This window comes from Fibrobacter intestinalis (assembly GCF_900167415.1).
Taxonomy (GTDB): Bacteria; Fibrobacterota; Fibrobacteria; order Fibrobacterales; family Fibrobacteraceae; genus Hallerella; species Hallerella intestinalis.
In genome coordinates, this window is the sequence record NZ_FUWU01000025.1 from 1 (window position 1) to 45235 (window position 45235).

General features: G+C 50.6%; 39 protein-coding genes and 2 pseudogenes. 23 read left to right on the forward strand and 18 right to left on the reverse strand.

The window, feature by feature from the left end; translation table 11 throughout:
* A pseudogene (locus tag B5D40_RS08010) lies at positions 1-306 on the forward strand (hypothetical protein); the annotation flags it as partial.
* Positions 307-524: 218 nt separating this feature from the next.
* Positions 525-788 carry a hypothetical protein gene (locus B5D40_RS08015; RefSeq protein ID WP_078776508.1) on the forward strand — a complete coding sequence of 88 codons (264 nt, stop codon included), beginning with the start codon at positions 525-527 and terminating at the stop codon, positions 786-788.
* A gap of 230 nt (positions 789-1018) precedes the next feature.
* Here the strand turns inward: B5D40_RS08015 and B5D40_RS08020 are convergent, their stop codons facing one another.
* Positions 1019-2797: an AMP-dependent synthetase/ligase gene (locus B5D40_RS08020; RefSeq protein ID WP_078776509.1), complete on the reverse strand. Its 1779-nt coding sequence runs from the start codon at positions 2795-2797 to the stop codon at positions 1019-1021.
* A 267-nt stretch (positions 2798-3064) separates the two neighbouring features.
* Between B5D40_RS08020 and gdhA the strand changes: the two genes are divergently transcribed.
* Positions 3065-4414 carry an NADP-specific glutamate dehydrogenase gene (gene gdhA, locus B5D40_RS08025; protein ID WP_073304484.1) on the forward strand — a complete coding sequence of 450 codons (1350 nt, stop codon included), beginning with the start codon at positions 3065-3067 and terminating at the stop codon, positions 4412-4414.
* A 185-nt stretch (positions 4415-4599) separates the two neighbouring features.
* Here the strand turns inward: gdhA and B5D40_RS08030 are convergent, their stop codons facing one another.
* From B5D40_RS08030 to B5D40_RS08040, 3 genes are read right to left on the reverse strand one after another with little or no spacing between them, the layout of a single operon-like run.
* Positions 4600-5370, reverse strand: a complete 771-nt coding sequence (locus B5D40_RS08030; protein ID WP_073304344.1) for an energy transducer TonB — start codon at positions 5368-5370, stop codon at positions 4600-4602.
* A gap of 2 nt (positions 5371-5372) precedes the next feature.
* Positions 5373-5768, reverse strand: coding sequence for an ExbD/TolR family protein (locus B5D40_RS08035; RefSeq protein WP_073304346.1), 396 nt, complete (start codon positions 5766-5768; stop codon positions 5373-5375).
* A gap of 9 nt (positions 5769-5777) precedes the next feature.
* Entirely contained in the window at positions 5778-6467 is a 690-nt protein-coding gene (locus B5D40_RS08040) for a MotA/TolQ/ExbB proton channel family protein (protein WP_073304348.1), read from the reverse strand.
* Between the two features lie 221 nt (positions 6468-6688).
* On the opposite strand from B5D40_RS08040, the gene B5D40_RS08045 reads away from it, so the two are divergent.
* The 11 genes from B5D40_RS08045 to B5D40_RS08095 all read left to right on the forward strand — a co-directional run bounded on the left by B5D40_RS08045 (position 6689) and on the right by B5D40_RS08095 (position 16976).
* Complete coding sequence (locus tag B5D40_RS08045) at positions 6689-7153, forward strand: nucleoside deaminase (RefSeq protein ID WP_078776539.1); 465 nt, start codon at positions 6689-6691, stop codon at positions 7151-7153.
* Positions 7154-7193: 40 nt separating this feature from the next.
* Entirely contained in the window at positions 7194-7745 is a 552-nt protein-coding gene (locus B5D40_RS08050) for a carbohydrate-binding family 9-like protein (RefSeq protein ID WP_078776510.1), read from the forward strand.
* A 14-nt stretch (positions 7746-7759) separates the two neighbouring features.
* Positions 7760-9607 (forward strand): M23 family metallopeptidase, encoded by a 1848-nt coding sequence (locus B5D40_RS08055; protein ID WP_078776511.1) that lies wholly within the window; start codon positions 7760-7762, stop codon positions 9605-9607.
* A gap of 21 nt (positions 9608-9628) precedes the next feature.
* Positions 9629-10765 carry a ribonuclease D gene (locus B5D40_RS08060; protein WP_078776512.1) on the forward strand — a complete coding sequence of 379 codons (1137 nt, stop codon included), beginning with the start codon at positions 9629-9631 and terminating at the stop codon, positions 10763-10765.
* The gene (locus B5D40_RS08065) at positions 10765-10965 is read left to right on the forward strand and encodes a twin-arginine translocase TatA/TatE family subunit (protein WP_078776513.1); all 201 of its coding nucleotides are present in this window, start codon (positions 10765-10767) and stop codon (positions 10963-10965) included. Before B5D40_RS08060 ends, B5D40_RS08065 begins: the two co-directional genes overlap by 1 nt.
* Before the next feature lie 12 nt (positions 10966-10977).
* A complete protein-coding gene (gene tatC, locus B5D40_RS08070; protein ID WP_078776514.1) occupies positions 10978-11670 on the forward strand; it encodes a twin-arginine translocase subunit TatC in 693 nt (230 codons plus the stop codon).
* Entirely contained in the window at positions 11667-12356 is a 690-nt protein-coding gene (locus tag B5D40_RS08075; protein WP_078776515.1) for a 5-formyltetrahydrofolate cyclo-ligase, read from the forward strand. The genes tatC and B5D40_RS08075 overlap by 4 nt, the downstream gene beginning before the upstream one ends.
* Entirely contained in the window at positions 12334-13266 is a 933-nt protein-coding gene (locus tag B5D40_RS08080) for a TrmH family RNA methyltransferase (protein WP_078776516.1), read from the forward strand. The genes B5D40_RS08075 and B5D40_RS08080 overlap by 23 nt, the downstream gene beginning before the upstream one ends.
* 3 nt (positions 13267-13269) lie before the next feature.
* Positions 13270-14436, forward strand: a complete 1167-nt coding sequence (locus B5D40_RS08085; protein WP_078776517.1) for a class I SAM-dependent methyltransferase — start codon at positions 13270-13272, stop codon at positions 14434-14436.
* A 325-nt stretch (positions 14437-14761) separates the two neighbouring features.
* A complete protein-coding gene (locus tag B5D40_RS08090) occupies positions 14762-15877 on the forward strand; it encodes a DNA cytosine methyltransferase (RefSeq protein ID WP_198950976.1) in 1116 nt (371 codons plus the stop codon).
* Positions 15828-16976 (forward strand): restriction endonuclease, SacI family, encoded by a 1149-nt coding sequence (locus B5D40_RS08095; protein WP_078776518.1) that lies wholly within the window; start codon positions 15828-15830, stop codon positions 16974-16976. The genes B5D40_RS08090 and B5D40_RS08095 overlap by 50 nt, the downstream gene beginning before the upstream one ends.
* Before the next feature lie 136 nt (positions 16977-17112).
* On the opposite strand, the gene B5D40_RS08100 is transcribed toward B5D40_RS08095, so the two are convergent.
* The 8 genes from B5D40_RS08100 to B5D40_RS08135 form a co-directional block, all read right to left on the reverse strand.
* Complete coding sequence (locus B5D40_RS08100) at positions 17113-19614, reverse strand: GH36-type glycosyl hydrolase domain-containing protein (RefSeq protein WP_078776519.1); 2502 nt, start codon at positions 19612-19614, stop codon at positions 17113-17115.
* Positions 19615-19642: 28 nt separating this feature from the next.
* A complete protein-coding gene (locus tag B5D40_RS08105; RefSeq protein ID WP_073304383.1) occupies positions 19643-20236 on the reverse strand; it encodes a PadR family transcriptional regulator in 594 nt (197 codons plus the stop codon).
* A gap of 80 nt (positions 20237-20316) precedes the next feature.
* Positions 20317-20991 carry a hypothetical protein gene (locus B5D40_RS08110; RefSeq protein ID WP_078776520.1) on the reverse strand — a complete coding sequence of 225 codons (675 nt, stop codon included), beginning with the start codon at positions 20989-20991 and terminating at the stop codon, positions 20317-20319.
* A 3-nt stretch (positions 20992-20994) separates the two neighbouring features.
* Positions 20995-24981 (reverse strand): C25 family cysteine peptidase, encoded by a 3987-nt coding sequence (locus B5D40_RS08115; protein ID WP_078776521.1) that lies wholly within the window; start codon positions 24979-24981, stop codon positions 20995-20997.
* Between the two features lie 3 nt (positions 24982-24984).
* The gene (locus B5D40_RS08120; RefSeq protein ID WP_078776522.1) at positions 24985-26367 is read right to left on the reverse strand and encodes a TldD/PmbA family protein; all 1383 of its coding nucleotides are present in this window, start codon (positions 26365-26367) and stop codon (positions 24985-24987) included.
* Entirely contained in the window at positions 26364-27149 is a 786-nt protein-coding gene (hisF, locus tag B5D40_RS08125) for an imidazole glycerol phosphate synthase subunit HisF (RefSeq protein ID WP_078776523.1), read from the reverse strand. The genes B5D40_RS08120 and hisF overlap by 4 nt, the downstream gene beginning before the upstream one ends.
* Positions 27143-27769, reverse strand: coding sequence for an imidazole glycerol phosphate synthase subunit HisH (gene hisH, locus B5D40_RS08130; RefSeq protein ID WP_078776524.1), 627 nt, complete (start codon positions 27767-27769; stop codon positions 27143-27145). Before hisH ends, hisF begins: the two co-directional genes overlap by 7 nt.
* A gap of 102 nt (positions 27770-27871) precedes the next feature.
* Positions 27872-29509, reverse strand: coding sequence for a fumarate hydratase (locus B5D40_RS08135; RefSeq protein WP_078776525.1), 1638 nt, complete (start codon positions 29507-29509; stop codon positions 27872-27874).
* Positions 29510-29528: 19 nt separating this feature from the next.
* Between B5D40_RS08135 and B5D40_RS16110 the strand changes: the two genes are divergently transcribed.
* The 6 genes from B5D40_RS16110 (at position 29529) to B5D40_RS08160 (ending at position 33709) form a co-directional block, all read left to right on the forward strand.
* Positions 29529-29666: a hypothetical protein gene (locus tag B5D40_RS16110; RefSeq protein WP_158222051.1), complete on the forward strand. Its 138-nt coding sequence runs from the start codon at positions 29529-29531 to the stop codon at positions 29664-29666.
* Complete coding sequence (locus tag B5D40_RS08140; RefSeq protein ID WP_078776526.1) at positions 29663-30316, forward strand: hypothetical protein; 654 nt, start codon at positions 29663-29665, stop codon at positions 30314-30316. The genes B5D40_RS16110 and B5D40_RS08140 overlap by 4 nt, the downstream gene beginning before the upstream one ends.
* A 176-nt stretch (positions 30317-30492) precedes the next feature.
* Positions 30493-31020 (forward strand): flavodoxin, encoded by a 528-nt coding sequence (locus B5D40_RS08145; protein ID WP_078776527.1) that lies wholly within the window; start codon positions 30493-30495, stop codon positions 31018-31020.
* A gap of 40 nt (positions 31021-31060) precedes the next feature.
* The gene (locus tag B5D40_RS08150; protein ID WP_095849443.1) at positions 31061-32440 is read left to right on the forward strand and encodes a flavodoxin; all 1380 of its coding nucleotides are present in this window, start codon (positions 31061-31063) and stop codon (positions 32438-32440) included.
* Positions 32441-32483: 43 nt separating this feature from the next.
* Positions 32484-33068 carry a DUF4405 domain-containing protein gene (locus B5D40_RS08155; protein WP_158222050.1) on the forward strand — a complete coding sequence of 195 codons (585 nt, stop codon included), beginning with the start codon at positions 32484-32486 and terminating at the stop codon, positions 33066-33068.
* Entirely contained in the window at positions 33065-33709 is a 645-nt protein-coding gene (locus B5D40_RS08160; protein WP_078776529.1) for a TetR/AcrR family transcriptional regulator, read from the forward strand. Before B5D40_RS08155 ends, B5D40_RS08160 begins: the two co-directional genes overlap by 4 nt.
* 356 nt (positions 33710-34065) lie before the next feature.
* Here the strand turns inward: B5D40_RS08160 and B5D40_RS08165 are convergent, their stop codons facing one another.
* From B5D40_RS08165 to pdxR, 5 genes are all read right to left on the reverse strand, one after another.
* Positions 34066-34623, reverse strand: a complete 558-nt coding sequence (locus B5D40_RS08165) for a hypothetical protein (protein WP_078776530.1) — start codon at positions 34621-34623, stop codon at positions 34066-34068.
* Between the two features lie 52 nt (positions 34624-34675).
* Positions 34676-35650, reverse strand: coding sequence for a fibrobacter succinogenes major paralogous domain-containing protein (locus B5D40_RS08170; protein WP_078776531.1), 975 nt, complete (start codon positions 35648-35650; stop codon positions 34676-34678).
* 52 nt (positions 35651-35702) lie between these two features.
* The gene (locus B5D40_RS08175; protein ID WP_143394310.1) at positions 35703-36281 is read right to left on the reverse strand and encodes a hypothetical protein; all 579 of its coding nucleotides are present in this window, start codon (positions 36279-36281) and stop codon (positions 35703-35705) included.
* 303 nt (positions 36282-36584) lie between these two features.
* The gene (locus tag B5D40_RS08180; protein WP_078776533.1) at positions 36585-37718 is read right to left on the reverse strand and encodes a tyrosine-type recombinase/integrase; all 1134 of its coding nucleotides are present in this window, start codon (positions 37716-37718) and stop codon (positions 36585-36587) included.
* Positions 37719-38674: 956 nt separating this feature from the next.
* Entirely contained in the window at positions 38675-40093 is a 1419-nt protein-coding gene (pdxR, locus tag B5D40_RS08185) for a MocR-like pyridoxine biosynthesis transcription factor PdxR (protein WP_078776534.1), read from the reverse strand.
* A 138-nt stretch (positions 40094-40231) separates the two neighbouring features.
* Here pdxR and pdxS point away from each other — a divergent pair, with 138 nt between their 5' ends.
* Genes pdxS through B5D40_RS08200 form a run of 3 tightly spaced genes read left to right on the forward strand, consistent with a single transcriptional unit; the run spans position 40232 to position 44022 of the window.
* Positions 40232-41110, forward strand: coding sequence for a pyridoxal 5'-phosphate synthase lyase subunit PdxS (gene pdxS, locus B5D40_RS08190; protein WP_078776535.1), 879 nt, complete (start codon positions 40232-40234; stop codon positions 41108-41110).
* Positions 41111-41701 (forward strand): pyridoxal 5'-phosphate synthase glutaminase subunit PdxT, encoded by a 591-nt coding sequence (gene pdxT, locus B5D40_RS08195; protein ID WP_078776536.1) that lies wholly within the window; start codon positions 41111-41113, stop codon positions 41699-41701.
* A 20-nt stretch (positions 41702-41721) separates the two neighbouring features.
* Positions 41722-44022, forward strand: coding sequence for a fibronectin type III domain-containing protein (locus B5D40_RS08200; protein WP_078776537.1), 2301 nt, complete (start codon positions 41722-41724; stop codon positions 44020-44022).
* Between the two features lie 931 nt (positions 44023-44953).
* Here the strand turns inward: B5D40_RS08200 and B5D40_RS16500 are convergent.
* Positions 44954-45235 (reverse strand): annotated as a pseudogene (locus B5D40_RS16500) (hypothetical protein); the annotation flags it as partial.

The window sequence follows — 45235 nt, forward strand, 5'->3', positions numbered from 1 at the left end:
ATACCGGACGTCCCGAAGAAAAACGCGACCTACTACCAGAAGAAAAAGGCTCACAAGCTTTTTTGCAAGAGGGCTGGCATCGAACCAATCAATGGTCACTTGAAGAGCGACCACCGCATGGGTCGCAACTTCTACAAGGGAATCTTTGGCGACATGCTCAACGCAAAGCTTGCAGCAGCAGCGTTCAACTTCAAGAGGGCCATGAGGCGCTTTTTTGCCCTGTTGGAATGGCTATACTGTTTTTGCCTTCTGTGGAACGGAATGAACAAAAAATGCGAACGTCCTTATCTTGCGTTCGCAAAGTGACTTTTTAAGGGCTGACTATTTACGCATAAGGAAAAACTCTACGCCATTTCACATAATGTGATTTACCAATGGGATGAAACAGATTCCTGGATTTCGATTGACAGCGTACACTTTAAAAAAATCGAGGACGATGTGTAACAAGAGCTCCGGGAATAGTCACCTCTTTAGCTTCTGACGAGAAACATCTATTCGCTTCAGGAGAACGCCCATTTATTCCTATGGTCTATATGGGCGATTATGGAGAGCCTTACGAGAGTGAACCCAAAGGCTGGCGAATGCTCAACCGCAATTGGTGCACCGCCAAGGGCAAATGCCAGACCGGTAGCACAGTCCAAAGTTTGGATGTCGTCGGCGACACGCTCTACGCTGCCGCCGCAGATGGCCTTTTCAGGTTTCCCCTTTCAGAACTGGACAGCGCCATCGCCAACGAATCTTCTTACTATTTAATTTCACAGGACTCGCAGGTTGTTATGCCCAAGTAAATCCTGTCTTGGATAGAAGCATCTTCAATGTTCCGGAGCAGATTTTTGGGATGTAGCCGTGTCAAAACCGCGCTCATTCCGTAGCGTTTTTGCATTCCCTGATCGAGTTGCGATGAAGCGGACAGGGCAAGGGTTTCTCCTTGTAAAATTTTTAAGAACGCACGTGGTTTCGCTCGAAATTCCGACGACTTTGAGTTGCGACTTCCCTACTTTTCGCAAAGCCTTCCGGACTACCCGCCAGAAGGCAGATACATCCGTTCGATTTCTTGGGCGAAGCGAGCTTCCACCGCTTTGCGGCGTAGTTTAAAAGTCGGCGTCAGCAATCCGGATTCCACCGAAAGCGGTTCGGCGACCAGCGTCCATTTTTTGATGCGCTCCCAGTGGTTCAGCTTTCGGTTTACCGCATCGATATAATCCTGCACACGGCAAAGAATGCGCTCGTCTTGCAAAGCTTCTTCGGCATGAAAATTCCGGCGGTTCGTTCCCAAAATGCGCATAGCGTCGTCGCATTCCAAAAAGAGTATCGCCGAAACGAATTTCCGATTGTTCGCAATTACCAAGGCGGCATCAATCAACGGATGGCGTCCCAGTTCTAGTTCAATGGGAACCGGCGAAACATATTTGCCCGTGCTCGTTTTAAAAATTTCTTTGATACGCCCTGTCAAAAAAAGATATCCGTCTTCGTCGAGTAGCCCCTGATCCCCGGTGCGAAAATACCCGTCCGAAGTCCACGCTTCCCGATTCATTTCGGGCATGTTGCGATAGCCGTGAAACACGCTCGGCCCCTTGACCAGGATTTCGTTTTGCGGACCGATTTTGACGCGCAATCCGGCGATGGGCTTTCCTACCGATCCGATTTTGTACGCCCCCGTGATATTCGTGCTGACCACAGGACAGCATTCCGTAAGGCCGTAGCCTTCAAAAACCGGAAAGCCGACATTGACCAGAAAGCGGAAAACTGTCTTGTTCAACGCGCTGCTTCCCGAAATAATCCATTTGAAATTTCCGCCAAACGCTTCGCGAATTTTCCGATAGACCAATCTGTCGTAAAAATTTCTGCGCCATTTTCCTCGACCGGGAATATTCTTCTTCGCAAAAAGCATCGCCCGGTGCATTATCCTGCGCTTCAGCCCCCGCAGTTTGTATTCCCGCGCCGAAACCGCGTCGGCGAGTTTTTCCAAAATCCGCGGAACAAAGGTGCATATCGCCGGATGCACTTCGTAAGCGATAACCCCCAGATTTTTGGGGGAGTCCGCAAAATAGATCTTTACATGGCGGGAAATGTAAAAGCAAATCGCCATCCGCTCAAAAACATGGGCAACGGGCAAAACACTCAAAGCGGAGTCCGTTTTCACGTCCAAATGGATCATCGGCGAAAGCGCGCCAATCATCGAAAGCATATTCCGGTGCGAAAGCTCCGCCCCTTTGGGAAGCCCGGTCGAACCGCTCGTATAAATGACCGAAAACAAATCCTGCGGGCGGATTCCCTCCAGACGATATTGAAAATAGGCGCGGGCGCCTTCCTCTTTCGCGAGGATTTCGCCTTCGTAAAGCAGATTTTTCCAATAGACGCCATTCAAGGGAAGCGGCGAATTTTCGTCAAAGCAAAAAATGTAGCGAAAATGCGCCAGATGCTTGCGAACGCCGGCATCCAGGTTGTCAATGCGATCGACGGCCAAAAAAGCGATTTCCGAATCCTTGCACTGGAATTCAAAATGCTCTTCACTGATATTGGGAAAAAGCGGAACGGTCGGCGCATGGCAAATTTCGCACGCCAGATCCGCAATAAACCAGTTTGGAGAAGAGTCGGCAATGATACCCAGACTTTTTCCTTCGCCCACGCCATATTTAGCGAGAGCCAAAGTCGCATAGAGCAGCATTTTTTCCAGTTTGTCGCCCGAATACGCATCCCAAAAACCATCCCGCCGTTTGAACCAGCCGGGGAAATCGGGATCGCGGCACATATCGAGAAACTGCGCCGGAAGGGATTGAAAGTCTTCGCTTTTCATACGATTCTTGCCATCAAAATACCTTTTTCCACAAAAAATGCGATAAAAAAGCAGATTTTGAAAAAAAAATTTTGAAGACGGATTACAAAAATGTCATTTTTGGCGTTTTTTGTTTTTCGCATTTTTCTTCAAAAAATCGTTTTGTTCAGAACGATTTCCGTTTTATACAAAATTGTAACATTTTATTTTTCTCCGCACCAAATTATCGGCTTTTGGCTTTGTTATATTTCCCCACGAAAAACAATTTTGTTTTCATTGGAGATAAACATGACCATCAAAAATGCATATCTGAAAAAGGTTTACGACAAAGTTGTCGCCCGCGACCCGGATCAGGCTCTTTTCCACCAGGCAGTCCGCGAATTTCTCGAATCGCTCGACCCGGTTCTTGAAAAGGACAAGTCCTATGAAACGAACGGCATCATTGACCGCCTTGTCGAACCGGAACGCGTCATCATGTTCCGCGTCCCCTGGCTTGACGACAAGGGCAATGTGCAAGTAAACCGCGGCTACCGCGTCCAGTTCAATTCGGCCATCGGCCCTTACAAGGGCGGTCTCCGTCTTCGTGACAATGTCACCCTTTCCATGCTCAAGTTCCTCGGTTTTGAACAGGTCTTCAAGAACAGCCTGACGACTCTTCCGATGGGTGGCGGCAAGGGCGGTTCCGACTTCGACCCGAAAGGCAAGAGCGACAACGAAGTGATGCGCTTCTGCCAGTCCTTCATGACGGAACTCTGCAAGCACATTGGCGCGGACACGGACGTTCCGGCTGGCGACCAGGGAACAGGTGCTCGTGAAATCGGCTATATGTTCGGTCAATACAAGCGCATCCGCAATGAATTTGTGGGCGTTCTGACCGGCAAAGGACTTTCTTACGGCGGTTCTCTCGCCCGCACAGAAGCGACCGGCTACGGACTTTGCTACTTCACCCGCGAAATGCTCAAGGATCTCGCCAACGATTCCTTCCAAGGCAAAACCGTCGTCATTTCCGGTTCGGGCAACGTCGCCATCTACGCTTGCCAAAAGGCGCAGTCCTTTGGTGCGAAAGTCGTTACCGTTTCGGATTCCAACGGCTACATCTATGACCCGAACGGCATTCAGCTCGACATCGTTCGCGACATCAAGGAAGCCCATCGTGGACGTATCAAGGAATACGCCGACCGGGTAAAGGGTTCCGAATACCACGAAGGTTCGAAGGGCGTTTGGACGGTCAAATGCGACATCGCTTTGCCGTGCGCCACGCAGAACGAACTTGACGAAGAAAGTGCCAAGGCTCTTATCGCCAATGGCGTAAAAGCTGTCGCCGAAGGTGCGAATATGCCTTCCACTCCGGAAGCTATTGAAGCATTCCTGAATGCAGGCGTTCTGTTTGGACCGGCCAAAGCCGCGAATGCAGGCGGAGTCGCTACTTCCGGCCTTGAAATGAGCCAGAACTCCGAACGTCTTTCCTGGACTTTCGAAGAAGTGGACGCCAAGCTCGAAGGCATCATGAAGAGCATCTACAAGGCTGCATCGGAAGCCGCCGTCGAATACGGACAGAAGGGCAACCTGGTCATGGGAGCCAATATCGCCGGATTCAAGAAGGTCGCCGACGCGATGAAATGGCAGGGCGCCGTCTAATTCGCGCTTCCTTATTTACAAGAAAAATCCCGGGCATTCGCTCGGGATTTTTTGCTTGGTAGGGAAAGCGGCTTCTTGCCGTTTTCTATTTCCATTCAGGCTGCAAATCCCATAAGCTTTGTAGAATTGCGCGTTTGGGCTTTCGTCACTCTGCGGAGCATAGCGACGCGGCAAATCATTTAGGCTCAATTCGGCGTAAAATTGAATTTAAGGGAAAGCGCCGGCTCCCGGTAATTCGCAGGCAATTCCGGCAATGTGGAAATTTGCACAGCTCGCATGGAAAGATGGTCCCAAGTGCGATTTCCCGACGAGCGTTTCAGCGAGATATTCGTAATTTTCCCAAAACGATCCACGGTGAATTGCACCGATGTTTTGGTACTCTTGCTCACTTTCAATCCCGATGGCGGCCTGAAATTTTGCATGATGATTTGCTTTAGGCGTTCCAGATAGACCTGCATCAACGGATCCATATCCACGTAGCCGACCGGGTTTAATCCCGACTCTTCGGCGATTTCTTCGGGCAAATCCATATCGTCCGGCAGATTCATCGTTTCCTCTTCGTGAACTTCTTCCGGCTCTGGTGCGGGTTCAGGAGGCGGCTCGACGGGCTTCGGTTTTTCTTCGGCGATTTTCGGTTCCGGAGGAAGTTCCTTCTTGATTTCCGGCTTGGGTTTCGGCAGTTCCTTTTTCGGTTCTGTTTTGGGTGGTTCCGGTTTTGGAGGCTGCGGTTTGGGACGCGGCGCGGCGGGTTTTACGGGCTTGGGCGACTGCACTTGAACCAGCTGAAAAACCTTAACGGCTTCCGGCGGACGTTCAAAATGGATTTGATTCAATCCGATAACGGCGGCTACAATCAGCAGATGAAAAACGACAGAGACCGCAATAATCTGGAGGAGTTTTCCGCTCCAAGCGGTTCTGAAAAAGGGCGAATTTTTCTGCGGATTTTTATGGGACATCGCTATCTTTCATCCGGCAGAGTCAAAAAACCGAGCTTGGTCACGCCCGCATTCTGCACGAGCGAAACGACTTTCATCACTTTGCCATAATCTACGGATTCGTCCGCATTGATGACCACCGCCATATTGCCGTCCCAAAGGGATTTGAAAACGCTATTGAAATCCTTGGGGTTTACTTTCATGTCGGCGATATAGACTTCGTTCTGCTTGTTGATGGAGACTTTCAGCAGTTTTTCCTGCTCCATCGTGGGCGCTTCCGCCTTGGGCAGTTCCACTTTGATTCCTTGACTCATCAGCGGTGCGGAAATCATAAACACAATAAGAATCGAGAACACCACGTCAATCATATTCGTGAGGTTCATTTCCTGATTGATAGGCTTGCCACGACTGCGTTTCACAAGAACTCCTTAACCAGCCACTTCTTCCAACGCCAGCAAGTCGCCACGTTTGAACAGGCTGAGCATCCGGCTGCCAAAATTATAGTAAGCGATTTCGTTTTCTCCGGTACGCGAAACGAAGATGTTGTAAGCGCCCGATGCGGGAATGGCGACAACGAGACCGGCGACCGTCGTAATCAAAGCCATCGCGATGCCCGGGGCGACGACGGTCAAATCGGCGGAGCCGTGCTTGCCGATTTCAAAGAAAGCGCTCATAATGCCCCACACGGTGCCGAGAAGTCCAAAAAACGGAGCCAGGTTGGCGCACATCCCCAAAAAATTCACATGGCGATTTTCGCTCAGGCGGATGCCTTCTATCGAACGCTGGATCGTATCTTCCAAAAGCGAAGCACGGTGCTGTATTGAATCGTAACTCACAAAGCTGCTGAATTTGGACGCTTCGATTAGGACTTCTTCCGTCAGGCTTTTGAGGGCGCTCATTCCGCTGGAATCGCAAAGGTCCTTCAAGTCCACAAACCGTTCCACTTTTTCAAATTGGCGATAAAAGCGGGCGTTGGCATTTTGATTTTTACGGAAAAAAATCCACTTCAGAATAATAATGCCCCAACTGAAAAGCGACATCAGAGCCAGAACGCAAAGGATGATGATTGTGGCGACGTCGGAATCGCGAACCATCTGGATGACCGGCAAGTCGAGCATAAAGCCTCCCAAAAAAAGTCCGATACAATATAATAAAAAGCGTTCGGCAAGATGGGCGGAAAAATCTTCGTCAACAAAAAATGCTTGACTTATCGCGAAAACAAAATTAAGTTCCCCTTATACGGGACGTTCCGATTTCCACCCATGCCAATTCACCCCAACGCCTTTCGTTCCCGTTGTATATGGAACCGGACAACTTGAAAAAAATCAGAGGTTACGAAATGAATGATGAAATCTGGATGCAAGAAGCCATTCGAGAAGCAAGAACCGGCATCGAACGCAATGAAGGCGGGCCCTTTGGAACCGTCATTGTCAAGGACGGAAAAATTGTGGGACGCGGACACAACGGCGTTCTTTTAAAGCACGACCCGACCTGCCACGGAGAAATCGAAGCGATTCGCGATGCCTGCAAAAATCTGGGGACGCATATTTTAAAAGGCTGCACGCTTTACACGACTTCGGAACCTTGCCCCATGTGCCTTGGCGGTATTCTATGGGCGAAGATCGATTCCATCGTCTGCGGGTGCAATGTCCGGGATGCCGAAAAAATCGGTTTCGGCGACAATTCCTTTTACGAAATTCTCACTGGGAAAGAACGCGGAAAACTCCAGCGGCGCACAGCCTGTCGGGAAGATTGCCTGCAACTTTTCCAGGACTATTCCCGCAAAACGGATACGCGCTACTAAACCCACAGCGCAGACACCAAAATGTTGTTAAATTGAAACTATGCTTTTAAAACAAAATCCCCTTTGGGAATCCAAAAAAGAAAAGAACTCCCCCGTTGTCGTCGCCCATCTTTTCAAAGACAATTCCTTTTTGCATGTCCGCTTTCAAGTTTCCGAGCCGGAAAATTGTTACGCCTCCTTTATTCGTCAAGACGGCGACCACGCTTGGGAAGACAGCTGCGTCGAAATTTTCGTCCGGGCTCTCGACAATCCGAACGAGTATATCAATTTTGAATTCACCAGCAAAGCCTTCTGTTATGCGGCCCGTGGCAGAGATCGCTTTCATCGCAAAGAATTTTTGCGCAACCGGTATTCCCGCATTCTGCGTTCGACGACAGCTCCCGTTTTTCAAAACGGCACGGTTTCCTGGGAAATCCACGTTTCCATTCCCGCGCAACTCCTGGGAGCCGAAAATCTGGCGGGGGAAGAAATTTTCGGGAATCTTTACAAATGCGCGGACAGGGCTCGCACTCCCCACTACCTGACCCTATTTCCCATTTCGACAGAACGTCCCGATTTTCACCAGCCCCGATTTTTCCAGAAACTTTTATAAAAGGACGGCTTTGAATGCCCATTTTCCGACTTAGCCTTTTCCTTTGCGCCGCCATGCTTTGGGGACAGGACTTGCTGTACATGCCATTTGGAAAGCCGGGATTTCTCACCTCTTCCTTCGGAGAAAATCGGGGAACGCGTTACCATGCGGGCATCGACTATTCCACGGAAATGCAGGAAGGCTTCCCGGTCCTGGCTCCGGAAGAGGGAAAAATCGTCCGGGTCAAGGTCTCGCCCTATTTTTACGGCAAGGTCATCTACTTTCAGGGAAAAAGCGGGCGCACTTGGGTCTTTGCGCACCTCAGCGGTTTTTCAGGGCAGCTTCACGCCTTGATTCAAAAGACCCAGAATCAAAAACGCCGGAACGATGTCGCTCTGGAAAATCCGAAAATTCCCGCATTCCGCTATGGAGACACGCTGGCATTTACCGGCAGCTCCGGCATCGGAAATCCGCATTTGCATCTGGAATTGCGAGACGGTGAAAACGTCCTGAATCCCTGTCGGAACGGCGTCTTTTGCGGAGACACGCTGGAACCGCTCATTCTCGGAGCCGCGGTTTTTCAGGGAGAAAGCGTTTCCCTTTCCGGCGAAAGCGATTTGAAAGCGGGCTGTCTGGCCGAGCCGAACCCGAAAAACCGGCAGGATCCGTTGCGATTCGCATTCAAAATCGCCGATTACAGCCGTGAACCGCTGGAAAATCCGATGTCCATTCGGCGACTCACCTTAAAAAATGGCGGCAAAATCATCGGCGAGACCGTTCACGACACGCTGTCCTATTCCGGCATGATTCAAATTCGCGAAGAACTTTTGTGGGCGGAAGAAGCGGACACGGCTGGCGACTGGCACTGGATTTCCGAGCCGTACATCCCGGACGCCAACGACTCTCTTACTCTGGAAGCCGAAGACATGGTCGGGCACGTCGCCTCCCGAAAATTGACGCTTTCAAAAGAATGCCCTGGGGAAAAGCCGATACGGCAAGGAAAAAATCAACGCCCCGAACTCTTCACGTTTTTAAGCCGCCCATGGGTGGGGTTGCATCTTTGCCAGAGCGAGGATTCCAAAACCGCATTTTTCTTCTTCAGCCGCGGAGAACTGCTGGCCGACGCCTGCAAAGAAGTCGAACCCGTCGCGACGCCTCTGGGGAAACTTCTGGAAATATACCCCGGCATCGACGAAATCCGTCTTGTGCAGAACGGAAAAACGGACACCATCCGAATCGGGGAAATTCCCGCAGACGCTCAAAACTTTCAACTGGAGACCCGATGGGACGGGCATTCCATTCGGCAACAGGTCACCGAACTTGCCGACGTTCCGTGGACAAGAATCCTCGCCGTACGAAAATTCCAGAACGACAGCGTTCCCGCTTTTGAATTTCATCCCAAGGGACTTCATTTTTTGGGAAGCTGGACCGTCGCTTTTGACGCGGAACTCGCCCAAGCGCCCCTCTACTATCTTGGGGAAACCAGCCGGAAATGGTTCCTCTTCAGCAAGCAGAAAGCCGCCATCCGGGAACGGAGCGCCAGCATGAACGAACTTCGGGATATCGGTTTCATCTTGGACAAAACGCCGCCCGAATTGGGAACGCCTCGTCTGGATTCCGCCATGATTGCGGGCAAAAGGCAAAAAGTCCTTCGGATTCCCGTCATCGAAACGGAGTCCGGAATCGAAAACGGCAACTCTATCCAGGCAAGCGCCAAAGGCAAGCCTTTCATCTATGCCGAATACGATTCGGAGCCGAAAGAACTCGTCTTTGTTTACAGCGATCTTCCCTCCGGAAAAAATTTCACCATCCGAATCCAGGATGAAGTGGGCAACGCCAAATCATTCCTCGTGGACATTCCCCGCAAAACAGATTCGGAATAAGATATTATAATTGCACATCAAATGGCTAACGACCCCTATATACTTGTAGAAAACCAGGAAACTCTCGACAAACTGCTCGACGATCTTTCCCTCTACGATATGGCTGCTGTCGATACCGAAGCGGATTCCATGTATCACTACAACGTCCGCCTATGCCTTGTGCAAATCACTATCGGAGAGCACCATTACATAGTCGATCCCTTGGCTCCCATCGACATCCGTCCGATTTTTAAAACACGGGCGATGAACACCTTGATTTTGCACGGGGCCGATTACGATTTGCGGATGCTCTGGCATACTTTCCGCTTTTCTCCAAAACACGTTTTTGACACGATGATCGCCGCTAAATTTTTGGGCGAAGAAGGACTCGGCTACGCCAGCCTGGTTAAAAAGTATTTTGGAATCGACTTGCCCAAGGACAACCAGAAATCCGACTGGACAACCCGCCCGCTGCCCTCGGATATGTGCGAATACGCCATTCACGACACTTTCTATCTGCACGAACTTTGCGCCCTTTTGGGCGAGCAACTCAAAGCTCAAGGAAAATTCAGCTGGATGATCGAAACCTGCAACAACCTCATAGATAAGGTGATGCAGACGAAAGAGGAAAACGGGGAAAGATGGCGCATTGCCGGTGCTTTCCGTTTGCCGCCCAAATCCCTGAATATTCTTAAACATATCTGGCTATGGCGTGAAAAGGAAGCGCAAAAAATGGATCGCCCGCCCTACAAGGTTTTTGGCAATGAACTGATGCTCGCCATTGTCCGCTCCGTATCCTACTCTTTCCCGGCAATCCAAGAAAACATCCTTCCTAAACTGCCCCGCAATTTTACGGGAGAACGCCGCGCGGAATTTCTTTCCATGTTGCAAAGCGCCGTGTCCATTCCCCAGAAACAGTGGCCCCCCATGCAGCCCAAAGTGCCTCCTCCGCAAATCATTCCCGACGGCGAACTCATCGACTCGCTGAAAGAATGGAGGGACGAAAGGGCGCACGAATTGGATTTGAACGAGTCCATGCTGGCCAATCGTGCCCAACTGATCGCCCTCGCCACTCCGGTAGGAGCGTCCTGGGACGACCGTTACGACGCCGCGCATTTTTTGAACTGGCAGCGTTCCGTATGGAACGGAATTCTTTCCCATAAACTGGCAGGTAACTGATGAGAATTGGTGTTCCCGAACTTCTCCTTTTGCTTTTTTTGGCGATTCTTTTGCTGGGCGCTCGGCGCATTCCGGAACTCGGAGCGGCACTCGGCAAAGCCCTGCGAGAATTTCGAAAAGCGGAAAAGGACGAAGATAAAGAAATCCTCCCCCATGAAAAAAACGACAATCCCGACAACGCGACTCATGACAAGAAATAAGGAATTCTAGTGATGGAGATTTCCGAACATTTTCAGGAACTCCGCCGTCGCCTCTTGATTTGCATCGTCTGTTTTGCCGCAATCGCCGCAACCGCTTTTGCCTGTTTCCCTCGACTCTGGCATTTTGTACAAATTCCCATTCTTCAAGTCGATACGGTAACAATTGTAAACCTTTCGCCCGCGGAAGGCGTTTCTGTCAGCATTCTGGTTTCCTGTATGGCAGCGGCATTCGCGACTTCCCCGCTGTTCCTCTACCACGCCTACGCTTTTTGCGCCCCTGCCGTTCAAAAAGAGAACCGCCGTTTTTTTTTCGCATCGTATCTTTCCGCCTGCGCCCTATTTTTTTTCGGCGCTTTTTTCGCGTATTTCTGCGCCATCCCCTTGTTATTCCAATTTTTGCTAAACTACTCGGATGTCAAGCAGCTCTGGTCGCAGACCGCCTACGTCTCTTTCCTATTTCGTTTTGAAATTCTCTTTGCCGTTCTTTTTCAAATGCCTGTCGCCTGCGCCCTGTGGGGACGTTCCGGCATTTCCGACAGAAATTTCCTGTGGAAACATTTCCGGATTATCCTCTTTCTCATCGTCCTGATTTCCGCCCTGGTCACGCCGCCCGATTTGCCTTCCCTTTTCTGGATGGCCATCCCCATGTTCCTCCTGTTCTTGCTGAGCGCATTCACCTATCGCCTCGCCTGGAGAAAAAAATGAACGCCGATCTGGGATTTTCGGAATTCACCCTGCTCTTGCTGCTTGCGCTGCTGCTTTTTTCTCCCCGGGACTTGGGAAAGGCACTCGCCAAGTTCAAATACTACAAAGGAAAATTCTACCGGATGAAATTCGATTTGGAAGATGCGATGCTCTACAATTTTGACAAAGACGCCGAAAGCGCATGGATTGTCGAAGCCGTTCGCCGATTCGACCTGTACCGTTCCGCTCCCAAAGTCGCCGCTTTTTACCCGCTGGCTGGCGAACCCGACATTTGTCCGCTGCTGAAAGAATTGGCCAAGGAAGGCCGCTTGCTGCTTCCCCGAACCCTGGAAAATTTTCAGATGGAATTTGTGGAAATCCACCGGATGGAAGATCTTGTCGAAGGCCGATTCCACGTGCACGAGCCTCCGCGATACTTGCCCGCCTACCAAGGGGAAATTCCACTGGCCCTCGTTCCCGGAGTCGAATTTTCCAGAAACGGCAACCGGCACGGGCACGGCAAAGGCTATTACGACCGTTTCTTGGCGCAACATCCTGAAACCGTCAAATGCGGTGTGGCCTTTAGCGTCCAAGTGTCCGCAAAACCTCTGGAATGCAAGTCGCACGATATTCCAATGAACTATATTGTAGCTTCAAAAAACGATCCGTCAAAGGAGATTCCCCATGTGGAAAAAGCAACCGTTTAACGCCCGCCGAGAACCGCGCAACGAAAACGACGCCACCCCGGAAAGGCCTCGCTTCACTAGCTACGGTCGCGCTCCCCGGTTCAGCGAAGAAAGCCTCCGTTCCAGCAAAAATTTCGATGCTCGTTCAAAGCCTTCCCAAGTAAGCGTGGCCATCGGCGACGAAGAAAGTGCTCCGCAGACCGCTGTCGGCGGCATTCGCGAAGTGACCGAGCTGCTGACCAATTCCCCGATGAAAGTTCACCGGGTTCTCTTTCGCCACAATTCGGGAAACCCCAAACTTTACACCCTGCAAAAAATCGCCAAGAAAAATCGCATTCACGTTCAGCAGGTCGAAGCCCGCATTCTGGATTCCTATGCGGTTCCCAACCAAGGAGTTGTCGCCCTCTGCAACGAAAAAGAACTCCTCCAGTGGAACTCCGTTAAAGACGAATTTTTCCAGGCCAAAGAAAAGGACGAACGCAAACTGATTGTCATCGCGACAAATATCGAAGATCCCCGCAATCTCGGGGCCTGCATCCGTTCTTCCCTGGGTCTGGGGGCCGACATCCTTTTGATGCCCTCCAAGGGAATGTGCGGTTTAACGCCCACGGTCGCCCGCGCATCGACTGGCGCCATCGACAAGCTCCGCATTTGCCGTCCTGACAATTTGGAAGCGACTATCGGCGAGCTGAAACTGGCCGGCTACCAGATTCTGGGGCTTGACGCCGACACGGACGTTTCTCTGGTAGATTACTCTTTTGGCAAGCAGATTGTTCTCGCGGTGGGCGGCGAAGACGCCGGACTTCCGCCTTTTATCCGCAAGCAGTGCACCGACGTTCTCCGTATTCCGATGAAAGCCGAAGCGCAATCCTACAACGCATCCGTCGCCCTTTCTCTCGGCTTGTACGAAATCGCCCGGAAAGTTCTCTAGCAGATGGAGCTTCCTTTTGCAGACATCGCCTTTGCGCAATTCGTGAACGATGCGGTAAGCCAAAAAACGGACGAGCTCAAGCTTGCTGAAAAACTCGTGAGAAGTCCGTGGGCAAATTGTCGGGCGGAGATTCTTGACTACATTGCGCTGGTTCCCAAATACCGGAAAAAATTTGAAACGGATAAAATCCTCGCCTGCGATAAACTGGCTTTGGAACAATCCACGGCGGCGGACATCGGGCGTTACAAAGCGGAACTTTTCAAAGGAGCCGATTCCATTGACGATCTGTGCTGCGGCATGGGTGGAGACAGTTTCTTTTTGCCTTCGCCTATTCGCGTCAAAGGCGTGGATCTTTCCGAAAAGCGCGTCGAAATGTACCGGTTCAACACCCGAACTCTTGGCACTCCCCGAGAAGCCGTTATCGCCGACGTTCGCACACTGGATTCCCGCAGCGATTTTTTCACCATCGATCCGGCCAGAAGGCAAACAGACGGAGACAACCAGCGGGACTTTTCCGCATTGACGCCGAGCCTTTCCGAAATCGTCGAAATGGCCAAAAAATACAAAGGCGGCATGGCAAAGTTGCCTCCCGGATACCCGGCTGACGAATTTCCCGACGGCACGGAAATCCTCTATCTCGGAGCCAAAAACGATTGTCGGGAATGCCTACTGCTTTTCGGAGAACTAGCGACCTCGCCGGATTCTGTCCGAGCCGTTTCCGTTGATTTTTCGGGCTGCCACGAATGGCGCGCCCGCCGCGCTTCCCTTTCTGAACTTCCCGTCGCCCCCCTTTCCACCTTTCTCGCAGAACCCATTCCCGTTCTGGTTCGCAGCCATCTTTTTTCCGAAGTGGCCCGCCAAAGCGATCCTACGGCGCATCTGATTTCTACCGGCATCGCTTACGTTTCCAGTGAAAGCCCTCTTCCCCAAGCCGCATTTCGCAACTACCGCGTCCTGGGCAGCACTCCCCTTTCAACGGGCAAAGTCAAAAAGCTCCTCAAAGAATTTGACATCGGAAAAATCACCTTGAAAAAACGCGGAGTCGAGATCCATCCCGACGCGGAAATCAAGCGACTTGCCGCCAAAGGCTCCCGAAAGGGCATTCTCTTCTATACGCGGATTTTCGGCGAAAAAACGGCCATCCTTGCTGAAGAAGACGAACAGAATTAATAGCCCCAGTCTCGAAAATCAACAATTCTTTTTTTGACTTATTATAAGCAATTTTTATAAATGATTTCAATGATGTCAAGAGAATAGAGAATGGAAGTTTAAAAACGCAGCTTGGGATTCTAATATGTAGATTATCCTTGAGCATAAGGAAAAGTGGTCAGCAAACAGGAAGTAATAATCAGAAAGAAAAAATGAGAAATGGGGATTAAAAAATTTTTCAAATAGTAATTTCTCCCCCTTTGGATGTTTGTAATAATGGGAGAAATTATCTACTAACCTCTAATCACTAATAACGAACCTCTTTTTTGAAAATGTATTTTTAAAGATGGCCATGAATGAAATACAACAAAGATTAAAACAAAACACTCTGAACACAGTATCCCTCTTTTCTGGTGCTGGCGGTCTTGATATTGGAGCCATAATGTCAGGAGCAAACATCATATGGGCTAACGACAAAATGCGAGAAGCTTGCGATTCATATACAAAAAATATCGGACCTCATATTCATAAAGGCAATATCGACGACCTTAAACCAGAACTTGCCAACTTAAGGGGTAATGTTCGCCTTATTATTGGCGGTCCTCCATGTCAAGGTTTTTCTGTTGCAGGGAAGATGGATGCTGAAGACGAACGCAGCAAACTCATCTGGAGTTATACAGATATCGTGGAAACCATATTGCCCGATGCGTTCATTATGGAAAATGTCAAAGCCCTTGGTCTGTTGGAAAGATGGGCAAATATACGTACCTCTCTATTGAACCGATTACGTTCTTTAGGCTATAGCGTCAGTCTTTGCATCCTGAATGCCACAGATTATAACGTTCCCCAAGCAAGGGAGCGAATGTTTATAGTTGGATTCAAGGGTAACGCAAACGCCCAACTTGATTTAGATGCAATGCTAATGCCATACAAGAAAAAAGCCCAAACAGTACGAGAAGCTTTAAGCGTTCTCGACAGAGCTGGAACCGGTAATAACACAAGCGTGTGTAACGCTAAAATCACTCTTACACCGAATCCTGTGTTACGTAAATCAGCTTATGCAGGAATGCTTTTTAATGGACTAGGAAGACCTTTGAAACTAGACGGTTACAGTGCAACATTGCCAGCTTCAATGGGTGGAAATAAAACCCCCATCATTGATGAAAAAGCACTGTATGAAGGCAAACGTCCTTGGGTGGAAACTTATCATGAAGAACTGATGAAAGATGCATCGGTAGCACGACATACGAATGTTCCAACTTATCTGCGCCGCCTCACTGTTGATGAAGCTCGTGTACTTCAGACTTTTCCACTCGATTATGAATTTTGTGGCAGCCAATCTTCCCAATATACACAAATTGGCAATGCGGTTCCCTGTAATCTCGCCGAAGCCATTTGTTCTATGGTGATTGATGTCTTACAAGGAAAATCCAAAATCATTCATTCAGGACTTTTCGACTAATTATATAGCTATGGCATCAATCGACTTGAAAACAGCCGCACTTATTCTGGACCGAGCATTCATTAAGCCCAAACAGCCAATTGGCAGTAAAGGTTTGTTGATAGAGAAAATATTGCACGGTTCGCACAAAACATATCGTTACATTCTTGTGAATGCTTTATTGGCAAAAGCGGCAAATGAAAACATAAACATCCTTAGTTTGCAGAAAGGAGATGGAACCGATGGCAAATACGACGCAAGAACTCTTTGCCATAAAGTCATCGTCCCATTCGAGACATTAAAATTGCCTGGATGCCTAGGAGGTTCAAACGAACCATTCCTTAACAAACCAGCAAGATTTGTAAAACTTTCGACCGATAATGCTGTAAGGAAGGGAAAAGACCGACAAACATTAGAAGATGTGATAAAAGCTTTGTCCTCCATCAACAGTAGTAAGGAAGCGTATTCTTATCTACGTCAGGCTCTTTATGTGATGGCAGAAATAAGCAAGGAATATGTCAAAAAGTTTTCTATTGCCGACGCACTTATAGACATCAGCGATTTCTCGCAGCTTGTACTTGACTATATATATGAGATTACAGAATATTGCCTCGATGGAGAAACGTGTCCTCTTGTCGTAGCGCAATTAGAGCAAATGTATCTTGGTAAAAACTATAAAGTACGTCCTCATAAAATCAATGAAAGTGGAGCCTCGTCAAAAGAAGTCGGCAACATTGATGTTTTCACCAATGAAGGCGAACTTGTATATTCCATTGAGGTAAAAGATAAAGATTTTTCAGAACAGGATGTTTCCCATGCCATCACCAAATTCAGATTGGCTGGCCTAACAAATAGCATGTTCATCTACGGACACAACGTCTCATTTGAAGAGGACAAGATATTTCAGCTATTAAAGAAGATTGGACGCGAAGGACATTATTGCTGCCTAATTTCAATTTTGCATTACGCAAAGCTACGAATTGCAGATCTAAAGACCCTGACCATTAGGGATTTTGTAGGTGGTTTACTGCAATTTGCAAAAGTCATCAATGCCAACGAAAATACAATTGAAACTATCAAAGAGATTGCAGGGAAAATTTTCGACAATGATAAAGAGTAACGCCTAATAGCCATTTTGTAAAAAAAATCAACATCATTCATCAATTCAAAATCCATTCCACAAAAAAAGACCGCAGCATCAAGCCGCGGCCTAAAATTTCAAAGAATTTCCCGCTTTCACAGGAAAATTTCAGTTGTTATCCGAGAGTCACCTCAACCTTGTGCACGCCCTTCGTAAAGATCGGCGCCACGTTGGAATCGACTTCCTGACCGTCCACGACCATCTTGGCAACGCCCTTGCAGACGTGCTTCGGATTCTTCACGGAGATTTCGTAAGTCGCCCCACGGAACTTGCGGACAGCGTCGAAACCGTTCCACTTGGACGGAATGCAGGGTTCCACGACAAGTCCGTTATAGCTAGCGCGAATGCCGAGAATATACTGCGTTGCCGCCTGGTATGTCCAAGTCGATGTGCCGGAAAGCCAAGCGTTGCGTCCCATGCCGAACTGCTTGTGTTCATCGCCCAGAATATTCTGCGGATAGCAATACGGTTCGGATTCAAATTCGTCCAGCTTGTCGTTTTTGGCCGCCGGATTGATCTGGCAGTAGTAATTGTAGGCATTGTCGCCGCGACCGAGAATCGTTTCGGCAATCATCACCCACGGGTTCGTGTGGAGGAAGATGCCGCCGTTTTCCTTGGCTCCGGGAGGATAGGTGGAAATGCCGCCGACGGCACCGTCAAACCCGCGGTAACCGGGAGTCGAACTCTTGACGCCGCAACGCGTATTCAGCATTTTATTCAGGCTGTCCATGCCCTGAACGGCTTTATCGCCCGTCGCAATGCCGCCGATAATCGGCCAGCTCTGTCCGTTGCAATAAATCTTGCCGTATTTCGCCTTGTTCGTGCCATAAGCGTTGCCGTCCTTGTCGAACCAGCGAACCCACCACTTGCCGTCCCAAGCGCTCTTGTTGAAAGCGGCCTTGACTTCTTCGTACCACTTTTTGTACATGGCAACCGCGTCGGTATCGCCGAGATGTTCTTCGATATCCATCATCTCGAGCAGAGCCTTGGCGTAAAGAGCCGTGTTAAATGTGGATTCCGCTCCGAGCGGCAAATTCATGCAGTCGTTCCAGTCGGCAAAGCCGAGCAGCGGAAGGCCATGCTTGCCAAGGTGGGAATGCGTGAAAGCCAAAGAACGTTTAAGGTGTTCCAGAATCGTACCCTTTTCACGTTCAGCGCGCTTCTTGCCTTTCTCGTAGAACGGAATTTCTTCTTTCAGAAGTTCCATCTTTCCGGTTTCTTTCAAGTAGCTAGCCACCGTGAGAACAATCCAGAGATGGTCGTCACCATACCAGTCGGCATAAAGGTGATTGCCGTTTGCATCGACGGCGTTTGCCTTTTCACGGGAATCGCCTTCGTTCGCTTCGCTACCCGTATCTTCGGCAAGGGCCAGCGGCGCATACTGGTGCATGGCATTGCCTTCCGGACGCTGCACGGAAATCAGGTTCTTCGTGAGTTCGAGCGCTTCTTCGGGCATGTGGCTCATCACGCCCATCAGATCCTGCGTGGAGTCGCGATAACCGATGCCGCGGCTCGTACCATAGCCCAACTGGTAAAGGGAAAGGTAACGGCTCCAGTTCTTTGTCGTGTGGCACTGGCGCGGATTGTGAACGTTCACCATCGTGTTGAACGACGCTTCCGGAGTCTTGACCTGAATCGTGGAAAGGTAGTTTTCCCAGAATTTGGCCAGTTCGTCAAAAGCCTTGTCCACGTTCTTCAAGTCGGAATACTTTTTGATGGCCTTGGCGGCGACTTTCAAGGACTGTTCCTGACCGAGCTGCGTGCAAGTACGGAAGGTTTTCTTGGCTCCGATTTTTCCCGCATGAATCATGAGGGCGGCAATGTTATCGCCACGGTCGCATTCGCTGTTCGACAGTTCCTTGTTGTCCAAGGAAAGCGGATGCTGCCAGGAACCCATTTCGTTTTGTCCCAAAAATACGCGGCGATCTCCGTCAAAGCTCGAAACCTTGGCGTCGGCAGTGACATAATTGACGGCGGTATCGCGCTTCATGTAGGCGTACTGTTCCAAAATCATGCGACCGTCTTTCTGCGGATGCGCCTTGAGGGTCATCGTCTGCGGAACCCAGTCGGCATTCGTCAGCTGCTTTTCCGCTTCGAAATGGCTGAATTCATAAACCGGGACAATGTCCACTTCCTTGGCGCCACCAGCGATGTTCGTAACCTGGATGTCCTGCAACAGGGTGTTTGAACCCGTCGGGACGAAAATCGTCACCTGGACGCGAAGACCGAAAGCTTCGGCGATGAAACGGCTGTAAGAAAGCCCCACGTGGCATTCCCACTTGTCGAGCTTGACGAGAGTCGGGACATAGAACGGGGAAAAAATCTTGTAGCCTTTTCCATCCTTCACCCGAATATAGACCGTGCTCGCCTTGAAATCGGAGCAAGGCATTTGCGCAATGTATTTGGTGATGCGGTTGAGTGCCGGGTCTCCTTTGCAGACGAGAGTGCCGCCTGTGGAATCCACGATGCCGCCGAATTTCAAAGTGCCTACATAGTTACACCATTTGATAGGTGTCGCCGGTGTAGTAAGGACGTATTCTTTAGCAGCATCATCAAAGTAACCGTAGCGAGCGCTCTTTGCCTTTGCAGCCGGTTTCTTCTTTGTCGTAGCTTTCATGTTGTCTCCGTGAGTGGTTAATGAAAATTCAAATTTTCGTGTCAAAGTGGCGAGAACCGAAATTTATATAAAAATAGCCGCCGAGTTTTTTCTGCTTTTGCGGATCCCGTAGAATCGCAATCGCCGCACGCGTGTATTTCAGTTCAACGAGAATATGGTCCCGGCTCATGCAGTTCAAAAAAGGGCCTTCAGGATAAAGAGTCGGACGGGGTTCCTCGTCGATCATTTTTTGCAAGCGGGAAATCTCTTCCAGAAGTTTCTTCTCGTGCACTTCCAAAACGCGCACGGAATCGATCGGATCGACCGCATAGAGAAACGCGTAGCCCAAAGTCCGCGGGTCGTCGTTAAAGCCCGTCAGGTGGCGCAGCACTTCCTTTTTCAACAATTCCGAACCCTTGTCCAGAATGCGATAGACGGTTCTTTCCGGACGGTTGCCGTCCCTTTCCGAATGCCCTTCGATGGAACCGTTCTTTTCCAAACGCGTCAGACGATTATAAATCGTGGATGTGCTGATTTTTGCCCAGCGATCCAGCTCGCGGTTCTTGATTTCCGTCATGATGTCGTAGCCGCTGCGTTCTTTTTCTTTGATCAGCCCAAGCAAGACAAGGTCGTAACGATTCATTCAAATTCTCCGATATTCCAAGTTAGAATATACTAAATAAAAGCGGAAACCGGAACAAAAAAGAGGATTTTCTCGTTTGCTCACAAATCCATCGTCCTCTGCGCGGCCCGCATCTTTCCCATCGGCGCAAAAGTGAACATCGGAAATTCCGCAAACAAAAAGAGCAGAAGCGAAATCAGCGGGAAAAGAATCCATACGGGAAGCGGTTCGTGGCGGAAAAAGTAGCCGCAGACGCCTCCGATAATCAGATGCAGAGCAAGCACTGGAAAAAACATCCGGCAAAACGCCCCCATCCGGGCACCCGAAACGGGAGTTCCTTTTTTCAAAAGGTTTCCCGAAAAAATCGCGGCGAGCAAAATGCCTAGGGCATCGACCAAAAGAAACGCGGCATATTCCGCTGGCGGCAACTGGATTTGCGCAGAAATGGCAGTCCAGAAAAACGCGACCAGAAGAGCGGGAAGCAGGGCTTTGAAAAAAGCGATCGGTACGAACAAAAAAGCCAGAAGGAAAAGAAAAACCAGCCCGGCAGCCAAGAAAGCTCCCCATTCCCGAAGAAAATCCGGCATCCCGGCAAAAGCCAAGCCAAAATACGCGAGGAGCGAATCCCCCGCCGAATGCGCATAGGCAAAAATAGCGGAAAAGTCCCTAGCAAAAATCACATAAAGAACCGCAAAAGCCAGAACGAATATCAGCCGAAGCCGAAGAATCCATTCGCCCAACAGCTGAATTGCCGAAGCCTTTTTTCTCAAATCCATAAATCACCTCGATATGACCAGTTTTTGTTTTTTCCGGAAAGTCTTCGCTTTTTGTCCGGATTCCGCCGACACCTTGGATACGACGATGTAATGATAAAGCCCGTTGGCCAGTCTGCGCCCATAAAAATCCCTGCCGTCCCAGCGGGTTACACCGGAAACCGCATGAGGAATGCGCTGGACAAGCCTTCCATTCTGGTTGTATATAAAAATCGTCACGTCCGAATTTCTGCCGACCGCCAGATCTTTAAAGTAAAACGTCGTCCCCTTTTTCTTCATGGGATTCGGGGCGGTGAACACGTCGGAAAGCCCTTCCGAAAGCCCGTCGGTGATATTCAGCCGAATCGTCCGACTCGAAGCGTTGCCGATGATGTCGGTCGCAGAAACCTTGAAGAGATAACTTCCCGCCGGATATTTGCTTTCGGTAAAATTCATCCGAGCGACGGCCTTTTTGCTGGACTGCTCCACAAAGGGCCAAGGGTGGAAAGGCGATGCGGAAACGGGACCCGATACTTCAAATTCCACGCCCTCGTCGGCATCTTCCCGAAAGTTTATCGCCGTAGAGTCTTCGACAGTCACCTGCAAACAGGCGGGAGACGCCAGCGTCACGACTTCCCCTTCGGAAAAAGAAGTGCCCGAAGAAGGCGAAAGGCAGCTTTGCACTTGGATTGTCGGCGGCACAGTGTCATTCGCAATAATCGAATCCGCATAAGGGGAGGTTCCGGAAATCGCAATTCCCGGGATTAAAAGCCGCCCGATTCGCGGCGAAGCATTTTCATTTGCCCAAAGGCGAATCTCCGCAGCCGTATCGCCAAACGCCATTTTGCGCGGAGTGATGAATTGGACGGAAAAACGGCCATCCTTGACTTCCGCGTCTTCGCTAAAAATCAGAGAACCGTCATAGAGAACGGCGACCGAATCCCTGTCCGCAGGAGCCTGGCTCAATTTTTTTTCGTAGCTCTGTTCCAAAACGGCAACGTGTATTTTTCCATTCTGCATGCCGTCCACCGATCCGCTCAGCGAAACGCTATCCAAGGCCCGAAGCGTGTCCAGTTTTTTGTCCAGCCGAAGGGAAAATTCCGACGACGGCATGGGAACCACGGGTTCCCCCAAAAGCGCATAGCGCTCGTTGTTGTAACGCTGCGTGGAGTTGGCTTCCGAAGTCAATCCTTTCGCTTTCGCATAGGCCTTTCCCAAAGTCATCCCCTTTGGTTCCAGCGCATTCAGCAGCAAGGACTTCGCAAAGACCCGGTTCAACGATCCGTAGGTTTCCCGAGTGGCCCCGATCGAAGCAATCGCCCCGCGCTTGGAAGCCTGAATGAAAGTTTCGGAAAGGGAGGTCTCGTTCCCCTTTTCAAACCGACCGACCGTACAGGAAAAAGAGCCGAGAATCGTGTAGCGGGACTCGTTGGAAAGCCCGGAAACATAAGAGGGTTTCATCAGGCCTTCAAACGCCCAGTCCGTAATGGAGCCGTGCCCGAAATAAACCGTGAACAGTGCCCCTTGATTGATGCGATTGATCAAATCCGAAGTCGCCGCCGGCTTTTGCCCCGAAGCGTCCGCGGAATAATTCAACAGATAGATTTTGTGAATGTCCAGATGGTTTCCATGGAGAGTCGCCAGATCCTGCATGGCCCGGGCGACATCCTCCGCAGGGGTAGTATGATCCAAGGCATCCGCCGCGGTTCCCGTCCAGGCATCGTCCGCAGAAATGACGAACGAATTGCGCCAGACCGAATTGTCCGCCGAACCGATTTTTTCATGTTCCTCGATTTTTGCATTGTAGGCGTTGAAATCCGCAACGCTTCCAAGCGGCAACCTTCCCACGAACAGATCCAAATCGTATGGTCCGACAAGCACCTGTTCGCCCGAATCCAGCGCAGCGAAAAAGTCTTCGGGAGCGGCGTCTTCCTTTTCAAAAGGCGGAATCCAGTTGGTTTTAAAACCGGAATGGAATCCCCGATAATCAAAATGGCCGTTTCCCGCCAGAACCGCATAAGTCAAATTCGGCGAAACGCTTCGCGCATAGGACAGATAGTTGCGAATGGCAACGGGATCCATTGATCCGCCCGAATACGCGCGATAGATATCTTCCGCAAGCACGACCGCCATCCGATACGACCGAAAAGATTTATTCCCGGAACGAAAACTGGCCAAGTTCACCGCAGGAACCTGAAACGCTTCGGGTGCGATAATCAGGTATTCCGTTTGAGACGAAATGCGGGAAAGATCGGAAAGCGTGCCCTCGACATGAAATGGAATTCCTTCGATGCTCGCCGGCTTTCTGAAATTCTTGGCATGATATAAAAGGTAGCGGGTGTCGTTTTTTTCCGAAACGCTGTCCAGAAGATAACCGTTTTGAAGAGAAATCAGACCGACCGGCGCGAAATCCAAAAATTTCATCACCCGCATATCCGCAGAAGAGTTCACCGGAATGCGAATTTTTCCATTCTTTGCTCCGGGAAGCACCCATTCCGACGTATCGTTTTCCAAAGCGGGCGTCCACGAATACGCAATCGAAAAGCCGTCAAAGCGATCGGGATAACTTCCATTCGGAAGCAGCTTCAGCGAATACGTATTTCCCGAGGCCTTCAGTTCCGGGGCGATTTCAAAATTTCCCATCGGCAATTTTTTATCATAGCCGTCATAATTTTTCCCGTTCACCGTCATCGCAAAACGTATTGGTGCCGCCGATGTATGAGAATGCGGCACATAGGAAACCGAAAGGAAATTTCTGCCTCCGTTTTTGAAATGCGGGAGAGTGGCGTTTTTTGACGAGAACAGGGTCGAAGAAGAAACCGTCAAAGAATCATTTTTGCCGTTCCAAATCCAGAACCATTCCTTGCCAGTCGATTCATCGTTTTCTCCAAAAAAATTGTCGCGCAAAGCGGCGTCCCTTTCTGTTCGGACATAGCGCAAAACATCGATAACGGATCCGGTCGCCGGAGACGCCAAGGTCGATAGCCGCATCCCCTTTCCCGTCGAAGCGAATCCCAGCTGGAAATACTGAAAAAAGCTGTAAGGCGAAGACGAATAATAATATTCCATGCCGTCGTTCTTGAAACCATTTTCCAAGTCGAAACGCTTCCAGAGCGACGTTCCGTAACCGACAAAAAAGAGGGTGTCCCCGTCATCGAATGTGCCGTCCGCCTGCGAAGAATTCGGGCTGTGGTCCCGCACGTCCAAGGGAATTTCAAAAAGGTGATGCGGAAGAATATCCGAAGAAGCGCGAATCACCGAAGGAAGCGTGTCCGGCGAAGCACCGTAAAGCCGGATTTTTTCAATCGGAATTCCTTCGCAGTCCGAAGCCCGGGAGACCTCCCGACAAGCCGCATAAACCTGCCGATATGTCACGGCGTAAAGCCCGTCTTCCGAGAGGCCGCCATTATCCCTGTCGCCAATCGAAATGCGGGCAAGCCACGTCATATTCGAAGTTTCCGAAAGGGCCGCCTTGCGCAAAACGCCAGCCCGCGTCCCCATTCCAAAAGAAGCCGCCCCCTTGGCATTCAGCACAAATTCCAGAGCGCGATTTCCCGGACGCTTGTTCTGCGGCTTTCCCGCAAACGAAATATCGACTTTAAAATTCTTGCGGACAAAGACATCCCCGCCCGAAATTTCGAGCAGCGGAACATAAACGTCCACAACCCAAAGCCCGTCATGCAAGCGAGGCGCAGAAACTTCCACCGCGCTATTTTGCAAGGAATCTTCAGCGCACCATTTTTCGGGAAACCGAAAACGAATCGAATCCCTAATGGAAACCGAAGGCTTTTCATTGGCAGGAACCGCTATGCGGTAGGCGCGATATGGCATGGACGATGAAGATTTATAAACTCCATTTTCCGGCAACAGGCGATAAGAACCGTCTTCACAGGCCGCAAGTTCCGAATCCAAAACTTTGTCTTTAAAAACAAAACGCGTTTTAGAATCTTCCAGCGTTTCAAAGGACCACAGAAAAGTCGTCCAGAAAAAAATGAAGACGGCAAAGAATTTCACAGGCTATCTTCCTCCGACTAGAATGGAATCCACTTTGATCGTCGGCTGCCCGACAGTCACGGGAACATATCCCGACGAAGCTCCGCAGACTCCCGCCGAAAGCGATAGATCGCTGCCGACCATGGAAATTCCCTGCAACACCTGGTCGCCCTTGCCGATAAGAGTCGCCCCGCGAACCGGGCGTCCGATTTTTCCATGATGGATTTCGTAGCCCTCTTCAACGGCAAAATTGAATTCCCCCGTCGCCGGATTCACCGATCCGCCCGCCATTTTGGCCGCATACAGCCCCTGATCCACACAGGCAATCATCGCATCGAAAGAATCTTTTCCCGGAGCGATAAACGTATTCCGCATCCGACTCACCGGCGCGTATTTGTACGATTCCCGACGTCCGCTTCCCGTACGTGCGCACCCGACTTCCTTGGCACCGACCATGTCCGACATATAATTTTTCAACACGCCGTTTTCAATCAGGACCGTGCGCTCCGATTTCATGCCCTCGTCATCGACTGCGACGCTTCCCCACGATCCGGCAATGGTTCCGTCGTCGATGGCCGAAAGGCAAGGGTTGGCAATCCGCTGTCCCAACTTTCCGCAAAAAGGGCTTGCTCCGCGACGGATGGATTCGGTTTCCAAAGGATGCCCGACCGCTTCGTGAAAAATGACGCCGCCAAAGCCCGGTCCCATCACGACGGGCATTTTCCCGCCTTGGATATACCCCGCAGCGAGCATTCGCAAAGAACGTTCTGCGGCTGTTCTTGCCAAATCGCCAACGCCGAATTTTTCCAGGGATTCATAACCGGCAAGCGCTCCGGGAGCTTCGCGGGAAACGATTTTTTCCGAGCCCTCGCCCGCCGTCACATTGATACCCAAACGGGTATGAGAACGAAAATCGCTCACGTTGATTCCGCTGGAACTCACAATGTGGATGTGCGAACAGGAATCCGTAATACTGGCGGTCACCTGGCAAATTTTATCAGAAACCTTCCGGGCACTGGAATCCGCCAAATGCAAAAAATCCAATTTGTAGGAATTGCCCAGCGCTCTCGGGTCCATAAATCCGGGATATTCAAAACCAAACGGAGAAACCCGCGGTTCAAAATGCGGCGCCCCCGCAGACTTTGCCTGTCCACGTCCAAAGGCGAGGTTCTTTACCATTTGCAGCAGAGAGTCCTTGCTTTCGTCGCTCGTGTAGGCGTAAAGCACTTCCGTCCCAAAAATCAGGCGGATGCCGATGCCGAACTCCGTCCCTGCGGACGCCGTTTCAATCTTGCCGTCTTTCAACGCCAGCGAGGACTGTCTGGTCTCTTCTTCAAAGATTTCCACGTAGTCCGCTCCGGATTGCGTACCCATTTCCAAAATCGATTCTGCTACATCACGATTCATCGTTTTCCCATCATCCTTACGGGAACGCCCGCTTTCCGCATATCGTCCTTGATCTGCGCAACCGAATAAGTGCCAAAGTGTACCATGCTCGCGACCAGAGCGGCATCCGCCGCTGTTTTTTGAAAAAGAGTCGCGATATGTTCCGGTTTTCCCGCACCGCCAGACGCAATAACGGGAATGCCGACAGCTTTGGCGACCTTGTCCGTAATCGAGAGTTCGTAACCATTACAAACGCCGTCGGTATCCATCGCATTCAGGCAGATTTCCCCCGCGCCGAGCGATTCCGCCTTTTTCGCCCACTCGACGGCATCCAAGCCCGTAGCCGCTCTGCCGCCCTTGATATAAATCTCGTAGCCGGAAGGAATTTTTTCCGAAACGCCGACGCGCTTTGCGTCCATGCCAAGAACCACGCACTGGTTGCCAAAAGCCTTTGCGCCTTCCGAAATGATTTCCGGATGCAAAACGGCAAGGCTATTGACGCTCACCTTTTCGGCTCCCGCCAAAAGAACACGGTGCATATCGTCCAAATGGCGAATCCCGCCGCCGACGGAAAAAGGAATGAACACGTTTTTGGCAATGTCTTTCACCATGTCAAAGTCGCACGGACGATTTTCCGCACTAGCCGTAATGTCGTAAAAGACGAGTTCATCTACGCCGTCCGCGCTGTATTTGGCTCCGAGTTCTACCGGATCGCCGATATCCACATTGCCTTTAAATTGGACGCCTTTTGTCACTTTGCGATTTCGGACATCCAAGCAGATGATCAAACGCTTCGTTAGCATACTCCGCTCCATGCGCTAAAATTTTTCAGGACCTGCAAGCCGACATCCCCGCTTTTTTCCAAATGGAACTGCGTCGCCACCAGGTTTTCGCAGCCCAGCGCCGAAACGAATTTCTGCGAACCGTAGGTCGTTTCCGCAAGCGCGTTTTCCGCACGGATTTCATCCGGATGGAAGGAATGCACAAAGTAAAAATCGCTGTCGTCGGGAATGCCGTCGAAAATCGGATGCCTCTGTAAAAAATGCACCTGATTCCAGCCCATGTGCGGGATCTTGATCCCCGCCTCTTCCCGAAAACGGACAGCCTTTCCGCCGATCAGTCCCAGCGTGTTCACGCCGCCGTCCTCTTCGCTGGATTCCAAAATAATCTGGCAGCCGATGCAAATACCAAGAACCGGGCATTTTCGCGCGACAACTTGAGAAATCGCTCTGCCGATTCCGCTTTTTTCCAAAGTCTCCATCGAGCTTTTCGCGGCTCCCACCCCAGGAAAGACCAGCTTGTCCGCTTCGGCGATTTCTTTCGGGTCTCGGGAAGCCTTCACCGCGACGCCCAAATGCGCAAAGGCATTTAGAACCGAAGTCAAGTTGCCGGCATCGTAATCCACAACAATAAAACGTTCCATATCAATTCCAGAATGAATTCAGGAAAATCACCGCCTTCAAAATGCAGGGGCGAGCGAAAATTTCGCGCCCGCGCTGCATTCAAAAGGAACGGCAATCCTACATCAGATCAAGCCTTCAAAGAAATTATTTCCCTTGTCATCGACGAGGATGAACGCCGGGAAATCCTTGATGGTAATTTTGCGAATGGCTTCCATGCCGAGTTCGGGGAATGCCACCACGTCGTTCGAGAGGATGTTCTGTTCGGCGAGAATCGCTGCCGGTCCGCCAATAGAACCCAAGAAGAATCCGCCGTATTTTTTGCAGGCGTCGGTCACTTCCTGGCTGCGGTTTCCCTTTGCCACCATGATCATCGACGCGCCCTTGCTCTGGAAGCGCATCACATACGGATCCATGCGATTCGCCGTCGTCGGGCCGAAACTTCCGGTCGGCATTCCCGCTGGCGTTTTGGCAGGGCCCGCGTAATAAATCGGATGGTCGGAAACCACTTGAAGAACCGTCTTTTCCATATCCGACAAGGCTTCGCCCCGTTCCTGCTTGTCAAAGATTTCCGCAATCTTTGCATGCGCCATGTCTCGGGCGACAATCATCGTGCCTTTCAAATTCAAGCGGGTCTTGACCGGATACTTGGAAAGATCCGCAAGCACGTCCTTCATCGGACGGTCCAGGTCGATTTCCACCGCAGGAGCCAGATTCACGGCATTCCCCGCCGGAATGTAATTTTCCGGATGGTGTTCCATCTTTTCGAGCCAGAGCCCGTTTTCGTCAATCTTCGCCTTGATGTTGCGGTCCGCAGAACAGCTTACCCCGATAGAAACCGGACAGCTCGCCGCATGGCGCGGGCAGCGGATAACGCGGACATCGTGCACCAGATACTTGCCGCCGAACTGCGCGCCGATTCCGGTCTTCTGGCAAATGTGCAAAACCTTTTCTTCCATTTCGAGATCGCGGAAAATGCGCCCGCCTTCGGAACCCGTCGTCGGAATGTCGTCCAGGTAACCGCAGCTGGCGAGCTTCACCGTATGCGTGTTCATCTCGGCGCTGGTTCCGCCAATAACAATCGCCAAGTGGTACGGAGGGCAAGCCGCCGTGCCGAGAGTCTTCACTTTTTCCGCCAAAAATTTTTCCAAGGACTTCGGGTTGAGGAGCGCTTTCGTCATCGGCCAGTAATACGTCTTGTTCGCCGAGCCGCCGCCTTTGGCCACAAAGAGAAATTTCATTTCCGCACCTTCTTCTGCGTGAATATCGATCTGGGCGGGCAAATTGCAGGCGGTATTCTTTTCTTCGTACATCGAAAGCGGAGCGATCTGGCTGTAGCGCAAATTTTTTGTCGTGTAGGCGTTGTAAATGCCTTCGGAAATCGCTGCGGCGTCGTCGAATCCGGTCCAAACCTGCTGGCCCTTGTGCGCCACGCAAATCGCCGTTCCCGTATCCTGGCAGAACGGAAGAATCCCCTTGGCAGCGACCACCGCATTTTTCAACATGGTCAAGGCGACGAACTTGTCGTTGTCGCTGGCTTCCGGATCCTGGAGAATGCTCGCGACCTTAGCCGTATGAGCGGGACGCAGGCAAAATTCGACTTCTTCAAAAGCGGCCTGAGCGATTTTCGTCAAAGCCTCTTTGGAAACTTTCAGGATTTTCTTGCCTTCAAATTCGGCAACGGAAACGCCCTCCTTTCCAAGACAGACGTATTCTGTGGTATCTTTACCGTGCTGAACGGTCGCTTCATATTGAAATGCCATAAGAACCTCTATAAGAAGAATGGAACGGCTAGAAAATAGAATTTTCGCTATTTTGAGAAAAAAAAATTACCGCATTTCCCCAAGAAGAGTTATCTTTTTGGATGAAATGGGCAGCTTGGCTGCCAAGCACTTTATTTATAGTGAGGCAAAACAATGACAATCAAGAAAACTCTCGCCGCAGCTCTTGTGCTCTCTGCCTTTGCGTTCGCAGCAGAAACTGCAGCACCCGCAGCCGCAGCAGCCGTCGCCGACACCACGAAAAAGGTTGAAGCCGCAGCTCCCGCTGCCGCAACCGACTCGACACCTCAGGTCGAAGCCAAGGCGGACTCCGCAAAAACCGCAGCTGCGGAAGCCGCTCCTGTAGCGGCAGCCGACACTACAGCCAAAGCCGTAGCCGATTCTGCGCAGGCAAATGCTCCGGTCGCAACCGACTCCGCCAAGACTGCCGCAGTGGACACCGCCAAGGCCGATACAACTCAGGCAGAAGTCGTTGCCGCAGCACCGGTCGATTCCGTTAAAGCGGATTCCGCAAAAACCGATACGACGGAAGTTCTTGAAGCCAAAGCCGCTGTTGCCGACACCGCCAAGCAAGCTGTCGCGGATTCCGCCAAGGTAGAATCCGTTGTAGCCGCAGCCGACTCCACCGCAGCCGCTCCTGCTGACTCCGCAAAAACCGAACAGGCCCCAGCCAGCAGCGAACCGCGCACCGCCGGCCAGACCATCATGGAAAACCCGCTGGAATTCCTGATTGTGAGCGCCGCTTTCATCGCCAGCGTGCTGGTCATCATCTTTACCGGCAAAGACTAATCCCTATTTCATTTTGCATGATAGCCGCCGACATTTTATGTTGACGGCTTTTTTGTATCTAGCCGCCCAAAATAAGTTTCACAATGTCGCTTATTTTTAAAATAAGCATTGACGCGTTGCTAAAAAAGGAATATATTTAAGGAACACTTCGTCACTTAACCTAAACGAGGCTCGAAATGAACAAACTATTAGGAGCATTTCTCATGGCGACAATCCTTTCCACTTCCCTTTCAGCAAAAACCATCGTATGCTATTTCAGCGCGACCGGCACCACAAAAGCCCTGGCCGAAAAAACAGCCAAAGCCATCGGCGCAGACCTGCACGAAATCCAGCCGGCGCAAACCTATTCTTCCGACGACCTCAACTGGCACAATTCCAAATCCCGCAGCTCCATCGAAAGCAACGACCCGAAAAGCCGCCCGGCGATTGCCAACAAAGTGGACTTGACCCCATACGACGCCGTCATTCTCGCCTATCCCATCTGGTGGGGACTTGCGCCCAAAATCCTCTACACCTTTGTAGAACAGAACAACCTGAACGGAAAAAAAGTCGTCGCCCTTGTCACGAGCGGCGGAAGCGAACTCGGCAGAAGCGGCACGGACCTTTGCAAATACGCCAAAGGCAGCATTTATAAAGGCGGCAAGGACTTTACCAGCGGAAGTGCCGAAGAAATCAAAAAATTCGTCGAAAAGCTGCTGAAATAATTCGGGTTCCCCATCTCGAAATGCGAACGGAGAACGCTTCATGAAACTTTTCTGCATCCTCGCCCTGTTGGGAATTTATTCCGCCGTTTTTGCCGAAAGTAAAATGGTTCTGGTCAAAGGCGGCTCTTTTGTAATGGGCAGCCCCACGACCGAGCGCCAGCGCAACGCGGACGAAAAACAGCACACCGTCACCGTGAACGATTTCTACTGCGACGCCTACGAAGTCCAGCAAAAAGATTACGAACGCATCACGGGGAAAAATCCCAGCACGTACAAGGGCGAATCGCTCCCCGTCCAGAACGTTTCCTATTTCGATGCGCTGGAATACTGCAACCTGAAAAGCAAAGCCGAAGGCCTGCAAGAAGTCTATACGCTCCAGGGAAAGGACGTTTTCTTTAACCGCAACGCCAACGGTTACAGGCTTTTGACGGAAGCCGAATGGGAATACGCGTGCCGGGCGGGAACGACGACCATTTTCAACACCGGGAACTGGAACCATGTAGAAGACGCGAACTACCAAGGAAGCTATCCTTACCTGATTGAAGAAAACTACATGCACCACACGGAGAAAAACGTCGTCACGGGAAAAGTCCGCAATAAGCCGATAGCCGTCAATTCCCTGAAGCCGAACGCTTTCGGGCTTTACAATATGCACGGCAACGTCAGCGAATGGGTGTTCGATTTCTACGGAGAATACGACGCTTCGGATTCTGCGAACCCCGCTGGAGCGAAAACGGGAATTTATCGGGTGAATCGAGGCGGCGCCTTCAACGATTTTGGAAAGCATCTGCGTTCCGCTTACCGTTCGGCGACCAACCCGCAGGACAGCGACGAAAATCTGGGATTCCGCATCGCCCGTTCAGCAATCTTCGATTCGGAAAATATCCAAACGCGATACGACTCGGAAATCGCCAAAATCCAGATTCCGAAAAATCCCAAAATCCTCATCGCCTATTTTTCCTATTCCGGAAACACGGAAAGCGCAGCGGAACACCTGAACAAAATTCTCCGAAAAAAACACGGCAACGCCAATGTGGATCTGGTGGAAATCGAAATGCAAAAGCCCTATCGAGGCGGCATTTACGAAGCGAGTCAAAAAGACCTGAACGCCGGTGCCCGCCCGCCGCTGAAAACCAAAATCGCCGACATGAAAAAATACGACGTGATCCTCTTGGGTTACCCGACCTGGTGGGCGACCCTGCCCATGCCCGTCATGACATTCCTCGAAAGCTACGATTTTCGCGGGAAAACGGTCATCAGTTTTTCGAGCCACGGTGGAACGCGCTACGGTGATAGCGTCAGCGACTTGAACAAAGCCCTTCCGCAAAGCTATGTGGGACTTCCTTTTGAATTTTTCTACGGCGGCGGAAGCGATCTGGAATCCCGGCTGGAAAGCTGGGTCAAAAAAAGCGGGCTGTAAAATGGGCATCAAAAAGAAAATCAAAATTTTCATAGACGTCCTGATGTTTGCGGACTTTCTGTTTTTGATGTCCCACGAGTTCACGAGAGATTTGTATGCCCACGGTTGCTTGGGTATCGCGCTCTTCTTTCTGTTTCTCGTCCACCATTTTTTGAATCCGGGATTTTTCCGTTCCCTTCCCAAAGGGCATTTCAACCGCCAGCGCATCTTGCTCTGCACGACCGATTTGCTGCTGCTCCTTCTGATGCTTTTGATGGCGTTTTCCAGCGTGATGATGAGCGGTTCCATTTTTGAATTTTCCTCCATTCAAATGACTTCTTGGAGTCGCCCGCTGCACACGTTTTCTTGCAGCTGGGGATTTCTGGTAATGGGCTTCCATTTGGGAATTCATCTGAAGCGGACCCTCGGCAAATTGCCCGCAATCCCATACATTTCCCTCGTCATTTTTTCCATGGGACTAGGACTCTCCTGCGCGATTCACAGCGAATTTTACGTTTACCTTTTCCAGATGAATATGTGGAAAAGGTCGGCGACAAACCTGTTCCAGTGCGTTGGCGAATTGCTGGGAATGACTGCGGGAATGATCGGCGTTGCCTCTCTTTTTGGAAAAAGGAAGAAAGCTCCATGAACGATTTTATCCGGGCACGCAGCGAGAATCAAAAGGACTCTCGCCGGAACGAAATCAAGACCGTTACCGCGGAACTTTTTGAAAACGTACCCTACCACGAAATCACCCTGACGCTGATAGCCCAAAAACTGGGCTGGTCGCGAGCGAATCTCTATAAATACGCGACGACCAAGGAAGAAATCATTCTGGACATCGCCAACGATAAAATGCAGTCCTATTTCGATACCCTGCTTGCGGCCTTTCCCGAAGGCAACCATTTTTCGCCGGAAATCATTGCCGAAATCTGGGCGGGAATTTTGAACGCCCACAAGGATTACCTTCGCTACGTCGCCTATCTCAATCCCGTCATCGAAACCAATGTCACCGTAGAAAGGCTCGCCGCTTTCAAAAAGAAATACTACGACAAAGCTTACGCATTTCGGAATCGCCTTGCCGAAATGCTCGGCATCCGCGCAGATATTGCATACAAACTTCTGCTGGATATTCTTTTATACGCCAGTTCTATCGCCTGTTGCTGCTATGCAAATCCCCTGATTCTTCAAGCATTGCAAAAAATCGGCATCGAAGCACCCGAAACGGATTTCAACGCCGACATGAAAGAACTGGTTCTGATGAAAGTGGAATGGGTGCTGGGCCGGTAACGCTTCGTGCTCAGAGGATAGTAAAAGCCTGATCAGAAAATAAAGGTTTGCAAAGCCGCACCGCCAAACGCTGGCAGGGATTAGTGGTTGGTGTGCTTCGACTAGTTCGACAACCGGTCCCTGAGCCTGTCGAAGGGCAGGGATTGATTTTCAGTTGTTAGAGTTTATTGGGGAGCGGCATCTCTGCCGCTTTGAAATGCAAAAAAGCCTCCGGGTTGAATGTGAATCCCGGAGGCTTGAAAGGTTGTTTAGCCGAAAATTACTTCACGCGGATTTTCTGAATTTCCTTGCCTATGCGGACGATATATGCGCCGGCGTTCTGCAATTCCATCGAGAATTCCGGGGAAATTTCGGAATTACACGCCCGCTATTTGATTTTTCCGTGTGCATAGAAAAATTTCTATTTCCTTCGCACCAAGTTTTTGTAGCGGTTTAGGGAAAGCGTTGACGGGTAGCGTCCGTGCCAAGGGAGCATTCAGCAATCCCTTTGACTTCAATAATTTTGCGCCTTCGTATGCACCAGCATGAAGATAAACCTGCTTCGGTTTCAACCTGTAATACTTGGCAAAGCGAAGAGCTGTATCATAAAGCATAAGCGAACCGACTCCTTCCAGGTTACCTATCCTTTTTTCGAGTTCCTTGTAAAGTTCGTCAAAATCGGCAAATTCCTTTGGAGCGTCCCACGCTTTCAGGCATTTGTAAACCTGCTTCAGGACATCGTTTGGAATGCGATATTGATGCTCATGTTTTTTCCAACCGTTTTCCTTTTTGCATTTGGCGAAAGCGGCTTTCTCTTTCACACCATCCAGATCTAGGGAGCCATATCCACTGTCAACTTGAACGCATATCGGCTCCTTCTGAAAATCAGCAACAAGATTTTCCAAGTTTTCTAAGGCTTGTTCACCATTGTGCATATTGTTCTCCTTTTTTTGAGTTTTTATTTGCCATGATTTAGCTCCCAGTGTTTTAATCTTTGAGGCAACGGACGGAACACCCGAGGTCCTTGTAGTTGTAATACGAGTGCACGTGCTCGTCCTCGTAGAAGAAGTACCAGCTGTACGCACCGTCGCCGCTGCGGCCCTCCGTAGACCTCCAGAAGTGCGCGATCTTGCCGGCGTTGCGGTAATAGTCATCGCCAAGGCGGAAGCCCGCTGGCAACACGGAAAAGCCGTATTCGTCCGTACCGTTGCCACTTTCTCCTTCATAATCGACCCAGCCGCCAGTGGACTTGAGCTTTTTTCCAGCGACATCCTCACCGCCAACAGTTTCGATCAGAACCTTCCATTCTGCATCGCTGGGCAAGTGCCAACCTTCGGGGCAGACTCCGCGAACCGGTTCCGTCGCAGAGCACTTTATGCCGTAGCCGCAGCCCTTGCCGCCATCGCTAAAGACTCCGGCACTGTCCATGGCAGCAGCCCAGGTGTAGAGTCTTCCATATTTGGCGCAGGAATCCGGCTCGTTTCTGTAGCAGAAGCTGGAGGAATCTTCTGTACTTGTTGGCTGCAAATAAGCGTAGTTCAAATTCTCCGCCATCCATGTCTGGGTTCCAATGGTCACGGTCTTGTAAACCTGCCCGTCGCGGGAATCCGTGAACGTGCCATAAGCAATATTCGGATTCAAATACTGCCAGTTTACTTTTTCTAACGACGAACTGGAAGACGATTCAAAAACCGAATTACCGTCCATTGTCACGACTCTTCCATCGCTCAACGTGATGTAGCCTGTGTTCGGGTCGAATACGCCCACCACATTGCCGTTTGCATCGCGGACGGTCAGATCCGAGTAAACGTCCCCCACAGGAACCTGAGAGACTAGGGTTGCATTGGGGTCCGCTTCAGGAATGGCGTTCCCGCTGGCTGAAGAACCGCTATCGTCGCCACAGGCGGCTAGGAAAAGAGCCGACAAAATAGTGAATGCAAAAATGGATTTTCTGATGTTCATTTGTTGTCCTTTTTGAAATAAATGTCCTGTCTCGGAGGGAGCAATTTGCCTGCTATCTAAAAAGCGATTTTTTTACGCAAAGAAAATTTTCCACCAGAAGAGCAAATTTTGAATCGTTTGCCCTTTGGGGACAAAGCCACGAGAAATCGGAAACGGGACGAATCTTCGCTTTAGAAAAACTCAAGACTCTCAGTTTCATCAACTTCTTTGCGCCCTCCTCTGTCCCACGATGCAAATAGACCTCCTGCGGTTCAAAATTGCAATTTGGATTTTGTTTCTGTAAAAAAATTCCAAGGCGAAGGGCGGCATCATAAATAGCCAGAGGACCGAGATATTTCGGCTTGCACTTTTCCAAAAGGTCATGAAGGCCCTTAAAATCCTGACACTTTAAAATCGCCTTTTTTATTTTACTGACATTCTCAAAAAACGCCTGCTTGGCGATTTTTCGAATTCTGTACTGGTGAGGTTCGAGTTTGTCCTTCTTGTTATGGAAAAAGCAGGCTTCCCGAATGGCGGTGTCGATATTTGGCAAAGACTGATAATAATCTTGAAGTTCTTTATAGGTGTCCACACCTTCTTGCCAAAAGTCCTGAAAGAACTGGGCTATTGGAATTCGATTTACTTGTGCCATGATGGATTTCCCTTTTTCGCAGAAGTGCGCTTCTGCGAAAAAAACATCTTGGGAAGAGGCTTTGCACACGGCTTTTTCCCGACTCGGAGCCGCCACCGAGCAAAAAGGGGACGGGTTGGAACACTTCCGGCAGGGAAATCCGCTCGCCGGGGTTAGAATTCAAGTCCTCGGAGTTGATTTCCGTCAAATTTGCAAAGAACCGGTAGGAATTTTTATCCTTTGCGTATTGACAAGTTCACAAATCCGACTTATATTTTGCTTATTGTTAATGAAAGCTTTCGCAGAAGCGCACTTCTGCGAAATTCACTGCCGGACCGGCTTGCGCCCGGAACCTCCCGATTTTCCAAAACTTTCGTTCCAATATCCGCCATTCATTTGCCCGCTTTGATTTTGCGCCCGCTTCGGGTTCTTCACGAACTCCCAGAACGCTTCCTGCACGCGCCGCTTGCTCTCGAAAGTCGGGTGCACATAAAAATCCAGCGTGGTGTGCGTGCTGGCGTGGCCGAGAAGTACCGAGAGCGTTTTCAGGTCCTTGTTAGAAGTCAGCGCGTGGGTGGCGAAGCTGTGCCGCAGGGTGTGGATGTGGGCGTCCACCGCAATTCCTGCCGCCTTCAGGAACTTCTTGAAATGGTTCTGCAATGTCCGCTGGTCGTACTTCACCAGGAAGGATTCCGAGGGATTTTCCCCCGCCATTTTTTCCAGCCATTGGAGCAGATTTTCCGGGATGGGGATTTCCCGGTGGCCGCTTTCGCTTTTCGGCGGGCAGAGCTTGCGGATGGTCTTCGGGGGCTTTATATTTTCGCGGGTTTCCGTTTCCGCAGGCTGGTTAAAAGTTCTGCCTTTCCCGAATTTTCCCGGCGCATTCCAATTTGAGGCATTCACAATTTCTCGCCTTTCCTTCGTTATATCGGCGACATTTTCATTGGGCAAGCGTTCCAGCGTACCATAAATCCGAATGGTATTCCGTACAAAGTCGAAATCCGAAAATTTCAGGGCACAGGCTTCCCCCAGACGCATCCCGGTGAAAGCGATCAGCAAGAGGCTCCGGGCCGAATTTTCCAGTTTCGGATTTTCGTTCTTTTCCAACACATCAATCAGCGCGGCCAGTTCCTCTGGCGAGAGGGGAACCGCTTCCCCTTTCCGAGTCGCCCCAGTGTGGGGAAAATCCAGCGCACTAAAATCCTCCGGCGAAAGTGCCGATTTCAAAATCTGCTGCAAGGTCGCCAGCACGAAACGCCGCGTCGAAACCGCAAGATCTCCGAGAGCGCGCTCCGCAAAATTTCGCACGAGATCCGAATCAAAACCGACCAGCTCCACTTCGCCAAAATACGGCAGCAAATACTTTTGCAGAATATTCCCGTATTTCGCCCGGGAACTCTCGCTCCAACTCGCACACTTCTTTTCAAACCACTTTTTTGCCGCTTCCTTGAACCGCATGGCGTCTCCTTTGTTGTATGACGGTGCAAAGTTTGCAAAAAATTCTCGAAAAAGAAACAGATTGCCACGGTGCTACGCTCCTCGCAATGACGTGCCGCTGGCTTGGATTGCCACGTCGCTACGCTCCTCGCAATGACGGAATGCTGGTTCGGGTTGCTCCGTCATTGTGCGCCCGCCAAGGAGAAAATCAGCCACGTTTGAAAGCGACCGTCACCCCGAACCCCGGAGGGGTTATACGACACTTGTCAATTTATTGACTTAGTGGAGTTATCCTCTATGTGGATATACGACACTTGGTAACTTTGTTACCTTAGTGGAGTTATACTCGAAGTGTAGAAGCAATCCTTTCACGCAGCCAAGATTGCTTCGCTTTGCTCGCAATGACGGGAAGCCAGCCAAGGATTGCCACGTCGCTCTGCTCCTCGCAATGACGGGATGCCCGCGCAGATTGCCACGGCTTTGCATCCCTGAAACTTGGAATCTCCGATTCCATAGTTGAAGTATCCCTGAAAGGGACAATTCGCCTAAGGGAAGCAGAGCTTCCAAGGCTCATGGGCCGCTATCGCTGCTCGCAATGACGTACCGCTGGCGATAACTTGTGTTCCATTTGACAAAGGCCGACTTTGCATCGAAACAGGTATTTTTCATTTAGTCAAAGCCAGAAAAAACAAAAAAAATGCCTTTTTCATTTAATCGAAGTTCCAAAATGCGAAAAGATACCTTCGTTCATTTAGTCGAAGCTCCAAAATGCGAAAAGATGCCTTCGTTCATTTAGTCGAAGCTCCAAAAAGCAGAAAAAACGGCTTCGTTCATTTAGTCGAAACCCCAAAAGGCGAAAAGACGGCTTTGTTCGTTTAGTCGAAGCTCCAAAATGCGAAAAACGGCAGACAGCCGTTTCTCCCAACTTCCCTCTTGGAAAAAGACATCCCCTCAAGAAAATTATTACCCGAAAAACATCATCCTAGCTTCAAAACTTCGGCGATTTTTTGAACCGCCAGAGGGATTTTATTTTGCGGCACCGAAGAATAATTGACCACAAATTCATGGCTGGAAGGCTCGGAAATGGCATAATAATCGGAAAGTGCCCGCAAAAAAACGCCCTTTTCCCGCAATAGCGCACAAAAATCTTCGTCCTTCAAATCGGTCTTCACTTTTAAAATGAAGTGCAGTCCCGCATCCTGCCCGGCGATTTCCACAAAATCCTTCAAGCGGCTTTGCCGAATGGCCTCTATCAAAAAATCCCGACGCCCGCGGTAAAAATTTCGCATTCGGTTGATGTGCTTTTCATAAAAACCGCCCGCGATGTATGTCGCCAACACATACTGCTCCAAATTGGAAACCGTGCAAGTGTAAAACGAAAATTCATTTCGGAATCTTTGGGCCAGCGATTTTGGAAGAACCATATAGCCGACGCGCACCGTCGAAGCCAGCGTTTTGGTGAACGAGTTGATGTAAATGGTCTTTTCTTGAACGTCGATACTCTGCAGCGAAGGAATCGGATGCCCTACCATGCGAAACTCGCTGTCGTATTCGTCTTCCACGATATAGCGGTTGCTGGATCTGGACGCCCATCCCAAAAGTTCATAACGGCGACTGATCGGCATGACCCTGCCTGTCGGAAAATGGTGCGACGGCGAGATATGCACAACATCCGTACAAGTTTCTTCCAGCTGGTCAATGCGAATGCCGTTTTCATCCATCGGAATAAAATGGCAGACGACGTTCAGCTTGCGATAAATTTTGGAAATTTTGCTGTAGCCCGGATCTTCGACGCCATATTTTTTATCGAATCCCAAAAGCTGAACGAGCCAGCTGTAAAGGCAGTCCGTGCCCGCGCCGACTACAATGCACTCCGGATCCACCGAAAGCCCCCGAAAATCGAAGAGCATTTTCGCAATCGCCACCCGCAATTCCCGAATGCCACAGTGCGGAGAACGCTTGAGCAAATCCCTTTGCCGTTCGCCCAGCACCCGCCGGGCAATGGTCGCCCAGGTCGAAAAAGGAAAACTGGATTCTTCCAGCTGGTTGTCGGCAAAATTCGCCACGAGCTCTGTCGGCGCTTCGCTTTTTTCTTCCCGGGATTCACGCGATTCGGGCAAGGCGGGCTGTTTTTGCACGGATTCTTTGGGCGTGCGTATTGCCGACACGAAAAATCCCTTTCTGGGCTGCGTCCATATAAAGCCTTCGGCGAGCAACTGGGCGTAGGCATTTTCCACGGTCACCACGCTCACCCCGAGTTGCCTTGCAAAAGGGCGTTTGGACGGCAATTTCTGATCGGCTTCGAGGCGCCCCGCCAGAATATCGTTCCGGATGGAGCGGTAAAGAAAATGGTAGAGGCTTTCGTCGCCCGAATTTTTCATTTCGTAGGATAGCATTTCACCTCGGTGACTTCAATCTGGCCATAAACTGGCCGTATCGAAATAATAGAAATTTGAACATTTCAAAAGGTCAAGTAGAAAACTAATTTACGGGATGAAAACGGAATTTTCCGCAGATTTCAAGGAGAAAACACAATGGCTACCGAAAACCGCTACGAATTGAACAAGAATCTCGCCCAGATGCTCAAGGGGGGCGTCATCATGGACGTGACCACGCCGGAACAGGCAAAAATCGCCGAAGAAGCCGGTGCCGCCGCCGTGATGGCACTCGAGCGCATTCCCGCCGACATCCGCGCCGCAGGAGGCGTTTCCCGCATGAGCGACCCGAAAATGATTCAGGGCATCCAGAACGCCGTTTCCATCCCCGTCATGGCAAAGTGCCGCATCGGACACTTTGTGGAAGCGCAACTTCTCGAAGCCATTGAAATCGACTACATCGACGAAAGCGAAGTACTCTCCCCCGCCGACGACGTTTTCCACATCAACAAGCACGAGTTTAAAGTGCCGTTTGTCTGCGGAGCCAAAGACCTCGGCGAAGCGCTCCGTCGCATTGAAGAGGGCGCATCGATGATCCGCACCAAAGGCGAGCCGGGAACGGGCGACATCGTGCAGGCCGTCCGCCACATGCGCTTGATGAATCAGGAAATCGCCCGCATTTCGTCCATGCGCGAAGACGAGCTTTTCAACCGAGCAAAGGAATTGCAGGTTTCCTACGAACTGGTGAAATATGTGCACGACAACAAGCGTCTTCCGGTGGTGAACTTTGCCGCGGGCGGTGTGGCGACTCCGGCCGATGCGGCTCTTATGATGCAGCTCGGAGCCGAAGGCGTTTTCGTCGGTTCGGGCATTTTCAAATCGGGAAATCCGGCAAAGCGCGCCGCCGCCATCGTTCAAGCGGTGACAAACTTCAAGGACGCCAAGCTTATCGCCAAACTTTCGGAAGATTTGGGCGAAGCAATGGTCGGCATCAACGAACAGGAAATTTCCCTGCTTATGGCGGAAAGAGGCAAGTAAATGGGTTCCGGGAAAATCCCCCGAATAGGCGTTCTGGCGGTGCAGGGCGCATTCATCGAACACGTTCAGATGCTTTCCCAAATCGGCGCAGACGCTTTTGAAATCCGCCAGTTGAAAGACTTGGACGGACCTTTTAACGGGCTTGTTCTTCCCGGCGGAGAAAGCACCGTGCAAGGAAAGCTACTGAAAGACCTCGGGCTTTTCCTTCCCCTGCAAAAGCGGATTCAAGAAGGGATGCCCGTACTCGGAACCTGTGCGGGACTTATCCTTTTGGCGGAAACGCTGAGCAACGACAGCGCAACTTACTTCGGGACTCTTCCCGTCACCGTGCAGCGCAACGCCTACGGTCGCCAACTGGGCAGTTTCTTTGTAGAAGAGGAAATGGATGGCGTCGGAAAAATCCCGATGACATTCATCCGCGCACCCTTTGTGGAAAACGTCCGCGAAGGGGTGCAAATCCTCGCCCGGGTGGAAAACCGCATCGTCGCCGTCCGTTACAAAAATCAGTTGGCCATTTCGTTTCATCCGGAATTGAACGCGGACGAACGTCTGCACAGGCACTTCCTGGCGATGGTTTCTGAAAACGCCTAGATTTTTGTATCTTGTTTGCGATGCGTTTTTTACTTTCCTTTCTGGCTATTTTTGCATTCGCCTTCCTGACGGTCGCCTGTTCTGCCGATTCCTCTTCCGACGACTACGGTTTTGAACGCGCCGTCCAAGACCTCTCCATTTTGCGCCGCTGCCCCGGCAACAATGACACGTCTAAATTTTGCTACCAGTTGCGTTGGCGCATCCCCATCGAGACGGAAAACCTAAAGCAATTCCATATCTGGGTCGATACCCTTTATGTGGGCGATTCCACGACGAGCGTCCCGAGCGGAGCCACGGAGCATTCCATCAAGGTCTCCTTTAAAGGCGAAGAAAAACTTTACGACACGCTGAATTTGACACCGCACGTCCAAGATTACCTGAAGCAGGACAGCCTCTCCATTTCTATCTGGTGCGATTACGGTGACGGGCAGCGTTCCGGCGACATCCAGCATATTTTCATCCATTTTGGCGACGACCTGCCCCCCTCACTCATTACGATTACCGATTCCGTCTGGACGACCGGAGCCGCCATCGACTGGTCTCGCCCCACAGACCAGCGCGACTACTACGTTCCCGAAAGCCTCTCGGGGCCTATCGCGGGCTACAACATTCTGCTCTGGTCCGAAAACGAAAACCAGGACATCCGGAATATCAAGGTGAAAATTTCGCACGACGGCAAAGTCGATTCGCTGGGCAACACCCTGTGGAAACGCCACCACCGATTCCGCTTTACCCATGATTCCCTGTGGATAGACACCACGAGCCGCGCAGAATCTTCCAAAAATTATTTGCGCCTCGCCGTCTTGGACGGAAAAGGCTTTGATTTTTTATCGGACAGCGCAAACCGCTTCCGCATGGTGCTCGAAGGACTCAAGCCGGAAAGCAATTACACTATCGGCATTATCGCCTGGGATTCCGCGGGCAATCCGTCCGGCACGGGTTCCGTGGAGACGAATCAGCTCTTCATGACGACGGACAACGTTCCGCCCCTCATGCCGAACAGGCTCTGGTTTCGCTCCGATTCCACGGATCCATCCGCCGCCCGGCTTGACTCCAACCGGATTTTCATTTATTGGGCGCGCAGTGCCGACCCGCTTTCCGACACCAGCGGCATCGTCGCCGATTCGATTCTCCACTACCCGGCATCCTGCTATGAAGGGGTTTGCTTCAGGCATGTCAAAAGTTACGAAATCCACCTTTGGAACGGAAGCGATTGGGAAGTGGCCACTGGAGCGGGCGGACTTTCCGAAGAAAAATACACACGCTCCTACGCACTGGACGGCGACTCGATGAAGGTTTCCACAACCGGGGATTATGTCGGCGACACGATCCGTTGGATAGTCCCCGGCGACACTCTGATTTTGCGCATCCGCTCGATGGATTCTTCCGGCTACTACTCCAAGGCCCTGACCGACACGATCGTCGTATCGCAAGGCCCCGAAGCCGACCTGAATTGCCCGGAAGGCTTTGTCCCCGTACGCACCGACGACTCCACGCGATTCTGCATGGAAAAATTCGAGCACATGGATTCCGACTCCACCTTCGCCCACGGCGTTCTCTTTAACGAAGCGGTTGCCGGCTGCGAAAGCATGACCGCCGAAGGATTCACCGTTTCCCTCTGCAAAACCGCCGACTGGAAAGCCGCTTGCATGGCGCAAGGAAGAAGCTCCTACGGACTCATCGAAGAGGGCGACTTTTCGGCTGGCGAATTTCTGTATAAAAGCTGCGGCGTGGGTTCAGGCGATTCGACGACCGCAACCGACCCGAAAAAAAGAAACAAGCTCTGCACAAGCCCCGACGGCATCCGCAACCTTTCCGGCGCATTCCAGGAATGGACGCTCGGCCCTTCGGACACGCTGCTCTACGTTCTCCGAGGATCCAGCTACGTTTACTACACGGGAGCTTCACGGGAATCCCTGTCCAAGTGCACCACCTATTCCCTGCCGAACCGATACCGCGCCGGTTACACGCAGGACTCCGTCTATCTTTACCGCGAAGGCTCCAAAGTCGATACCAGCTATACCGCAGACACGAGCCGGACGCTGTATAAGATCCTGACATTGAAAGACTTCACCGACTCCATCCAGATATTCAAAGTATCGACCGCGGACGGCGATTCCCTCGGCGAAGACTACGCCCCTCTCTCGGAATATCAAAAAGGCGGCGACAAATGGTTGCAGGAATTGGCGGGAAACCTTTCCTACGAACCCATCCGAACCGAAGCGGTCTTCTTCACCGGCGAATCCGTCAAATACAAAGGGTCTGCGGCATTCTACACGGACGCGTCCATCTCCTATCGCTGCTGCGCCTATCCGAACTGATTCTGGGCGTGCCCCGCTTTGGCGGGTCGGCGAGCTACGGGCTACAGCTTCGCAAGGCTCAAAGGATCGCCTTGCTTTTGCTTTCAATCGGCGCTTCGCACTGGCTCGGTATTTCCCGGCAGCAAATTTCCCACCCTCCGCATGCCTCACGCCGTTAGTGGTTAGCGATCAGTGGTTAGTTGAAAATTGGAAAAGTACCCATGCGCACTGTCACAGGCTGCGAGGGAAATTCACTTTGTGAAAGAAAGTTCCCCACTTTAAAAAGAGTTCATCTTGCGATAAGAAGTTCACACGTGGGAAAATCAAAATGTGGGTATTTCGTGGAGGATTCTCCATAATTTTCAAAATTTTTTAAACATGGAGCTTTTTTCAATTCAAACAAAGAATCGCTATGCAAAAGCGAGCGTTTTCACAAAGAATGAATCCCTATTCGGAACAAAAATTCCTTTTGATGTTGAACGGTCTTTGCAAACCGAAACTCCGGCGGGCATTCCTTTCCCGAACAAGAAATCCATTCCTGAACAAGCTTTTCCTTCCCGAATCAGAGACCCCGTTTCAAAACAAGCTTTCACTTTAAAACAGGAAATTTTTCACCGTCTTCTTCACGCATCCTCGCCGGTAGCGCAAATTTTTAAGCGATTTTTACAGCGAATCGTCGCGACTAAAAAATAGTGGGTAGCGGGTAGGAGTCAGAAAGAAAGGTCTAAAAATTTTGACCGTGAATATTTTTGCGAAAAGCAAGGAAGGGAAGTTTCCAAAGCACTCAAAGGAGAATCTTGTCACAATCTTATCTGCTTCGGTTCCTCCGGGCTTTTTATATCCATCTTATTTTCCCTCTATTGATTTTACATACTGAACAAACTGGGCTAATGTCCATATTCTGTCTCTGCGATCCTTTGGATATGTCACTATATAGTCAGCCCTTAAAAAGTCACTTTGCGAACGCAAGATAAGGACGTTCGCATTTTTTGTTCATTCCGTTCCACAGAAGGCAAAAACAGTATAGCCATTCCAACAGGGCAAAAAAGCGCCTCATGGCCCTCTTGAAGTTGAACGCTGCCGCAGCAAGCTTTGCATTGAGCATGTCGCCAAAGATTCCCTTGTAGAAATTGCGACCCATGCGGTGGTCGCTTTTCAGGTGGCCGTTGATAGGCTCGATGCCAGCCCTCTTGCAAAAAAGCTTGTGAGCCTTTTTCTTCTGGTAGTAAGTCGC

What these genes read in the sequence shown, in the direction of transcription:
- B5D40_RS08015 (WP_078776508.1), top strand. Translation starts at nt 525, where the DNA reads ATGGTCTATATGGGCGATTATGGAGAGCCTTACGAGAGTGAACCCAAA.
- B5D40_RS08020 (WP_078776509.1), bottom strand. Translation starts at nt 2,797, where the DNA reads ATGAAAAGCGAAGACTTTCAATCCCTTCCGGCGCAGTTTCTCGATATG.
- gdhA (WP_073304484.1), top strand. Translation starts at nt 3,065, where the DNA reads ATGACCATCAAAAATGCATATCTGAAAAAGGTTTACGACAAAGTTGTC.
- B5D40_RS08030 (WP_073304344.1), bottom strand. Translation starts at nt 5,370, where the DNA reads ATGTCCCATAAAAATCCGCAGAAAAATTCGCCCTTTTTCAGAACCGCT.
- B5D40_RS08040 (WP_073304348.1), bottom strand. Translation starts at nt 6,467, where the DNA reads ATGCTCGACTTGCCGGTCATCCAGATGGTTCGCGATTCCGACGTCGCC.
- B5D40_RS08045 (WP_078776539.1), top strand. Translation starts at nt 6,689, where the DNA reads ATGAATGATGAAATCTGGATGCAAGAAGCCATTCGAGAAGCAAGAACC.
- B5D40_RS08050 (WP_078776510.1), top strand. Translation starts at nt 7,194, where the DNA reads ATGCTTTTAAAACAAAATCCCCTTTGGGAATCCAAAAAAGAAAAGAAC.
- B5D40_RS08055 (WP_078776511.1), top strand. Translation starts at nt 7,760, where the DNA reads ATGCCCATTTTCCGACTTAGCCTTTTCCTTTGCGCCGCCATGCTTTGG.
- B5D40_RS08060 (WP_078776512.1), top strand. Translation starts at nt 9,629, where the DNA reads ATGGCTAACGACCCCTATATACTTGTAGAAAACCAGGAAACTCTCGAC.
- B5D40_RS08065 (WP_078776513.1), top strand. Translation starts at nt 10,765, where the DNA reads ATGAGAATTGGTGTTCCCGAACTTCTCCTTTTGCTTTTTTTGGCGATT.
- tatC (WP_078776514.1), top strand. Translation starts at nt 10,978, where the DNA reads ATGGAGATTTCCGAACATTTTCAGGAACTCCGCCGTCGCCTCTTGATT.
- B5D40_RS08075 (WP_078776515.1), top strand. Translation starts at nt 11,667, where the DNA reads ATGAACGCCGATCTGGGATTTTCGGAATTCACCCTGCTCTTGCTGCTT.
- B5D40_RS08080 (WP_078776516.1), top strand. Translation starts at nt 12,334, where the DNA reads ATGTGGAAAAAGCAACCGTTTAACGCCCGCCGAGAACCGCGCAACGAA.
- B5D40_RS08085 (WP_078776517.1), top strand. Translation starts at nt 13,270, where the DNA reads ATGGAGCTTCCTTTTGCAGACATCGCCTTTGCGCAATTCGTGAACGAT.
- B5D40_RS08090 (WP_198950976.1), top strand. Translation starts at nt 14,762, where the DNA reads ATGGCCATGAATGAAATACAACAAAGATTAAAACAAAACACTCTGAAC.
- B5D40_RS08095 (WP_078776518.1), top strand. Translation starts at nt 15,828, where the DNA reads ATGTCTTACAAGGAAAATCCAAAATCATTCATTCAGGACTTTTCGACT.
- B5D40_RS08100 (WP_078776519.1), bottom strand. Translation starts at nt 19,614, where the DNA reads ATGAAAGCTACGACAAAGAAGAAACCGGCTGCAAAGGCAAAGAGCGCT.
- B5D40_RS08105 (WP_073304383.1), bottom strand. Translation starts at nt 20,236, where the DNA reads ATGAATCGTTACGACCTTGTCTTGCTTGGGCTGATCAAAGAAAAAGAA.
- B5D40_RS08110 (WP_078776520.1), bottom strand. Translation starts at nt 20,991, where the DNA reads ATGGATTTGAGAAAAAAGGCTTCGGCAATTCAGCTGTTGGGCGAATGG.
- B5D40_RS08120 (WP_078776522.1), bottom strand. Translation starts at nt 26,367, where the DNA reads ATGAATCGTGATGTAGCAGAATCGATTTTGGAAATGGGTACGCAATCC.
- hisF (WP_078776523.1), bottom strand. Translation starts at nt 27,149, where the DNA reads ATGCTAACGAAGCGTTTGATCATCTGCTTGGATGTCCGAAATCGCAAA.
- hisH (WP_078776524.1), bottom strand. Translation starts at nt 27,769, where the DNA reads ATGGAACGTTTTATTGTTGTGGATTACGATGCCGGCAACTTGACTTCG.
- B5D40_RS08135 (WP_078776525.1), bottom strand. Translation starts at nt 29,509, where the DNA reads ATGGCATTTCAATATGAAGCGACCGTTCAGCACGGTAAAGATACCACA.
- B5D40_RS16110 (WP_158222051.1), top strand. Translation starts at nt 29,529, where the DNA reads ATGGAACGGCTAGAAAATAGAATTTTCGCTATTTTGAGAAAAAAAAAT.
- B5D40_RS08140 (WP_078776526.1), top strand. Translation starts at nt 29,663, where the DNA reads ATGACAATCAAGAAAACTCTCGCCGCAGCTCTTGTGCTCTCTGCCTTT.
- B5D40_RS08145 (WP_078776527.1), top strand. Translation starts at nt 30,493, where the DNA reads ATGAACAAACTATTAGGAGCATTTCTCATGGCGACAATCCTTTCCACT.
- B5D40_RS08150 (WP_095849443.1), top strand. Translation starts at nt 31,061, where the DNA reads ATGAAACTTTTCTGCATCCTCGCCCTGTTGGGAATTTATTCCGCCGTT.
- B5D40_RS08155 (WP_158222050.1), top strand. Translation starts at nt 32,484, where the DNA reads ATGTTTGCGGACTTTCTGTTTTTGATGTCCCACGAGTTCACGAGAGAT.
- B5D40_RS08160 (WP_078776529.1), top strand. Translation starts at nt 33,065, where the DNA reads ATGAACGATTTTATCCGGGCACGCAGCGAGAATCAAAAGGACTCTCGC.
- B5D40_RS08165 (WP_078776530.1), bottom strand. Translation starts at nt 34,623, where the DNA reads ATGCACAATGGTGAACAAGCCTTAGAAAACTTGGAAAATCTTGTTGCT.
- B5D40_RS08170 (WP_078776531.1), bottom strand. Translation starts at nt 35,650, where the DNA reads ATGAACATCAGAAAATCCATTTTTGCATTCACTATTTTGTCGGCTCTT.
- B5D40_RS08175 (WP_143394310.1), bottom strand. Translation starts at nt 36,281, where the DNA reads ATGGCACAAGTAAATCGAATTCCAATAGCCCAGTTCTTTCAGGACTTT.
- B5D40_RS08180 (WP_078776533.1), bottom strand. Translation starts at nt 37,718, where the DNA reads ATGCGGTTCAAGGAAGCGGCAAAAAAGTGGTTTGAAAAGAAGTGTGCG.
- pdxR (WP_078776534.1), bottom strand. Translation starts at nt 40,093, where the DNA reads ATGCTATCCTACGAAATGAAAAATTCGGGCGACGAAAGCCTCTACCAT.
- pdxS (WP_078776535.1), top strand. Translation starts at nt 40,232, where the DNA reads ATGGCTACCGAAAACCGCTACGAATTGAACAAGAATCTCGCCCAGATG.
- pdxT (WP_078776536.1), top strand. Translation starts at nt 41,111, where the DNA reads ATGGGTTCCGGGAAAATCCCCCGAATAGGCGTTCTGGCGGTGCAGGGC.
- B5D40_RS08200 (WP_078776537.1), top strand. Translation starts at nt 41,722, where the DNA reads ATGCGTTTTTTACTTTCCTTTCTGGCTATTTTTGCATTCGCCTTCCTG.